This is a genomic window from Neptunitalea chrysea (assembly GCF_027924145.1).
Classification (GTDB): Bacteria; Bacteroidota; Bacteroidia; order Flavobacteriales; family Flavobacteriaceae; genus Neptunitalea; species Neptunitalea chrysea.
On record NZ_BRVP01000010.1, the window covers coordinates 115,343 to 161,444 of the forward strand.

A 46,102-nucleotide genomic window follows, 5' to 3' on the forward strand; every position below is an offset into this window, starting at 1 on the left:
ACAGTTATCTCTCAGATACACGAGTTACAGCCTGGCGATAGTTTAGGCTACAACCGCGGACTCATTACTAATAAGGTTATGAGAACTGCCACCTTGCCTATTGGTCATGCCGACGGACTTACCCGTATTTATGGAAAAGGAAAAGGCTTCGTTTTTATAAACAATCAAAAAGCTTATATAGTAGGAAACGTATGTATGGATATGGTAATGGTAGATGTTACCCATATTGATTGCGAAGAGGGTGATGAAGTTATTGTATTTGATAAAATTCATACAGCAGAAGCTTTAGCCGAGGCCGCCGAAACCATTTCTTACGAATTAATTACCGATTTATCTAAACGAATAAAGAGAGTTTTTTTAATATAATATTTCAGATGCTTTAGATTTATTTTAAGATCCGCATATTTTTTGTTAATTTTAATCTAGTCACAGAATGCTAGGTATGGCACTTTTAAGAGATTTACTAAAAAACAAATCATAAGGAGGCACATCTTCTATGTTAAAATACGCCGTGTAACCGCTACACTGCATAATTGTTAAGTTTCACTAAACCGCTCACTATCGAGCGGTCTTTTTTTATAAAAGTAACTTTTTGTTATATTTTTATAAAATTGCTTTTTTTACAAAACCCAATCGCTATAATACGTACATTTGTATAGATTAAAAAAATAAACATCATGAGAGTAGCTGTTGTAGGCGCTACCGGAATGGTAGGCGAAGTAATGTTACAAGTATTAGCAGAACGTAATTTCCCGGTAACAGAGTTGTATCCTGTTGCCTCTGAGCGCTCTGTAGGTAAAGAAGTAGTATATAGCGGACAACCTTATAAAGTAATTGGTTTGGCAGACGCCGTGGCTTTAAAGCCAGATATTGCCATCTTTTCTGCTGGTGGAGATACCAGTTTAGAATGGGCTCCTAAATTTGCCGAAGTAGGTACTACGGTTGTAGACAACTCTTCTGCATGGAGAATGGATCCGAGCAAAAAATTGGTAGTTCCAGAAATTAATGCAGGCGAATTAACCAAGGAAGATAAAATTATAGCAAACCCTAATTGTTCTACCATTCAAATGGTACTAGCATTGGCTCCTTTACACCGTGCTTATAAAATGAAACGTGTAATTGTTTCTACCTATCAATCTGTTTCTGGTACCGGAGTAAAAGCGGTACAACAATTGGCTAATGAAGAACAAGGTGTTAAAGGAGATATGGCGTACCCTTATCCTATTTATAGAAATGCATTACCGCACTGCGATGTATTTTTAGATAACGGATACACGAAGGAAGAAATGAAATTGGCTAACGAGCCTAAAAAGATATTATCAGACGATTCATTTTCTGTAACCGCTACCGCTGTTAGAATACCTACTGCTGGTGGACATTCTGAATCTGTAAACGTAGAGTTTGAAAATGATTTTGAACTTAGCGAAGTTCGTAAATTATTAAGTGAAACCCCAGGTGTTATTGTACAAGACAATACTGATACTAACACGTACCCAATGCCAATTTATGCACACCAAAAAGACGAGGTTTTTGTAGGTAGATTACGTAGAGATGAAACCAACCCAAACACCCTGAACATGTGGATTGTAGCAGACAACTTACGTAAAGGAGCTGCAACCAACGCCGTGCAAATTGCCGAATATTTAGCAGCTAACGATCTTTTATAGTAGTTTCAATAGTTTTCTTAAAAAAACAAAGCATTAGTAAAACCACTTCATTTATGGAGTGGTTTTTTTACCTCCTGTCCTAACGAAATTACAACCCCCAACTTCTCTAATAAAAATACTCATGAAAAGCATTGGTTCAAATTTGAATAATTAACCACATCTATTATCAGTCCATTCTATTTCTTCATTCCACAAACGACACCACTCCTTTTATAATAGAGCTAACCTCAATAGCCTTTACATTAACAGTACAACTATTTTTTACTCATCCAATACACATATAGTAACATTCCTATTCTATAAACTTTATACCACCTTGTCAAACTTCATTAAAAGATATAAAAAACCCCGGTAACTTGTTACCGGGGTTCTTAATACCTTATAAATTGAACGATTTACTGAATCACAATTTTCTTAGTTTCTTTACTCTGACCATCAGAAACATTTAGCAAATACACCCCTTTAGTTACGTTATCCAAACTAATAATCTGGTTAAAGTCACCAGCATTGGTGTAATTGTTAGTAAATACATTTCTACCTCTAATATCAAATACATCAACGGTAATATCCTTAGCAGAAGTACTCATTAAATGAATTGAAAAATTACCATTATTAGGGTTAGGATATATATCAAATTCAGAAATTGAATTAAAGTTATCATTTTTAGCAGTAGCACTTTGAGAACATAATTCAAGCGTCCAGCTATTTATCTGACCCGTATCTCCATTATAATAATCTGCGGCTAGCATAGTCCATTGTCCTACAGAAGTAGTTCCGTTAAAATCAGCTAAATTACCATAAGGCGCAAACGTACCTGTTTGAGGATCATTACAAGTAGCTCCACTTAAACTCTGTCCGTCATCATCAAAAGTAACTGTAAATCCATCCTCTCCATTACAATATCTTCCCCATAAATATACCTGATCATCATTAGGGTTATTAAGAGCAATCACCAAATCCTGAATATAGCTATGAGTCGCATCTACAGTAACATTCACATCGGTAATATTAATATCATCAGCAACGGTTACGTTATTACTAACAACGGTACCAGGTACATTAGCCCCTGCCCCATCAGGAACAGATAATACTGTGTTATTTGTGTATGTGTAACAAGTACTTACTACAGAATATCCTATAGCAAAATCTACCGGATTAATATCATAATAAATATTTCCTGTTGGCTTTACCATTACTCTACAGTATGGGGCTGCAACATTTGGTACTATAATATCGGCCGAACCATCATTTGATGTACCCGATAATAATACGATATCATAATTATATCCCCCATCCGTAGAAAGTAAAATGTCTACTGTTGAAGACCCAGGTAAATTGCTAGCTCCATTAACATCCCATGTTATGGTACGTGTTTCGCCTTGGTTCCAAGATATTCCGCTGGTAGCCTGAGATGTAACATTAAAAGGCCCTGCAAAACCACTCACACTAACTACCATATCATCTCTATTGGTTTGCCCACCCATAATGGTTTGGTTATCTCTAACCGTACAAGCAAAATTTAATGTTCTTGCAGTACTAGGGGTAACTTCCCAGATTGGCACTAAGTTATCGGCTAAAACCGCATCTAAACTAGGCATGTAACGTTTTGGAGAAGAAACCGGTGAATTCGATCTGTAATTAGGACCAGAATTGCTACTAGCAACTGGTGGTTGTGTAGAAATAGCAGTATCTGTCTGCTCCCAACAATACGTTAACGCATCACCATCTGCATCAGAAGCGGTAGCTTCTAAAATGTATGGTGTACTTTTTGGTATTGTATAATTGTTCCCTGCACTTATAGTTGGCACGGTATTCCCATTAGCCGTGTTGGTAGAACATGTAGCAACGTTTGTAACACAAGCTTTCATTTCTGCAATGCTAACGGCATGGAAATGGTCGTCAGAGTTGTTCTGAACATTTGGAGCACAGATACCCGCATATGCCATAATTGTACTACCACTTCCGGGCTCTACAGCAGTAGCACTGTTTCTATTACCGCTACATGAATTATTGAAGGTATGATGTGCACCAAACTGGTGTCCCATTTCGTGCGAAACATAGTCTATATCATACGTGTCTCCAACAGGTGCAGAAGACCCCGTAATTCCTCTAGCTTTGTTTGCTGTACAAGGCACATTCAATTGTGCTAATCCACCACCACCGGTACTTACTGTATGCCCTATATCGTAATTAGCCGTTCCAATATAAGAGTTAATAACAGCCTGACTCTCGTTAATTAATGCTGATGCATTATCATTGGTAAAATTATCGGAGTTAACAAAAATAACATCTTCGTTATTAGCAATTAATTCCATTGTAACCGCCATATCTCTTTCATAAATACCATTCACTCTAGTCATGGTAACCACCATTGCCGCTAATACAGCAGCTTTTTTCTCTGCTAAAGTACCAGAACTCACCCCGGCAGCATCAATGTGATAAGCAGCATACTCAATAGTACATGCCATTGCTAATCTATAACTTCTAAAGGTACTATCATCCATAGTTGGAGCGCTAGTTTCATTAGCTCCCATAACTTTAGCCCCTGAACTTACATTTCCTTCTACTAAACATTCAAAGTTTCTATTTTCGAATAATGCCGATTTTTTATAGAAAATATAGTTGTTTAAATCCTTAGTATAAGTATCTATATAACTTACTCCCTTCTCCGTAAAAAACATAGCATGTAAACCAAATTGGGTAACACTAAAACGTACACTGTTTTCCGGATTACTAATACTTTGCCCTACATAAGAATCTAACCCAGGAAACTTGGCAGCTAATTCTGGAGCTACTACTGGTGCATTGTAAATTACAAAGCTTTCTAACTGATTTTTAGCAACCGGAAAATCTATAATAACGGCAGAACTAAGACCAGAATTACGCAATGGTGCTGCAACTAATGTTTGCTTTAACTGTGTTAAATTTAAGTGATAAAGTTGATAGGAAATAGGCATCGCTATTCTATCCGATTTCTCAAGATCTGACATCTTGCTTTCCTCAGTTGGATTCCATAGACCTTGTCCAAAGCCTGCAAAAAACATACTGCTGAGTATTAAAAAAAGTAGAGTTTTTCTCATTATTGTAGTTTTATAAAATGTAAATATCGTTATTATTTTTATAAATTAAAATCATTTAATTGTTATTCAAATTAGATTATTAGTAGACGTTTTATTCTTATTCGTATATTTTCTGCAACGTATATATTAAAAAGTTAAAGTTTTTTTAATATAATCTTTTATATTTGCCATAATCTATAAACTATTAATCCATCCTTATGATGAAAAGAATTACTATTATGACGGGTGTTCTTTTTTTCTTTATTGGTTTGTCCGTTCAAGCCCAAGAAAAAAAAGCACTACCTAAAAAATCGAAAGGAGAGCTTGTATTATCTGAGGAAAATCATGCTCGTAAAGAGACAGGAGCACTCGTAAGATGCGTTTCGACTGAAAATGAAGCAAAACTTCAAGAACTTTATCCTAAAAGATTTTCTACTGAAGAATTTGAAAATTGGTTAGCCCCTAAGGTTAACGCAATGAAGCAAAAACTTGCTGCCAAACAAATCGATGGAACCGCTAATGTTAATACTGTAATTAATATTCCTGTTGTTGTTCACGTAATACATGACGGAGATGCAGTAGGATCAGGTGAAAACATTTCATTAGCTCGTGTACAGTCTCAAATTACCGTTTTAAACCAAGACTACAGAAGAGAAACTGGTACTCCTGGGTACAACACCAATGCTGTAGGTGCTGATGTTGAAATAGAATTTTGTTTAGCACAAACTGCTCCTGACGGATCATTAACAAATGGAGTTGACCGTGTAAACCTTTCTGGATACACTTGGAACAATAGTAATTGTGAAAATATTTTAAAGCCACAAACTATATGGGATCCTACCCAATATTTTAATATTTGGATTTGTGAATTTGGTGGTGACTTAAGTTCTATTCTTGGATACGCTCAATTCCCGTCGAACTCTGGCTTAGGTGGTTTAAATACTAATGGGGGTGCTGCGAGTACTGATGGTGTTATTTTAGACTGGAGATGTTTTGGATCTTCTGATTATGTTACTGGTAATTACTACTCTACTTACGACAAGGGTAGAACATTAACTCACGAAATTGGACACTGCCTAGGATTAAGACACATTTGGGGAGATAATACGACTTGTAGTGTGAACTCAACAGACAGCGGACAAGATTATTGTCCTGATACTCCTGCTGCAGCCGGTTCTAATTTCAATTGTACAACTGCAGATAGTTGCCCATCTGATGCAGGTAATGACATGATTGAAAACTACATGGACTATACCCCTGATACTTGTATGAATATTTTTACACAAGATCAAAAGACACGTATTTTAGCTGTATTAGCTAACTCTCCTAGAAGAGTTGAACTACTTAGCTCAACAGTATGTAATGCTCCAAACCCTGAAGATTATGATGGTAAAGTAGAAGTTAATTCTTTCGAATATACCATATGTAGCACAACCCTTACTCCTGAAATTACACTTACCAACTTAGGTAACAACGATCTTACTTCAGCAGTACTTAATTACTATGTAGATAGTAATACACCTACTACCTACAACTGGTCTGGTTCTCTTGCTTATGGCGCATCTGAAGTTATTACTATGCCAACTATTTCTGCTCCTGATAACAATCAACACACCTATTATGTTACGATTACCTCTGTTAATGGCACTTCGGATATGGTTGCTTCTAACGATTCAAGTAACAGCACGTTCCAAATAGAATCTGCTATTGTAGATGTTTCATCCGTAATAACATTAGACATTCAATTAGACCCATGGGGATCTGAAACTACATGGCAATTATACGATCCTAGTGGAACCATCGTATATTCAGGAGGAAGTTATTCAAATGGTAGCGTAACTGAAAATCCTTTTACAGGTACTTATACTTTCGTTTTATCTAGTCCTGTAAATGAGACGTTCAACCTATCAACACTAGGTTGCTACACATTCTCTATTCAAGATTCATATGGAGATGGTATTTGCCCTTATGGAACTCTTGGATACCCAGAAGGTGATGGTTACTACTCGTTATCTGCTGATGGAGTAGAATTTTTAACCGGATGTGATTATGAATATGGTGAAGATGTAAACTTTAAGCTATACGATGCTCTGAGTACTAAGTCTTTTGGTTTAGATGCAATTACACTATACCCTAACCCAGCTGGTAACACTTTAAACATTAGCGTTGGTAGCAATGAGTTACCAGAAAACTATAGTATTTACAATACTTTAGGACAACAAATAATGGCTAAAGCTATTTCTAACGAGCAAGATTTACAAATTAACACTAGCCAATTTGCTACTGGTGTTTATATAATTAAAATTGCAAGCGGAGATGAGTCTGTTGCGCTTCAGTTTGTTAAAAAATAAATAATTGTAGTTTTAAAACTACATAATGCAAAAAGCCCGTTCTATTGAACGGGCTTTTTTATTCATACTATCTCTTCCTATTTATTATTTACACAAAACACCTTCAACATCCATTAAAGGTAATGGTATCATAACATGTTCATTTACAGTATTTTTTCTAAAAATATATTTCTTTTCAAAAAGTTTGCCTTCTGCAAAAAAAGTAACATAAAACTCGTTTGTAAGTTTTAGCACCTCTTCTTGCACTAGTTCTATTTTTGCATATTCCTTAGGTTCCACTTTCTCTATTAGATATCTAAAAGTAGCAGTCTTGGTTTCTCCATCATATCCCTTAGAAACAATTAAACACGTTTCTATAGGTTGGTCTGTATCGTTTATTATATAGGCATTCCAGTTCTTACCTAAAAATTCTTCATTCCATTCATGTGCAATAGCTACATATACTCCCGATACTTTTGGTATTTCAATATCCTTTTTCATATGTTTCAACTTAAAATTTTATACAAAAAAACCATCTACTTTCGCAGATGGTACAATTTATAATGAATTATACGATTTAAAAATTTATAAAGCGGACTTAAACTGTTCTAGAAAACGAACATCATTTTCGTAAAACATTCTAATATCACCTATCTGATACAACAACATTGCTATACGCTCAATCCCCATTCCAAATGCAAAACCAGAATATTCTTTCGCATCTATACCACAATTCTCTAATACATTAGGATCTACCATACCGCATCCCATAATTTCTAACCATCCGGTACCTTTGGTAATACGGTAGTCTATCTCATTATTTAATCCCCAATAAATATCTACCTCTGCACTCGGCTCAGTAAACGGGAAATAAGAAGGACGTAAACGTATTTTAGACTTACCAAACATCTCTTTTGTAAAGTATAAAAGCGTTTGTTTTAAATCTGCAAACGAAACATCTTTATCTATATACAATCCTTCAACCTGATGAAAAATACAGTGAGAACGTGCAGAAATAGCTTCGTTTCTAAATACTCTACCAGGAGAAATGGTTCTAATTGGCGGTTTGGTATTTTCCATATAACGTACCTGTACAGAACTTGTATGCGTACGTAACAATACATCTGGATTTGTTTGTACAAAAAAGGTGTCCTGCATATCTCTAGCAGGGTGGTACTCCGGCAAGTTCAATGCCGTAAAGTTATGCCAATCATCTTCTACTTCAGGTCCCTCAGAAACATTAAAACCAATATTCGAAAAAATTTCAATAATCTGGTTTTTAACTAAAGAAATAGGATGTCTAGAACCTAATGCAATAGGCTCTGCCGGGCGTGTTAAATCGCCATAACTTCCTTTATCTTCCTCTTTATTTTCAAGTACCTCACGAATTTCGGTAACCTTCGCCTCTGCTTTATTTTTTAAAGCATTGATGGTTTGTCCAAATTCCTTCTTCATTTCGTTAGGAACATTTTTGAACTCAGCAAAGAAATCATTCAATATTCCTTTCTTTCCTAAATATTTAATTCTGAAAGATTCAAGCTCTTCCTTTGCCTTTGCCTCAAATTTTTCAACCTCGGCTATATGCTCCTTAATTTTATCAATCATAGCTTTAACTTATGGAAGGCAAATTTAATAATTTTTTTGTGTACACCTCCTTATACACAAACAATCTGTCTAAAATAGATTAATTTATAGCTGCTCCTAACTTGGATAGCTCGGTTTAAGTCAATCCCCATTCTACTATAATATAAAGGCTTAAAAAAGAGCTCTTACAGTGAAGTCAAAAAAAGAATTTATAAGAATTGTGTTTTTAAACTTGGTTCATCCAATCTCAATTATCGAGTAAAGTCTTACTCATTAAAATATATATTTTCAAAGACAACTATATTAAATACCAATCTTATTAAAATCCTAAAGAAATAAACACATCCTAATTAAAAATAAATTTTACAATAAGCTACATAACCACTTATAGTAATATCAGGACTTTTTAAGTAAATCTATTATTTCTTGAGTAAAACGAGTTGCTCCCTGCTTATTCATATGCGTTCTGTCTTTAAAAAGTTCAACATGTTTCAAATAATATTCATCCTTTGAATAATCTAAAAACGGAACTTCAAATTCCTTACACATATCTCTACATAATTCTAACGAGTATGATTTTTTGAATTCGTAGTAATTTGGAGAACAAACAACTACTATATCTATATCATTATCCTTTGACAATTTAAGAAACTCTTTAAATGATTCTATTTTATTAGGATCAACCTCATAATATTCTTTAACAGGAATAGAATCAAGTGTACCTTTATACACCTTATTTATAGGGGAATATCCATTTAAATTCTTTTTACTATCCTTAGCAACATTTCCTTTCATTATAGTTAAAATCAAAGAATTGTATGGATAAATACTAGATATCAATTTATACCTTTCAAAATAGGAACGCATTAATATAATATCCTCTAATTCAGGATGTGTATCATAATAAGGCAACAGAGTAGCTAACCTATCGTAATCACTTTGATCATATTCAAAAGTACCCGAAAAATCAAGAACTACCTTTTTAGGAGTATATCTAGCTAAAACCGACTTTAATGCAGCTGTTTGGTAAAAAATAAAATGCCCATCCAGCCCGGTATTATAAGTCGTCAACCCTAAAGAATCAGCTATCATATTAGCATCATAATGATGATGACCCCTTGAAGTTCCAAAAATTAAAACATCTTCATTTGTTTCTTCTAATGTATATGTTATATGCCCTAGATGTGAAGACTTCTTAGTCTTTCTATAAAAATATTCCAGTCCAGTTCCAATCAAAAAATCACATATAAAAATAGCAACTAAACCTATAAAAATTGTAATCAAGTACTTTTTCATATCACCTATCTAAAATTGAAAATATATAAATTGTCCTCCATCAAACACCCCTATTAATAAGATAAGCATCACCAAACCCAAATACCATGCACCTTTTGCTATTTTCTTAGGTTTTAGACGCTGTTCAAGTAAAAACTCATCATAAGTGTCTTTACCAAGTAAAACCACTAATCCAATTATAGCAAAAACAAATCCTTTCTCATCACCCATAAAAAATTTCCCAGGCGCGGTAAATGTTCTGCTAATCGCAGTAATAGCATCTGACATACTATTGGCTCTAAAAAAAATCCATGAGAAACATATGAGCACAAAATTGGTCGAAATATTAAAAAGATAAACAAAAACATTTTTAACGTTCTTACTAGGTTTGATGTTTAAAATACTATAAACAATTTGATAAATACCATTAACACCTCCCCATATAACAAACGTCCAGTTAGCACCATGCCATAACCCACTCACCAAAAATGTGATAAATAAATTGTAATACTTTCTTGTTTTAGAAACTCTGTTACCTCCTAAAGGAATATACACATAATCTTTAAACCAAGTAGATAATGATATATGCCAACGTCTCCAAAATTCAACTGGAGTTTGCGCAAAATAAGGCCTTTTAAAGTTGGTCATAAGATCAAATCCCATAATTTTTGCACATCCAATAGCAATGCTAGAATATCCTCCAAAATCACAATAAATTTGAAAAGCAAAAAATATAGTCCCTACTATAATAGTTATCGCACTATGACCTCCTATATTTGAATATATAGTATCTGTGTAAACAGCCATCCTATCAGCTACCACAACTTTCATAAAATATCCCCAAATAATAAGTTTAGTACCATCAATCGCCATTCGGTAATCAAACTTTATTTCCTTTCTAAATTGCGGCAATAAATTCGTAGCTCGTTCAATAGGCCCTGCTACCAATTGCGGGAAAAAGGACACAAAAAGAGCATACTTACCAAAATGCGTTTCGTGTTTAAGCTCTTTTCTATACACATCTATCGTATAACCCACTGCCTGAAAAGTATAGAAAGATATACCAACAGGCAATAAGAGCTTAAACTCAGGGAAATGGACTCTAACTCCGGCACTATCTAATACATTAAACACCGACTCAGTAATAAAGTTATAATACTTGAAAACAAATAAAATCCCAAAGTTTATAATAACGCTAGATACTAAATATAACTTTCTCTTCTTTTGTTCAGTCTCCTTATCAATTTGATTTGCGCACACATAAGTTACTACTGTTGAAAAAAATATGAGAAGGGCATAAATAGGCTCCCAATTCATGTAAAAATAGTAACTGGCTAAAAGTAAAAATGGCCACCTCCACTTATGAGGTAAAAGATAATAAACCGCACAAACAATCGGAAAAAAAAGCAGGTAACTAAAGGAGTTAAACAACATAAGATATCAGAATAGGTTGACTAGAATGGTTCCTGAACAAATATAAATGAAAAAACATTAAATAAACACAATACATTTTAAATTTAGGAATTCCCTATATTCTACTAATATATTTTAACAAATACACAGCTACAAACTCACCCCATCTCCCATCTTATTTCAAATAATAGACTAATAACGTAGCCTCTTTTTAAATATATATTATCATTACTTTATTAAAACGATATTTTAAAAGCAGCAAACTTTTTAAATGTAAATTGCATCCAAATTCTATTTTTAAGTCAACCTATGAAAAAAATTCTATTGATATTATGCCTAACCATCACGGGTATAATTACTGGTCAAACAACCCAAATCATGACCTACAATATACGATACGGGAACGAAACAGACGGTGAAAACGCATGGAGCAAACGCAAAGAAGCGTTAGTAGATTTAATAAATTATTACCATCCTGAGGTATTTGGCACCCAGGAAGGGCTACAATACCAATTAGATTATATAGCACAACACAGTACTTATAAATATATTGGCGTTGGACGAGATGATGGAAAAATAGGCGGTGAATACGCTGCCATTTTTTACGATACTACGAAAGTAGAAGTTTTAAAATCTAATACATTTTGGCTATCTCCAACTCCCGAAAAACCAAGTAAAGGTTGGGATGCTGCTTTAAACCGTATTTGTACCTATGGTTTGTTTAAAAATAAGAAAACCAACAAGCAATTTTATGTGTTTAATGCCCATTTTGACCATGTTGGAGTACAAGCAAGAGCTGAAGCCGCTAAACTGATGTTGAAGAAACTAAAGGAATTTAATAAAAATAATGTACCCGCTTTTGTAACAGGAGATTTTAACTTAACACCTGAAACTATGCCTATACAAATATTTAGTAAGGAATTGCACGACAGCTATACCCATTGCACCACAAAACCATACGGCCCAGTTGGTACATGGAATGGATACAACTTCATGAAGCAACCTGTAAATAGAATTGATTATGTGTTTACAACCTCAAATATGAAGGTTATAAACTATAGAGTAATTGCAGATTTTTATAATTTTAAATATCCTAGCGATCACTTACCGGTACTTATTACAGCCCTTCAGGAATAAACTCTTTTTCAATAAAATACTGAACAATAGCCTCTTTCATAAGAACCGATTGCTCGCCTGCCTTTAAAGTAGGTAGTTCCTCTTTTATCTTATAATGAGGCCAACCTTCTTGGTCTACATAGTCAAACTCATAATATCCGTAAGGTTCTAATAACCTGCATATAGCAATATGCATTAAATTTACCTTATCGTCTTTCTTAAATTTTCTTTGCATTTGCCCTAACTCCTGAACTCCTATTAAATAAATAACAGAGTCTAATTCTAATTCTTCACCGTCTGCAAACTTTGCAGACAATGTTGTAACTATATAATTCCAATGCTTTTTAAGCTGTTCGTCTCTTGCCATTACTCATATTTTTGCAAATGCAAAGGTACAAATAGTAAAACGGAAAGTTTATATTTGTTAAAATTTATCTGATGAACTATTTAGATATCGTATTGGGATCGTTACTCTTATTTGGTCTTGTACGTGGTTTTATGAAAGGGTTATTATTGGAAGTAGCCACATTTATTGCCTTTGTATTAGGTATATACGCTGCTATTCATTTTTCATTTTATGTAAGTGATTATTTAGCTACTGTTGTAGATTGGGAGCAAAACACCCTTAATTTACTATCCTTTGCGATTACCTTTCTAAGTGTTGTGGTCATTATCTATTTATTAGGACGACTTTTAACCAAAGCAGCCGATGCTGCTACATTGGGATTAACAAATAAATTTCTTGGCGCTATTTTCGGTTTTTTAAAAATAGGGCTGATTTTAAGTGCCATCCTGCTCTTTTTTAATGCAACCAACAACCTTGTTCGGTTTGTAGATGAAAAGACTTTAGAGGAATCTATACTTTATAAACCTTTAAATAGTGCCGGCAGATTTATATTTCTAAAAGTAATAGAAAGCGGTATTACTCCCCAAGAGATAGAAAAGCTTAACATACAATAAGCCACCCCTCATTACATAAGGGATGGCCTATTAACAAACACAATAATTGATATGTTAACTATTAATGACTGGACGATGACACCATATCAAAAAATGACAAATAGCTCTCCGGATTTTCAATAACCCCTCGTTCAGATATCAATTTTACTTGAATATTTCTTGCCTTAGCCTTATCTGAAAACTCTTCTAGTACCTCAACAATATCATAATCAAGATATTTTGTTTTACTTACATCTAATTCTAAATTCGAATCTTCAGGGATACTCTCTAGTTCTCGTAAAATAGCACCCTTATTAAAAAAGGTAACTTCTTCAGCCAATGTCATGGTAAAATGATGGTGATCTGCACTTTCTTTTTTGTGTAGGAAATGAGAATTTTTGTAGCTCTTATACAATACAATCAACACACCCGCTGCCAGTCCAAAACCAATACCCCATAATAAATCTTTAAATACAATAAGTATTACCGTTATAATAAATGGTATAAACTGTTTTTTACCAGACTTCCACATTTTAACAAACATTGCAGGTTTGGCTAACTTATACCCCACAATAAATAAAATAGCTGCTAGTACAGCATTAGGTATCATGTTTAATAATCGCGGAATTAATAGTACCGAAAGAAGTAATAAAACCCCATGAATTATGGTAGATAACTTAGACTTAGCATTGGATTGAATATTTGCCGAACTTCTCACAATTACCTGTGTTACTGGTAATCCTCCAATTAGTCCAGATACAATATTTCCGGCACCTTGAGCCAGCAATTCTCTATTTGTAGGAGTAACCCTTTTTTCAGGATCTATTTTATCGGTAGCCTCAACACTCAACAGCGTTTCTAAACTAGCTACAATAGCCATGGTAAATGCTACTACATAAACTTCTGTATTCCCTAAAGCTGTAAAATCAGGAAACGTAAATTGCCCTAAAAATGAATCAATTCCATCAGGCACAGGAACATTTACTAAATGCTCACTTTCTAAGGTAAGCAACGAATGATCTTTAAAAAGTATATAGTATAGAATACCTATAACAACTACTACAAAAGGTCCCTGTATCAACTGAAATACTTTAGATTTCTTGGTAAGCACCATATTCCAAAATATAAGAATCGCCAAACCAATGATTCCTATAAGCGTAGCTCCGGGTGAAATGTGATTAATGGAAGTAATAATTTCTGTAAAGGTATTTTCTCCATCCATCTGTATAAAACCCCAATCTCCTTCTGGGTCTTTATCGTACCCAAAAAAATGTGGAATTTCTTTTAGTATTATAATAATCCCAATTCCGGTAAGCATTCCTTTAATTACTGAAGAGGGAAAATAATACCCAATAACACCTGCTTTCAAAAAACCTAAAATCAACTGAATAATACCAGCCAAAACCACTGCTACTAAAAATTGCTCATAACCTAAAACTTTAATTGCCCCTAAAACTATTGCCGCTAATCCGGCAGCAGGCCCACTAACACCCAAAGAAGACCCACTAAGGCTTCCTACCACAATACCACCTACTATACCGGCTATTAATCCGGTAAAAGGGTCTGCTTCACTAACCTGAGCTATTCCTAAACACAGAGGTAAGGCTACAAAAAATACAATAATACTTGCCGGAATATCATTCCGTAATGTTTTAAACATGATATATAGAATTTAGTATAATAAACAAAAAAGATATCCTCTATAGTAAGAGGTATTATTTCTAGATGTATTATACTAATTCGGGTGGTTGGAGATCTTCAGACATTGGACGAAGATTATATGTAGCAACTAAATAATAAAAAACACCTCCATTTTCTTCAGAAAAAAAGGATATATACTGCGGAACTAGTAAAGGCGGCAAATCGACATTTTTAAATATATCTCCACAATCTTCTGGTGCCTCTTTTTCTTCACCCGATAAATCATAGGTACATACATGCTTTTTACCTTCCTGAATCATAGCTACCAAAGAAGGTACTGTGAGAAAAGAAAATACTATAAAGACAACAAAAAAGACACATCCCTTTTTAAACACTTTTCTTTTATTGAGAAAATTCAACAAACAAAAACTTCATAATAAATGTAGCCTAAAATCTGGGTTTCACCTAATCGAATATATAAAAACTTATAACTTCTTAATATCCTCTGTTCGTAACCAGCCTACTTTTCCGTCTTCCAATTTAATTTCTTTCCAAGCATTTAGGCTATCAGTGATTTTAACTTTGGTACCTTCATGCAATACAAAAATGGTACTCGCCCCCTCATTTGGCTCACTGGTTACCTCTACTTCTGGCGTATATATAATAGCATACTTGCTATTGTTGGCTTTTACATATTGTAAGTGAGCAAAATATACCGTAGCAATAGCCCCAAATAACATTACAAATCCTAACACAAAAAACAATCGTTTTCTCCAACTTGTATATGCTAAAAAGTATGCTGTTATTAAAATTACAAATAAAAATACACACACTACAGCACTCACTGCCCACTCATCAAACGTATATATTCCTACCGTATTTATTTTAAATTTTTGCCACCCCGTTAAAGGTAATGACTCTATAGCATCTACTGTCATGTTACGAGCAAAAGCAATATTATTATTAATATCTTCATCATCGGGTGATAGCTGTAATGCTTTTTCGTAATAATAAATACTTGGGCCAATATGACTTAATTTATAATGGGCATTTGCCAAATTATAGTACAACGCTGCCGAGTGTTCTCCGCTCTTTAAAATAGTCTCATAAGCTGTAATAGCCTCCTCATACTTACCGGAGTTATACAGGTTTGTTGCCTCTTTAAATAGCTCATCATTCTTTTGTGCAAACCCAAAAGAACCAATTAAAAGCACTAAAATAAATACAAGTTTTCTCATTTTCATTGCCTTTAAATTTGTTTATCTATTTTAGTTATTATGGTAGCCGCATTATCATAATCGTGCTGCATGGTTACATCTGATGCAGGTGAATATCTGGCAAACTCACAGCTCTTCAGCAAGCCTACAAAACCTTCTATTGTTTCATTCTCAACACCTTTATCTGCTAATAAATCAGCTATTTTTTCTTTACTAAATTCAGATGTTTCAATATGCAACTTAGCCTTTAGATAATTGTGTAGTGCCTTTTCCATAGCTATGTAAAAAGCTTCTTTTTGACCTAAAGTTTTACGTGCAGCAGATAAGTATTTCTTAGCTAATTTATTTGCTTTTCTAATCTTATCTCCCTGAACATCGGCTAAAAATGCTTCTCTCTTATTTTTGGTAATAATTGCAATTGGAATTACCAACAACGGTAAGGTTAGTAATAAGTAAAACCATAAAGACTTATAGAAATATGTTTTGCTAATTGGTACTAAATCAGGTGTTGTTTTTATAAATCTAAAATCGCTACCCTGAGCTACTACCATTTGCTTACCCGGTGCATTATTTACAGGTGGCACTGTAGCTGCATTATTTACAGGCCCATCAGTTACATTAATTTCTCGCTCTCCCGATGCTACTGTTTTGTACGTACCGGTTTTAGGATCGAAATACGAAAACGCTACAGTCGGTATCGGATATTTACCTTTATATCTAGAAACAATTGTGTAGTTATCTGAAATACTTCCCTGCATTCCAGACATTCTAATATCAACATCCTCCTTATGTTCTGGATCGTATGTTTCTAAAGCGCTAGGCGTTGTTAGCTTAGGCAAGCTAAACAATTTTAAATTTCCTTTCCCTGACACTTTTAATTCTGCATTCAGAGCCTCAGAGGCCTTTAACGAATCTCTTGAGATGGTTACATTAAAATTAAATTGTCCTACAGCACCTGTAAAACTCTCAGGTTTTCCCTCTTCAGGTAAGGCTTTCACATTAATAGTTCGTGCTCCAGTAGATACGGTTTTATGATCGGTAACCATGACTCTTTGCCCAAAGAAATTACGCTTGTTAGAAGGTAATTCCACAGACACATCAATCACTAATGGTTCCAATTCTAATTTTCCTGACTGTTGCGGATACAATAATTCTTTCTTAAGTACCAACATTCTATAACGTTGCCCTTTATACATGGTACTCTCAAATTGTAATCCGTTTAGTTTTATATCCTGACTCCAAAAGTTGCTATACTTAGGATCATCTAATACATCAAAATTGCTAATACCAATAGAAGTGGCTACATATAGCTTATATACCACGCTTATACCCTCATTCACATATGGGCTCGTATCTGATACATCAGCTACCAAAATCAACTTATCACTTATATCCTGATCTATAGGCGTTATAGCATTCGGATCATCTACAGCTTCTGTAACCTCAATTTCAACGGGAGCCGTTTTATACACAGTACCATCTACCTCTATAGTAGCCTGACCTATAGTTAACTTCCCTTTACCCATTGGTTGTAAAATAAATGAATAACTTCTGGAAAAAGAACGCACTCCATTAATCCAATTAGTACTTACCTGTTGAGCAGGACCAGATATTAATCTAAATCCTTTAAAATCGGGTCTTGTAAAATTATCCCCATCCTTATTCTCTATTTTAAACTCAACACGAAGTCGCTGGTTAATTCCAAGTTTCTTTTTACTAACCAAAGCCGTAAAAGACACTTCACCATCTTGAGCATGCCCAAAACTTATAAAAAATAGTATAATGAGTGTTACTAATTTTTTCATCTTTTTATATAAACGTATATCGTTAATGGTTACCAATCTTTTTCAACCTTTACAGGTATCCCTTTCACCTTTTTAGCATTTTGCTTTTTCTGCGTATTTTTATCTTCCTGTTCAATAGCTTTCAACATACGCTTAATCTGCTCTGGAGAAGCTTTTGATTTACTCTGCTGTGGCGGCTGACCATCCTTTGGTTTATCAGGTTTTTGTTGTTGATCTTTTCCTTGACCCTTATCTTTATTTTCCTGATCTCCCTTATTAGGATCGTCTTTCTTATTCTCACCGTTCTGATCATCCTGTTTCTTATTCTGATCTTGCTTATTTTGATCCTGTTTATTCTGATCTTGCTTATCCTGATCTTTTTTGTTTTGATCATCCTTATTTTGGTCTCCACCCTTATCCTTGTTATCCTGCTTTTGCTTTTCAAGCATTTCTTTGGCTAACGCATAATTGTATCGTGTTTCATCATCAGAAGGATTATTCATAAGTGCTTTTTTATAAGCATCTACAGCCCCTTGATAATTTTTATCCTTCATATATACATTTCCTAAATTATGAAATGCCTTATGCTTTTCAGATTTTGAGGTAGCAACCTCAGCAGCTTGTTTATATCTAAGTTCCGCCTCGTCATAGGTTTCTTTAGAGTAGTACGCATTTCCTAAATTAAATTTAGCTGTAGTATTATCTTCATAATCAGATATTGCTCTTCGGTAATTTGCCTCTGCCTGTATATACTCATTTTCCTTTAGATCCTCATTACCTGTATAGGTATAATTAATAGAACTATTTTTAGCTTCTTCCAATTTCTTAGCAGCCTCGCTATCGTCTTGTGCTTTCGCCAAAGCAACACATAAAACCAATACTAAAAAACAAATTCTTTTCATGATTACTTTTCTTTTTCATTAAACAAATTCAACATTTCAACCCACTTGGTTTTCTTCTCTAACATAAGACCATCTATAATCAACAACACAATACCGGCTATTAAAAACCACTGAAACTTATCTTCAAAATCTGTATATTGTTGCGACTCAAAAGTTGTTTTATCCATGGTATCCAAAAACTCGGTAACATATTTTACCGTTTTGGCTGTATTCTCTCCATTTATATATTCTCCGTTTCCTTCCTCAGCTATCTGCTTAAGGTTATCCTCATTTAATCGGGTAATAACCGTTTCTCCGTTGCTATCTTTCTTATAAGTTATAGTAATACCTTTATCATCCTTAATAGGAATAACATCTCCTTTAACCGTACCTATACCAATCGTATAAATTTTAATTCCCTTTTCAACCGCATCTGCAATAATTTGCTTCATTTCTCCTTGACTATCTTCCTGATGATCTTCACCATCGGAAATGATAAACAAAATTCTGCTCGCCTGGTCTTCATCGTCATAATAGGTTTCAGACAATTTAATTGCCTGATCTATTGCCGTTCCCTGAGATGATAACATATCGGTATTCATACTCTTTAAGAACATATTGGCTGCAGCATAATCTGTAGTAATTGGTAATTGTGGGTATGCCTGAGCAGCGTATGCAATAATACCTACCCTATCACTAACCAGATTATTCATAATTTCTGCTACAACATGCTTGGCTTTCTCTATTCTACTCGGAGCTATATCTTCTGCCAACATACTCTTAGAAACATCTATAGCAAAAACTACGTCTACTCCTTCTCGTTTTATGGTTTCTAACTTAGTCCCCATTTTAGGGTCTACCAAGGCTATTACAAAGCAGACCATAGCCATTAAAAAAATGAGTACCTTAAGTACTGGTTTAAACACCGATTTCTCGGGTGCCAACTTTTTTAATAACGTATCATCAGCAAATTTTTTCTGGATTCGCTTTTTCCAAAGTTGTACTCCTAAAAACAATACTAGCAAAATTGGAATAATTGCTAAACCGTAAAAATATATTTTTTCGTCAAAGTCTATCATAGTTCAGTCTATATAAAACTTTTAAATAACGTGTTTTTTAATAAAAATTCTAATACCAGCAGTATCAATCCTGCAATTACCAATGGTCTATACTCCTCATCATAGTTGGTATATTTAAACTCCTTAATTTCTGTAGTCTCTAACTTATTAATCTCATCATATATTTTTTTTAATGACGAATTACTAGTAGCTCTAAAATAAGCTCCCTCGGTTCTCTCGGCAATGGTTTTTAAAAGCTCTTCATCTATTTGTACCTTCTTTAAGCCGTATCTAAAACTACCATCTGGGTTAAGTGCAATAGGTGTTTTAGCCACTCCATTAGACCCAATTCCTATAGTATACACTTTAATTCCGTAGGCAACAGCAAGCTCAGCAGCATCTAGTGGCTCAATAGAACCCGATGTTTTAACACCATCTGTAAGTAAAATAATTACCTTACTCTTTGCTTTACTATCTTTTAATCGGTTTACAGCCATAGCCAAACCAGACCCAATAGCTGTACCATCGTTTACCAATCCGTATTTTACCTCTTTTAAAGCCCTCTTAACAATTGCCTGATCACTGGTAATAGGAGTCTTAGTAAAACTCTCTCCTCCATAAACCACCAATCCTATACGGTCGTTTGGTCGTTCATCAACAAAGTCAATCGCTACTTTTTTAAGGGCATTTAATCTATTTGGTTTCAAATCTTGCGCCAACATACTAGACGATACGTCAATTGCCATAACAATATCTATACCTTTTATAGTTTTTGTTTTAGCAGTTACATCTGATGTCTGCGGACGTGCCATAGCCACTATAAACAATGAAAGCGCCAACAACCTTAGCACAAGTAACAACGGACGTACTTTAGCCAATACCGAACCCGTTACTTTAAAACCTTTTACACTAGATATTTTTAAAGCAGCTGTTTGTTGTTTTCTTCGCCATACGTACCAACCAATTAATATAGGCACTACTAAAAACAGCCAAAAAAATTGTGGGTTAGCAAATTCTATTTCTTTAAACATCTTACTTTTCTTTACTACTATTAATTTTTGCCATGGTATTAACCTCAATAGAACTCTCTATACGCTGTACCAATTTCTTAGAATATTGGTCATCTGCTTCATGAACTATCATTATCATTTGAACATAGTTAGGACTTGCGAATAAAATCAACTCGTAGGCTCCTTTTACGGTACTAACCTCTTCCTCTGATTCTTCTCTAGTTTTGGTTGCCTTATCATTATCGGTACTCGCTGCTTCAGTAGTTACCTCTTCTGCTTCATCATCAACATAAGGTAAATCTGTTGACCCAAATACTTTTATACCAGAAACTCCATCCTTGCTTACAAAATCTTCATTCTTGGTTATCATATTTTTCAACCCTTTGTTCTGTAAAGATTGAAGAGCGTGTTTAGCAAAAATTTGAAGATCTGGTGAACTTTGCGATTTAAACATTTTAGTATTTACAAAAATGTAAAATCGGCTATTAACACTCCCGTATTCAAAAGATTTCATACTTGTAAAAATAGAATCCTGCCCTTCAGGAATTTCAACCTCCTTACGTTCAAGAACCTTAGGGGTTTCTATTCTTATAGGAGGAATACCATATTCACTCGTAACCCATTTTCTTTCTAACAACTCCTTGGTTTCGTGGCCTAAAACAGTATCTTTTACATAAGTAAAACCATAATACCAAATAATACCACCAATAGTTAAAAACACTACCAAAATAGAAGAAGCTACGGCAATCATAACTCTTTTCTTCTTTCTGCGTTTTAACAATTCTTCTTTATATGCTTCTGTTTCTGCTAATTCTTCTTCTGTAGGCTCTGGCAACGATTCTTTAGTTTCTACTACAACGCCCTCTATTACCTTTCGGTCTGAATTCACTTGCTGATCTTCAGGTTTAGAACGGGCAAATTTCACAAGATCGGCAGTTTGTAAAACACTTTTGAAATTGTTTATAGTCTCTTGTTCAAGATTTACACTTCCTTTTTCCTGTAACTCTTTTATGCTATCAAACAGCTCATCTGTTGTAGACTCTAGTGCCGAAATACGAACCTCTCCTTCAAGGTATCGTTTAACAATAGTTGTTAACTCAGAATAATATCCCTTGTAATTAGATTCTATAATATATTTTGAATTCTCAAGTTCTTTTAACTCTTGAATTGCTCTATCAAAAGGTGGTAATAAAGCTATTTTTTCTTCCTCTGTTAGTGGTTTTTTTCTAATAACAAACCAATACACTATAAAACCTATTGCTAATAAAGGTATAAGTAACCAATACAATAAAGTAGCATCAAAACTGCCTACTTCTTTTACTTCCTCAATAGGTTTAATATCGTATAAAGGCTGTTTAATAGTATCTACCTGAACTCCTGCTACCGATACTGCTATGGAGTCTAACATATAAGGTTTGTTATTCACCACTATACGTTGTTGAGGAATATAATAAGCACCAGAATCAAATTGAGAAATGGCGTACTTACGTATCCATGAGAACTTTTCTTTCCCTTTAATTGTATCTACATCAAAAGCTTCTACCACCTCAAAAGGAGAAAAGGTTTGTCCTTCCGGAAAAATTACCTGCGCAGTAGAATCGGCCTCTACTTTTACTTTATAATTTATCTGCTCTCCTATCTTAATACGGGTAGTATCTACCTCCTGAGTAACCTTCGGATTTTCCTGTCCCCAAGCACTGTATCCAATCGTAAAAATTAATACTAGGCTTACTTGACAAAGTAGTTTACGCATTGTTTTTACTATCTGTAACTGATTCATCTTTTACTTACCCTCTTCTTTTAAAATAGCCCAATAACTTTTTAACATAACTCTCATCTACCCTACTATGCAGTGTTCCACTTCCACTTTTGCTAAAAACTGATTCAAAATAGGCTACGTTATCTTTATAAAATTTGTTGTATTCGTTACGCACTTTTTTAGATCCTGTATTTACCAATATCAACTCATCAGTCTCACTGTCTTTCATTTGAACAAGCCCTAAATTTGGTATATGCTCTTCTCGCTCATCATATACACGGATTCCGGTAACATCGTGTTTCTTACCAGCTATCTTTAAAGCATGTTCATAATCTGATCCCATAAAATCGGACATTACAAACACAATAGCCTTTTTCTTCATAACACTACTTAAAAACTTAAATGCTTCAGAAATATTGGTGCCGTGATGTTTAGGTTTAAACTCTAACATCTCTCTAATAATACGTAACACATGAGATTTTCCTTTCTTAGGCGGAATAAACAACTCTATCTGATCGGTAAACAAGATTACTCCAATCTTATCGTTATTTTGTAAAGCAGAAAATGCCAAAGTAGCGGCTATTTCAGTTAAGATTTCTCTTTTAAAGGCTGTTTGTGTACCAAAAATCTCAGACCCAGAAACATCTACCATTAGCATCATGGTAAGTTCTCTTTCTTCTTCAAACACCTTAATGTATGGCTCGTTATAACGTGCCGTTACATTCCAATCTATGTTACGTACATCATCTCCAAACTGGTATTGGCGCACCTCAGAAAAGGTCATCCCTCTACCTTTAAATGTAGAATGATACTCACCTCCAAAAATGTTATCAGACAACCGTCGTGTCTTTATTTCTATTTTACGTACTTTCTTTAATAGTTCCTTAGTATCCATTGTATCCAAATTCAGTTCATGGTTGTTTTTGGCTAGTAGTTAGCATCACTACCATACTTTCCTCGTAACTGATTAAGGCACTTCAATCTCATTTACTATCTTATTTACAATATCCACAGAAGTAATATTTTCAGCTTCTGCTTCATACGTAATACCAATTCTGTGTCTTAATACATCGTGTACCACCGCTCTAACATCTTCGGGTACTACATAACCTCTACGCTTTATAAATGCATAACATTTAGCTGCACTAGCAAGGTTAATACTACCCCTTGGAGATGCCCCAAAATTAATTAGTGGCTTAAGACTTTCTAAGTTATATTTTTCAGGATAACGAGTTGCAAAGATGATATCAAGAATATAACGCTCTATCTTCTCATCCATGTATACTTCTTTCACTGCTTCCTGAGCTCTTAAAATTTGTTCGGTACTAACAACCGGATTTACGGTTTCGAAAGAACCTTTAAGGTTGGCTCTAATAATTAACTGCTCCTCATCTAACTTCGGATAATCAATTACTGTTTTTAGCATAAAACGGTCAACCTGCGCTTCTGGTAACGGATACGTACCTTCTTGCTCTACCGGGTTTTGCGTAGCCATCACCAAGAAAGGTTTATCTAACACAAAAGTTTCATCGCCAATAGTAACCTGCTTTTCCTGCATTGCCTCTAATAAAGCCGACTGCACCTTTGCAGGGGCACGGTTAATCTCATCTGCTAACACAAAGTTTGCGAAAATAGGCCCTTTCTTAATGGAGAAATCATTTTCCTTAATATTGTAGATAAGGGTACCAACAACATCTGCAGGTAATAAATCGGGGGTAAACTGTATACGACTAAACGATCCTTGCACTGCTTTAGAAAGCGTATTAATGGCAAGTGTTTTTGCTAATCCAGGAACCCCTTCTAATAAAATGTGTCCACGTCCTAGCAATCCAATCAATAATCGTTCTACCATGTACTTCTGACCCACAATCACCTTGTTCATCTCCATCATAAGAAGGTCTATAAAAGCACTCTCTTTTTCTATTTTTTCATTAATTGTACTAATGTCAACGGTATTCATTTGCTCCATTGTGTTTATATTTTGTTGGGTAAATCTAACTTTAATTTTTAAAACAACGCAAATTGTCAATTTTATCATAGTATAGCTGTTAACAATTGGTTAAAAATTAACAACTATCTTCAATTTTAAGTAAGTTTTAGCGTTATAAGCAGTACCTTAGTTATATTATTTTGGAGCAAAACGTTAATTTAATGAAAAATTTACAAATTTCTCATGTTGTAGCCGGAACTATGACATGGGGACAATGGGGAAAAAAGCTCAGAACAAAAGAAATGGCTACGCTGCAAAATTTCTGTTTTGAGAATGGCATTACTACTTTTGATCATGCAGATATTTACGGAAATCATACCACTGAAGCCGACTTTGGCAAGGCTTTTTTAGCAAGTGGTTTAGACCGTAGTAAAGTACAATTTATTACCAAGTGTGGTGTACAAATGATGGGTAAAAACCGTAGCCACAAAATAAAACACTATAACTATTCTAAAGAACATATTCTGCAAAGTGTAGATACCTCTCTTGATCATTTAAAAACCGATTATTTAGACATGCTTTTGTTGCATCGCCCAAGCCCTTTATTAGATCCAGCAGAGGTAGGTGAAACAATAAAAGATTTAAAAGAATCAGGAAAAGTAAAACACTTTGGGGTATCAAACTTCACACAAGTGCAAACCGATGTTTTAAACGCTTATGTACCTGTAGAAACCAACCAAATTGAGCTCTCTCTTACCTTTCATGAAGTTATGAACAACGGTAGTTTAGAGCATATGATGTTACATAAAATACAACCTATGGCATGGAGTCCGCTAGGAAATTATTTTAAAAAACAATACCCTACTTTAAAACAGGTAATGGCACAACTTTGTGATAAATACCATGTAGAGGAAGATGCGTTACTTATTGCTTGGGTCTTAAAGCATCCGGCTAATATTATACCGGTAATTGGTACTACCCGATTTGAGCGTATTAAAAAGTCATTAGAAGCTAAAAATATCCCGTTAACCATAGAAGACTGGTTTTTAATGCGTGAGGCTGTAACCGGACATCCGGTACCTTAAAAAACATACTATGACAAAGAAAAAAATTGCTCTAATTACCGGAGCAACCAGCGGAATAGGGAAAGCAACTGCTGAGCTATTTGCCAAAAACGGCATTGATTTGGTACTTTGTGGAAGACGTACCGACCGACTAAAAGAATTAGAAACAGTGCTTTCTGAACAGGTTTCTGTATATACTCTAGCATTTGACGTTAGTAACAAAGAGGAAGTAAAAAAAGCTATTGATAGCATCCCCAAAGATTTTACAGACATTGATATTTTAATAAATAATGCGGGTAATGCTCATGGTTTAGACCCAATACAAACAGGAAGTCTTGATGATTGGGATGCAATGATTGATATTAATGTAAAAGGACTATTATATGTTTCTAAAGCCATTATACCCGGCATGATTGACAGAGGCGTAGGCCACATTATAAACATAGGATCTATTGCGGGTAAAGAAGTATACCCTAACGGAAATGTATACTGCGCTACTAAACATGCAGTAAATGCTTTAAACAAAGCAATGCGTATAGATTTATATGGCAAAAACATACGTGTTGGTGCTGTACACCCAGGCTTAGTGGAAACCGAATTTAGCGAAGTACGTTTTAAAGGTGATACCGAAAAAGCTAAAAATGTATACCAAGGGTTTGAACCACTTACCGGACATGATATTGCCGATGTAATACATTTTGTGGTTACGCGACCATACCATATAAACATCTCAGATTTATTGATATTGCCTACCGCTCAGGTAACGGCAACTATGACATTTAAAGCGTAGATTTAGAATAAAAAAGAGCTAATGATTATGTCCATTAGCTCTTTTTATTTATACGTTTATGTTTAGGATTTTGCCTATTATCTCTTACCCAAGTTTCACAGAAGTCATTGTTAACGATCCGGCTACGGCTTTATCGTTAAAGAAAGATACCTCATCTTTTTTACGTTGTAAACCAAGGGTGTACAATAATGGTAAATAATGCTCAGGAGTAGGTATGGCATAGCGTCCTACCTGTCCTAATTTATTATAATTAATAAGATCATCATGTCGGGTTTCACTAATATACTTTTTAAAAGTATCATTTAAATCTAACGCCCAGTCATAGCCATAGGTGTCGTTAATTTTATCCCAGGCAACCATACCTAAATTGTGTACCATGTTACCACTACCAATAATCAACACTCCTTTTTTACGTAAAGCATATAATTCTTTCGCCAGATTGTAATGATATTGTGCGGGTTTGGTACCATCTATACTCAATTGCAATACCGGAATATTAGCATCTGGGTACATATGTTTTACTACCGTCCATGCACCGTGGTCTAACCCCCAGTCATGGTCTAAAATAATATTGGTATGTGTAGATAGTTTTGCTGTTTCCTTTGCCAATTCAGGATTTCCCGGTGCATTGTATTGCACATCAAATAATGCCTGAGGAAAACCACCAAAATCATGGATGGTTTCAGGAAAATTCATAGCCGTAATACGAGTACCACGAGTATACCAGTGAGCAGAAACTACTAAAACGGCAGCTGGCATAGGAATTTCTTTTGCCATAGAAGCCCATCGTCTTGAAAACTCATTGTCTTCAATACCATTCATTGGTGATCCGTGCCCTATAAACAAAGCTGGCATTACGGTTTCACTTTCCTTTAAATCATCGGTCAAATTTTTAAATGCCGATAACGATGTTATTCCTGCTGTTCCCATAGCTATTGTTTTAATAAAATCTTTTCTTTTCATTGTGCAATATCTGAATTAGTCTGCTAACTGCAGTAACGCCTCCAAATCTAATGGCTTCGTATACATATCTAAAGTACCATCTGATTTTTTAGGCCAATCAGCCTCGGGTCTATCCCAATACAATTCTACTCCATGATTATCAGGATCTCTCAAGTACAAGGCTTTTGAAACTCCATGATCTGAAGCTCCTATACGCGGAAAATTTGCCGCTCTCAATCTTTTTAAAATAGTAGCCAAATCCTTTTCTGTAGGGTATAAAATGGCTAAATGATACAATCCAACACCTTCTCTTGTATCCGGTTCAGCATCTTTACTATGCCAGGTATTGAGTCCTATATGGTGGTGATAGCCACCCGCCGAAACAAAGGCGGCTTCATCTCCATATAATTGTATTAACTCAAAACCTAACAAATCACAATAAAAGGCAAGAGACCTTTTTAAATCGGATACTCGTAGGTGTACATGACCTATTGTTGTATTTGGGGGAACACTATATTTGGGGGAAACGGCACTCATTTTCTTTTTATTTTAAATGGTTTAATTATCGAGTAAAATTCTCCAGCCAGCATGCCAGTTGTAATTGTTTTTGATGGTTAATTTAATCAGTAACAATTGCATTTGCTCAAGCGTTCTGCTTACCGTTAAATCTCCGGCAACAATTGGCGTAAACCCGGCAGTTTTCACCAAATCACTTACCGTTTCTATAGCCGCTTCATCATTCCCTGCTACAAAAGCATCTACCATTTCTCCCTTAATCACTGGAGTTGTAAGATTGGCTTGAAAAGTGGTATTAAAAGCCTTTATCACCTTAGCATTTGGCAACAACAACTGCAACTCTTCAGCGGCACTCAATTCGGTAGTAAGCAACCCGTCAAAGGTTTCGTTTAATGGATTTGAAATGCTAATCACTATTTTTTGATTAGCCACCTCCTTAATTTTTTCGGCAATTTCTTTTTCTGCCGTATAAGGCACAGCTAGTATAATAATATCGGCTTCCCAAGATGCTTCAAACGAGCAATCAATCGCTTCAACAGAAGCCTTCGGATTTATAGCAACAAGCTCACTAACTAAACCTGTTACTTTCTCATTTTGAGATGCCTGCAACAACAAATTATAATTTCCTTTTACTAAACTCTTTGCTATGGCACCTCCCATATTTCCAGAAGCACCTATAATAGCTATTGTCTGTGTTGCGTTCATGTTTTTCCTTTTTAATAACAAAGCAAAGATAGAACCGCACACAAGTATTTCCCATTGTGCAAAATCAAGAAAAACTATTGATTTAAATCAATAAAATGAAGTGTATTACTTTTCAGAAGCCATTCTACGACGTATTCTACTTAGGGTTTCAGGAGTAGTGCCCATATAAGAAGCAATCATGTGCTGTGGTATGCGCTGTGTAATATCAGGATAATTTGCTACAAAAGTTGCATAACGTTCATCTAACGACTTACTAATATTAGCATTCATTCGCTGTTGTAATGCCACGTAAGCATCAGTAAGTAAAATACGGGAAAAGATTTCATACTTTGGACATTTTTCCAATAACTCTTCATGAGCTAACTTACTTATAGTAACTAACTCTGAATTCTCAAGTGCCTCTATATTAAAAGTAGCAGGCTCTTCTGTTAGAAAACTAAATAAGTCTGAAATATACCATCCTTCTGCAGCAAACTGTGCAATATGTTCTGATCCATTAGCATCTACAGAGAAACTTCGTAAAAGTCCGTGTTCTACAAATATGACAGATCTACAAACGTCATATTCCTGAAGTAAAAATTGACGCTTTCTTACCTTTTTAACCGATAGATACGATTTTATAAGCGCTTCCTCTTCATATGTTAAGGGCACACGTTTTCGAAAGTTTGCAAAATAAATGTCGTACATCAATTCAAAATTTATATAAAAATACAGGAAATTATTAAGTTACTATATGCTGTTTATTTGATTTTATTCGCTCTCTAAAACTACATTACCTCTATAAGGCTAAATAATGTATAATCATAACTAACTATAAATAGTTGATAAGTTTAACGTTTATAAAGGATTACATCTCAGGTTTTATCTCTAAATTTATAACTGATGTATACCAAATTGAGGATTTTCTTATGATTAACAAACGGCTTCTTGTTAAAAATCTTCTGGCTCATAATGATGAAAATAGTTTTTACGACAAGAAACGATTTATAAATATTGGCGAAAAAGAAGGCAAAGCTAAATTTTTAAAGCACGTTTGTGCATTGGCCAACTCTAACCCCAATAATAACTCGTTTATTGTTATTGGCGTTGAAGACGAAGAAAACGACATTGTAGGAGTCGACTTTTTTGACGATAGTAAGATTCAGAATCTGGTAAATGCTTACATAGACAATCCTCCTCTCATCTCTTACGAGAATATTCCTTTTCCTCATTTACCCGAAAATAAAGTGGTGGGGTTGGTTACCATTAGATCGAATGGTAAAGTTTGTTCCTTACGAAAAAATATTTGGAAGTACTTTGGCGGATCGGTATTCTTTAGAGATGGTAGCATAAGCATGCCTAAGGTATTTGATATTAAATTAAAAGACACTAATTCATACACCGTAGCCGAAATTGAACGACAGGCAAGTAACAACATAGAGCTTACTCTTAACGGAGTTATTGATTTTTTATATAACCGTCACAAAGACCTTGAAGGAAACTATAGGGTTTTTAAAGAGCAATTTGTAGTATGCTGGGCAGGTAGTACTAAAAGAAGTGGAGATAAAACATACTACTCTCGGGTAGATATTGAACTTATTAATGAGCAGGTTAAATTGTTCTATTCTACATTAGACGAAGTTGAAATAGAATATACTGAAAACACTTTTTCTATTACCGAATATGTAAACATGGGACTCAACAAACACCGAAGATACCACCCATTAGAAAGAGTAGACATTTCCTTTTTTGATAACGGAACTTATAAAATAGAAAGCACCTTGTTATTTAAACCGCCACAGTATGTAAAAAGTACCCTTCATCATATTTACAACACCAATAATACCATCCTCAATAAAATTAAGAAGAAACTTCCGTTATCTAATATTGATAAACGCGAACTTAAAAACTTACCAAATACGTATCTAATCTGTGCCCTTAATGGTTTTGACGAAGCAAGAACCATTTTGGAGGAAAACCGATGGATTATTAAAGATTGTAATAGAGAAGTATATGATTCTCTTAAAGAGTGCTTACGTATTTTACGTAAGGTTAAATACAGTTAATTGACTACTATTTAACGTAACTTGATAGAATTCTACTTGCGCACCACGGCATCTTTTTGCAACTTTGAGCAAAACTAACACAGTATGAGAACCCTAGTTATTGGAGATATTCACGGAGCTCACAAAGCACTGTTACAAATACTTGAACGAGCTAAAGTAACCGAAGCAGACAGACTTATTTTTTTAGGTGATTACGTAGACGGATGGAGCGAGTCTCCTAAAGTAATTGCTACATTATTGGAGTTAAAAGCTTCTAACGACTGTATCTTTATTCAGGGCAATCATGATGAGTTACTGCTTGATTACTTTAATGGCAAAACCGATAACGATTTGTGGTTTATGCATGGTGGTAAAGCATCGGTAGATGCGTATGCACAAGTAAATAAAATGGAACTTGAAATACATCTGGATTTTCTAAGAAACCTAAAGCATTATCATATCGACGATCAAAATAGGTTGTTTATTCATGCTGGGTTTACCAACTTACATGGGGTAACGGCGGAATATTATCCCAGACTTTTTTACTGGGACAGAACCTTATGGGAAACTGCCTTATCCTTAGACCCCAATATGTCTACCGATAATATTTACTATCCGAAACGTTTTCTACACTATAAAGAAATATATATTGGTCATACCCCTTTAACCCGAATAGGGAAATCAACTCCACAAAACAGAGCCAATATTTGGAATATGGATACCGGAGCTGCCTATACCAACCCATTAACCATTATGGATGTAGACACCAAAGAATTTTGGCAAAGTGATAATGTAAACGAATTATACCCTAATGAAAATGGCAGAAATTAATTTTTATCGCCTTTTTTCTTACGTTTATAAACGTGTTAAACAACCTATAAACAAAACAATACTACCAGGTTTTATTATGAAATTTTAAACACTTTCTATTTACTATTTCCCCAATACAGAAGAACACAACCTCTTTTATAAGTGTTGTTCTTTTATACATTATCTTGTTTTATGGCAATTGCATTGTACATAAACTGAAAGCCCAAAAACATTAATCCGTAAATTATAAATACCATTTGTGAAACCCCTTTATCTAAAAGAAGATTTACACATATATATAAACCTACCAATGCCATGGCTATGGTATATAGCGGAATAAGTAGTTTATTACTCAATTTATTAAACACTCTGCTTAATGGTATCATCATCGTTAAACCATACAATCCAATAAATACACCTGCATAGTCTCTAGTAATTAAATATCCCAAAAAACCAACTATAGAAACAAAGGCACTAATTGCCACAAGGCTTGAATTTTTGCGCTCCCGTTCTTCTAGTAAAAACTTACCATATTTATTAAATCGTAAAAACAAATTACTAATCGGGTTTATAATCCAGGTAGAAATGGCAAAAACAATATACAGGTATACTATAGGCATAATAAATGGTTCTAGTGCCTCATTTTTATCTGCAAGGTTTTCCAGTACTCTAAAAATTACATACATCCCTAACAGAATTCCCCATTGGTATTTACCTACCTTATTGCTCATAAAGAAAGCATACTTTAGGAACAACCTATATACCAGATTTTTAGCCTTAATAGCCTCTAACATTCCTTGCTGTGCATAGCCATAATTAGGGTTGCGTTGTAGTGATTCCTGAAAATGAATCATGGCTTTTTTATGATCTCCTTTTTCAAGTAACCCCCAACCATAATTGGCGTGTGTATAGTAGTTATCAGGATCGTTATGCAAAGCCCCTTCAATGGTTTCAAAAGAGCCTTCTTTATCATTCAATTTTAGTAACGCAGTACTTCTGGCGTTTAATGCCATGATATTCTCAGCATCTAGTTCCAGTGCTTTATTAGCCAAATCTAAAGCTTCCTGATACCCTTTACGATAGAGCTTAATATTAGCCCAAAAGGCAAAATAATCCGCTTCAGAAGGGTCAAACGAAATGGCTTCTTTAATATTAAACTCAGCCAAATCATATTTGCTTAAAGCAAAAAGTACTCTGGCCCGTAAATAGAAAAAGTCATCTTCATGCGGAACCTTACCGATAGCATCATTAATAAGTAACAAAGCACTATCAAAGTCCTTTTGTAATGCTTTAATCTCCGCCAGTACTTTTAGAAGATAAGGATTATCCGGATTATCAGAAAGCATTTCATTTGCTATCTTTTCAGCTTCGGCATACCTTCCCTGTCGCAATAAGATATCAACCTTTGATATTTGTGAATTCTCAAGCATTTACTTCATCTTTTTTAAGTAGGTCAATATATCATCATATAACCCTGAATCATTGGCAAACATAGCAAAATTCTTAGCCGTTTTAAACCATTCTTTAGTAGTACTCTTATGTCTTTTTACAGCCTTAAGTAAATCATTAGTTTGCAAAGGCTTTGGTACGCCATCTGTAAAAGAAGCCTCAAGTTTCTCTTCAATAGCAATATCAATAATCGCATCTATATCGGCACCTGAATAATGCTCAGTAGCCTTAGCTACCTTTTCATAATCAATTCCTTCGGCAGGCTTATCCTTTAATTTCAATTTTAAAATAGCTGCTCTAGATGCGGCATCTGGTGGCGGCACAAAAATAATACGGTCAAACCTTCCCGGTCTTCTAAAAGCATTATCCAAATTCCATGGAGTATTGGTAGCTCCTAAAATTAATAACCCGTCATTATCATTATCAACCCCATCTAATTCCTGTAAAAACTGATTAATAACATTTCTGCCCCCTGAACCTTTCATGTCAGTTCTACTGGCTCCTAGTGCATCTATTTCATCAATAAACAGTACACAAGGCGTATTATGGCGACCTGTTTCAAAAATCTCGTGTAAATTCTTTTCGCTATTTCCTATCCACATATCCAGAATATCATTTAATTCCAGACTTAAAAACTTTGCATTTACTTCTCCCGCAGTAGCTTTGGCAATAAATGTTTTCCCACAACCTGGAGGTCCGTATAACAAAATACCGCCTCCTGTCTTTTTACCATAAGCTTTATATAAATCGGCGTGTTGTAACGGTTTAATAATTTTAAGATCTATTTCCTTTTTAACCGCATCCATGCCGCCAACATCATGAAACTTTACAGATGGTTTTTCCATAAACACATCATCCTCATCATCACCCTCAAAATAAGAACTGGCTACTCTTAACGACCCATCCAAATCCGGATCGGTAAAAGATGGATTTTTGTGTAGTACCTCTTTATAGATTTCTGTAGCTCTACCTATTTCGCCCTCATGAAGTAACCCTTTAGCATACAACACCAAAAGTTCTTCATTTACATCTGAGGTCTCTAAGAGTTCTTCTACTATAACATTACAAGCAGAATAATTTTCTTTTCTAAAATACACCTTAGCCAAACCAGCCATGGCATCCATATTTTTTCCGTTTTGTAATATTTGGGAAAACTGTTTTTCAGCTTCATCTAATTCATTTACATCAAGATACGCTTTAGCCAGCATTAACCGAAGAAAACTATTATCAGGAGAATACTTTAATGCTTCTAACAAATCCTCAATTGAATGGTTACCACTCATAGTTATAGTTAATTTATTACGGGAAAGATAGCAAATAAAAATATTTATATAAGAAACGTATACAGCAAGATTGTAATAAAAAAACCTAAGACAAAAATTGTCTTTGGTTTTTAATTATTTAGATAACTGTTAAACGCATACAATACCATTTAATACGCTTCTAATAAAAAGCGAAACTATTATTTAATGCGCTCCATAATCATATAAGTATCGTTTGGCATTGATACTTGTATTTTTAAAATTTCATAAGTTTTCGAATCTATATAATAGTGTGTTTGCGTATCGCTAATATCACTTTTTACCGTTACGTCCCAAACTCTTACATTGTTTAAAACCGCTGCCGATGTACTCTTAATATATGCATTAACTACATCTGTTATATGCTCAGGATCAAAATTAAAAATAAGTAAGTCAGCCGTATAATTTTGCGAAAGAGGTAAGCATCTTATTAATTGAGGATACATGCTACTATCAAAAGAAGATGGATACTGCCCCTCTAAGATTAACTTTTCTTTTTTAGACTTATCAATGTAATATCCTTCTACGTTTTCTCCATAGTTAATTACTATTTCTCGCTTAGCATTATCTGAGAAATGGTAAATAGGTGCCATGTCTGGTAAAGAAACTATGGTGCTGTCCACAAATTTATCGTTGGTGCCATTTCGTTTAATTTCATTTCTAAAAAGCACCTTTTCATCTAAAACTTTAATCTCGGTCAATACTTTACCTAATTCAGTAATGGTATCTCCCTTAACCATACTCCATAACATCGCGTAATGCTCATTTTGTACTCTTTGAGATATAATCCTTTTATCTCCTGGAGTAATCCGTTTTTGTCCGAAACTATGAGTAGTAACTAGCAAGGCTACTCCCAAAATTAAAAACTGCTTCATCTTATACTTATTCTAATTGTTGGTTTATCGAATCAAAATTACAAAAAAACCGATATCTTAATACAGATATCGGTTTCATCAAATTGAAAGTTAGCTAGTTATTTTACATTTTATCGAATAGTACTCATTTTACCAAAAATATCCGTACAACGCTATCAGAATAACTACGATCCCCATAGCGCCAACAAAAAATGTTTTATCAGTTTTAAACAATTCGGTATCAACCTCATATGCTTTCTCATCTTGGAAGGTACAATTTGCATTGTTGAACATCATCAGTGCTAAGAAACCAAATAAGAATACCAATAATATAGTAGATTGATATCCCATAAAACGGTAATCTAAACCAAACCATGGTGTACCAAAAACCAACGTTACAATAGCTGCTATTACTGCTAAAAATGCAAACATATTTCCTGCCAATTTAAATTGCTTCTTACGAGCATCAGAAATTTCAGTTGCAGGTACCCTCCTCTTATCTGTAAGGGTAAGAATTACCGCTAATGATATTAAAATAACACAAGTGTATCCCATACGTAATTGGAACGGAACATCTGAAGCAACAAACTTCAAGATGATGGAAGTTGGTAATGTTGCTATTGTGGTCCATAATGCGGCTCTGTTAGAAGCGCGTTTCCAGAATAATCCCATACCAAATACCACTACCACTCCAGGATAAATAAATCCGGTGAATTCCTGAATGTATTGGAACGCCTGATCTAAGCTACCTAATAATGGCTTAGCTGTAAACATAGCAATAACCAATGCCACTAAAGCAGAAATACGACCTACTTTTACAAGGACTCTTTCAGATGCATTTTTGTTAATCACCTCTTTATAAATATCCATTGTAAAAATGGTAGAGGTAGAATTAAGCATAGAAGCCAAAGACGAAACCACCGCTGCAATTAATGCTGCAAACGCCAACCCTCTAATACCAGTTGGTGCAAAGTTTCGTAATAACCAAGGGTAAGCCTCATCCGATTTGCCAATAGCCCCTTGTAAATGAGCAGTAAGTTCTGGAAAAGAAGACTGATGTTCAAAAATAACATATGCTGCAATACCAGGAATAACCACGATAAGTGGAATTAATATTTTTAAATAAGCTCCAAATAGTAGTCCTCTTTTAGCCTCTTTAAGGTTTTTAGCTGCCAATCCTTTTTGAATAATATACTGGTTAAAGCCCCAGTACCCAAGGTTTGTTAACCACATTGCCCCAAGAATAACCGCTACCCCAGGAAGGTCTACAAATGGATCTTTCTCACCACCCATACCATCAGGAATAAGTGTTTTTCCTTTTTCTATAATCATGTTAAAGTGTACATCGTTTGGAGATGATACTACTTTATGGTATACCATATTAAATCCGTCAATAGCACTACCGGTATCACTAATAGCTGCTAAGGCAAACCAAGCAGTTATTAAACCACCTCCTACAAGAAATACTACTTGTAATACATCTGTCCAAGCAACCGCCTTTAAACCTCCGTATATAGAGTAAATACCAGAGAAAACCAGTAATCCTATAACGCCGTACATTTTAGGAACACCTAAAATTTGTTCCATAGCCGTAGCTCCTAACCACGATACCGATGTAAGATTTACAAAAACATATACCAGTAACCAGAAGAAAGAAAAGAAAAACGCTACCCCTTTACCATATCGCTCTCTTGAAAGCTGTGGCATGGTGTATATTTTTTTCTCTAACATCACCGGTAAAATATACTTGGCAACCAAAATTAATGCTGCTGCTGCAACCCATTCATAAGCTGCAATAGATAATCCTATGGCATACCCTGAACCAGACATCCCGATAAATTGCTCCGCAGAAATATTAGCTGCAATTAGCGATGCACCAATGGCCCACCACGATAGCGTTCCTCCTGCTAAGAAATAGTCTTTAGAATTTTTCTCTACTCCTTTTTTATCTCGTGAAATAAACAACCCTAAAGCTGCTATTAAAATAACATATCCTATAAATATCCCATAATCTAAGGGCTCGAATCCTCCGTTCATATTGAAAATTTTATTTTACTGAAAATTTATATGTAGTATGCGTATGATACTTTTCTCCCGGATTCAACACTGTTGACGGGAATTGAGGTTGATTTGGCGAATCAGGATAATGTTGTGTTTCTAAACATAAACCTGAACGTTGCTCATACATCCCACCATTTTTGCTCTTCTTGGTACCATCTAAAAAGTTACCACTATAGAACTGAATAGCCGGTTGATCTGTAAATACTTCCATATATCTTCCAGAAGCTTTATGATATAAAGAACCCACTTTTCTATAGTCCTGAGCATTGTCTGTAAATACCCAACAATGGTCGTATCCCGATCCTTTTTTCAACTGATCATTCGCTTCAGAAATATCTTTTCCTATTTCTTTTGCTGTGGTAAAATCAAAAGGAGTACCTGTTACTGAGGCTAATTTACCTATTGGAATTAAGGTTGCATCTACCGGTAACATTCTATCGGCATCTAATTGTAACTCATGGTCTAAAATAGTATTGAAATTGCCCGATAAATTAAAATATGAATGCTGCGTTAAGTTTACAACTGTCTTTTTATCCGTAGTAGCATCATAGCTAATTTCAAGGGCATTATCATTGGTTAAAGTATACAATATCGTTGTAGTAAGCGTACCCGGAAAACCTTCTTCCATATCGTTACTTATATAGGTAAGTTTTAATGTAGGGTACTCGGCATCTTCTACCGGAGTAATTGTCCACACTCTTTTATCAAATCCTTTAACTCCTCCATGAAGGTTATTAGGACCATCATTCGTAGCCAATTGGTAGTTAGTACCATCCAAAGTAAATTTACCTTTTGCAATACGGTTTCCATATCTCCCTATAGCGGCTCCAAAGAAGTACGGATTTCCATTAAAATAATCGTCTGGTGTCGTGTATCCTAAAACAATGTCTTCGTATTTTCCGTCTTTATCAGGAGCTGTTAGAGAAGTAATAATACCACCATACGTAATGACTTCCATCTGCATGCCGTTAGCATTTTTAAGGGTGTACTTTTCAATTTTTACACCCTCTGGAGTTGTTCCGTAGTCGGACTTAGTAATAGGAAACTTCTTTGGCTGTTCTTTAACCGTAGAAGTCTCCTCTTTTTTATTATTCTCTTTACAACTTACATTGATAAGCAGAAAACCAAAAAGTAAAAGTGTAACACCTAATTTTAAAGTTTTCATAATATGTTAGTTGGTTTAAATTATCTGTAGAACTTATCGTTCCAACGTAATGTATTTTTAAAGTCAGATAGCCTTGTATCCTCATCAATAACAAGGTATTCAATTCCAGCGATTTCTGCAAAATCTTCTAACTGTTCTGCAGTAACATTTTCACTATAACAAGTATGGTGTGCACCACCTGCTAAAATCCATGCTGTACAACCTACCTCAAAATTTGGAAGTGGTTCCCACATAACACGTGCTACAGGTAATTTTGGTAAGGTTTCTTTTACCTCTTCTCCTTTAGTTTTGTTCACTAATAATCTAAAGTGATTACCAAAATCCATTAAAGCTGCGTTTAATGAATTTCCTGCTCTACCATTGAATACTAAACGTACAGGATCTTCTTTACCCCCGATACCTAACGGATGTACCTCACAAGATGGTTGCTCTGCTGCTAATACAGGGTCTACTTCTAACATATGCGAACCTAATACTCTAGGCGCAGACGGATCTAAATGGTAAGTATAGTCTTCCATAAAAGCATTCCCCCCTTCTAAACCGTACCCCATAACTTTCATGGCACGCACTAAGGCAGCTGTTTTCCAGTCACCTTCACCAGCAAAACCATATCCTTTTGCCATTAAACGTTGTACCGCAATACCTGGTAATTGTTTCATGCCGTATAGGTCTTCAAACGTATCACTGAAACCTTTGAAACCACCATCTACTAAAAATTTTTCCAGTCCTATTTCAATACGGGCAGCATCTACTAACGATTGTCTTTTTGCACCACCTTCTAATAACTCCTCAGCCATTTTATAGGTAGCTTCATATTCTTTCATTAATTCAGCTACTTGTTCGTTAGTAACCGCATCAATTAATTTTACTAAATCCCCTATACCATAAGTGTTTACAGAGAAACCAAATTTAGTTTCGGCTTCTACTTTATCACCATCGGTAACGGCAACAAAACGCATGTTATCACCAAAACGAGCAAACTTAGCACCTTGCCAGTCATCCCATCCTAAAGCAACACGTGTCCATGCCCCTATTTTTTCTTGTACAGTATTCTGAGCCCAATGCCCTACAACTACTTTTCTGTTTTTACGTAAACGACTTACCATAAAACCAAACTCACGGTCACCATGAGCAGCTTGGTTTAAATTCATAAAGTCCATATCCATTGTATCCCACGGAATGTCTCTGTTGTACTGTGTATGTAAGTGTAATAAAGGTTTTTGCAATGCAGACAAACCTCTGATCCACATTTTTGCAGGGGAAAACGTATGCATCCAAGTAATAATACCAATACAATTTTCCTCTTGGTTTGCAGCTGTTAATGTTTCATATATTTCCTCAGTAGTTTTTACCGTTGGTTTAAAAACTACTTTTACAGGAATAAGGCTAGAAGCATCTAAAGCGGCAGCAATTTCTTTAGAATGCTCTGCTACTTGCGCTAAAGTTTCTGGCCCGTAAAGGTGCTGACTACCGGTTATAAACCACACCTCTTTTTTGCTAATATCAATCATCTTACTCTTTTGTTTGTTTTAATATTTTAATTCTGACCGTAATAGGCATCTTTACCATGTTTACGCTCGTAATGTTTTTTAATTAATGAATCTTTTAGCCTTGGTGCTTTTGGGTTAATTTGTAATGTTAAGTACGCCATCTCTGCCACAGCTTCTAAAACTTTACTGTTATAAACTGCCTTTGTTGCATTTTTACCCCAGGTAAACGGGCCATGATTTCCAATTAATACCATCTCTACTTCTTCGTAAGAAAGTCCTTTTTCCTTGAAGCAATCTAAAATCTGAATTCCGGTGTTGTGCTCATAGTTTCCTTGAATAAGTTCATCTTTCATAGGAGGCGCACATGGTATATCTGCAGTTAAATGGTCTGCATGTGTAGTACCAAAAATAGGAATGTCTAATTGAGATTGTGCCCATGCTACTGAATATGTAGCATGAGTATGTGAAATACCCCCAATATTCTCCCAATTCTTATACAAATATGCATGCGTTTTAGTATCGGAAGAAGGACGCATAGTACCCTCTATAATAGTGTTATCGTAATCTAGAATTACAATATCTTCGGGCTTTAATATTTCGTAAGGAACTCCACTAGGCTTAATAGCAAAAACTCCGTTGGCTCTGTCTACAGCACTTACATTACCAAACGTATAGATAACCAACTTTAAGGCATCTAACTGCATATTTGCTTCGTAACATTCTTCTTTAAGAGACTTATACTTGGAACTCATAATTTTTAGATTTTGTAAAGGTTTCTATAAATTCTGCTAATTGGGCATAATCACTAAATAACTGCTTGTAGATTTCCACCATTTCTGACTGCGGGTAATACTCTGCTTCAAAATCGCTACCTAATACTTTGCTTGCCTCAATAACATTAGGATAAATACCAGCAACAACTGCTGCATAAATAGCAGCTCCTAATGCCGGTGCTTGGTCTGATGATGCCACCTTAATAGGCATGTCTAAAACATTAGCAAGGGTTTGCATAATAAATGGCGACTTACGGGCAACCCCTCCAATACCAATAACAGATTCTATTTTTACCCCTTCAGATTCAAAACGATCTACAATCATTTTTGAACCAAAACAAATAGCATTCACTAAAGCTTTAAAAATATGAGGTGCTTTTGTACCTAGTGATATTCCCGACATAGCACTTTTCAACTCCTGATTTGCATCTGGTGTTCTTCTACCATTTACCCAGTCTAAAGCTGTAGGAATTGCTTCGCTTAACGGAATATTCTCCGCTTGCTCTGCAAGGGTTCTTATAAAGTTGGCATTAATTTCTGCCGATAATTCTTCTTTTTGCTTTTCTGATAGTACACTTGAAGAAAGTACTAAGTTGTCTATTGGCCAAGATAACACGTCTTTAAACCAAGCCAATACATCTCCAAAACCAGATTGACCAGCCTCTAGACCAACCATTCCAGGAATTACAGAACCATCTACCTGACCGCAAATACCTCGTACCAATGTATCTCCTAAAACCTCTTTAGAAGAAACCATGATATCACAAGTAGAAGTACCCATTACACGTACCAACGCCTTTTCATCTACTTTAGCACCTACTGCACCCGAATGTGCATCAAAGGTCCCTACAGCAATAATGGTATTGGTTGTTAAACCAAGTTTTGCCGCCCACTCTTCGTTTAAGTTTCCGGCTACCTGATCAGAAGTAAACGTTTCTGTATAAAGGTTCCCTCTTAATTCGGCAAGGTACGGGTGTAACTTCTCAAGAAATTCTTCTGATGGTAAGCCACCCCAGCTTTCGTGCCACATAGCTTTGTGCCCTGCTGCACATCGGCTTCTTTTAAAAGTATCAATATCTTTGTGATCTGCTAAAATATAGGTCATGACATCACAGTGCTCCATCCATGTATAGGCTGCATTCATTACTGCTTCATCTTCTCTTACAATGTGAAGTATTTTTGCCCAAAACCACTCAGAAGAATAAATCCCTCCTTCGTATTTTGTATAGTTTTCGCCTCCCCAGCGTTCCGATAATTCATTAATTTCATTGGCCTCTTTAATGGCTGTATGATCTTTCCATAAAATCATCATCGCATTAGGGTTTTCTTTAAACCCATCTACTAAAGCTAACGGAGTTCCGTCTTTAGTAACCGGTACAGGTGAAGATCCGGTAGTATCGATGCAGATACCTACAACGCTTTCGGGTGCAACCCCAGAAGTACTTACAACAGATTTTATTGTATTTTCTAATCCTTCTATATGGTCTAACGGGTGCTGACGAAATTGATTTATACTCGGACTACAGTATAATTTTTCTTTCCATCTTTGATACCAATGAACTTCTGAAGCCAATTCTGCTCCATTCTGGGCATCTACTAGTACAGCTCTAACAGAATCTGAACCATAGTCTAATCCGATCACATATTTTTTCATATTGGTAGACAATTTTTATTTGTAACTAATACAAATATAAGGTACTTCATTTAATAAATGTGTTTTTCACACTTGTTTATTTTTAAAATAGTTACTTTAACAATCACTCCGAAAAAGTAGGTGCTTTTACCCCTACTTTTTCTTTTTAAACTAATTTCTGACATGCTTGGAGTTATGTTTTCACCTCCAAACCGTTTTACTAGAAAAGGTAATCGTTACTTAAAATAATTATGGTGCCTTTTGCTGCAAATCCCTAAACAACCACCTCAATATCAAAACATAAACAAAGGAATTTGTAGTTACTATTTTAGTGTAAGTGCGATATCATCAGGCCCCCATAATTTCTCTTACTTCACACATTTCGTAACTGTTCTACCATTAGCAAACCCAATTAAGTCAATAAGATTCCACAAATATCTGTTTGGTAACCAATGAATTACCATTCCATTATCCACCTATTTAAAATCTTTACTTTTAAGATTAAAGGCTTTATTTATTGCCATTACAAGGGCAGGTGTATTTCTGCAAATGCAGAAACCCATAAGTATACATACTAGGTACCGCTGTGAAATGAGATATCCAGAGCCCTTATATCATTAGTTGGCAGCGGTTTTTGATCAAACTCGCTGCCTGTAATGAAACACAAACAAATATATATGCTCTTTTAAGCATTCACTAACTTTTAAATTCACTTTTAAGTCATAATCACATACACACTTATAGTGCCCTATTGAGATTACAACGAAACTCATGTATACAAACCTTTCTTCTAAACTACCGTCGTCTGTATTAATTGCTCTATTGTGGTGGTGTTAGAATTTCCGGCTAGTTCATTTAAAATACCTTTATATTCCCACTATTATATTTTAGAACAACTCGCAAAAAATGTAACGTGCATAAACTTACCTATGGAAAATTCCCAAATTGCTCTCACATTTTTGCTGTTCGATTTTCATCTAATTTTGGTTTCTTACTTACCTTCTAACACCACTACAGAGAATGGAGGTAGTGTAACTGTAAGACTTCCTTTTTTTAATTTAAAATCTTTAAATTCTTTCGGAGCAACCTTCTCAGGATTCTCAAAAGAATTACAATCTTGTAGTTTTGAAGAAGTTAATACTTCTGCTGTAAATCCTTTTACATTTAAATCGTCTAGATTAAGAGTTACCTCAACCTTTTTAGAAGCATCAATATTAACTAAAGAAATATGTGTTACTTCATCTTTTTCTGAAGCAGAAACCGATACCGCAGGTAAACTTTCTCCATTAAAATCATAATCAGGAGAAATTAGCTGAATTGGTAACAATTTAGCATCTTGGTGTACATTGTACATCTTCATAACATAATAAGTAGGAGTAAGAATCATCTTTTCTTCTTTAGTAAGTATTACAGCTTGTAATACATTCACAGTTTGTGCAAGATTGGCAATACGTACTCGGCTACTATGATTGTTAAATGTATTTAAGGTAGTACCTGCTATCATAGCATCTCTCATAGTGTTTTGCTGATATAAGGCAGAATTCATACCATCATCCATTGTATCGTACCATCCACCCCATTCATCTACTACTAAAGCAATTTTACCTTCAGGATCATATTTGTCCATTATAACACTATGCTTTGTAACCAACTCTTCCATGCGTAAGGCAGATTGCATTGTTGAAAAATATTGTGCCTTATTAAAATCAACAGAAGATCCTTTCTCATCCCATTCTACAAACGAATATGAATGCAAAGCAACCCCCTCAATTAAGTTTTGAGGTATATTTTTCATCATAACTTCTGTCCAATGATAATTATCTACATTCGCTCCTGAAGCAATACGGAACAAATGTCTTTCACCCCAAGAAGTCATAAACGTAGCATATTTACGATATAGGTTTGCATAGTATTCCGCGGTCATATTTCCTCCGCATCCCCATGCTTCGTTACCTACACCCCAGTATTTTACTCCCCAAGGAGTTTCTCTTCCGTACTTTTTTCTAAGATCAGCCATTGGGCTAGGGCCCACATGGTTTACATACTGTAACCAATCTGCAAATTCTCTTACCGTACCACTACCCACATTGGCTGCCAAGTAGGGTTCAGCATCTAATACTTCACATAAGTTTAAAAAATCGTGAGTACCAAAACTATTATCTTCGGTAACACCACCCCACCAAGTATTTACTATGGTTGGTCTGTCTTCTTTTGGCCCAATACCATCTTTCCAATGATACGTATCGGCAAAACAACCACCAGGCCAACGTAAATTTGGAACTTTAAGCTCTTTTAATGCTTTAATAATATCGTCTCTAACACCATCTGTATTTGGAACATTACTTGTTTCTCCAACATAAAACCCGCCATAAATACATCTTCCCAAGTGTTCAGCAAAATGTCCGTAAATGTGTTTACTAATCACCGGTGCATCGTCTACCTTTCTAACAGTAATTGAAGCTTTTTCCTGAGCTACCGAAGAAGCTGTAATAAGACCTCCCGCTACAAAAGCCAATATTTTCTTACAATATTTCATTTAATAAGGTTTTTTATTTTTTAATAATCTATAAACTATTAATATCTTCTTGATTAAATTCCCAGCTAATTCATCTGGCAATCTACCATATTGAATATCGCTACCCCATCTGTAGTTGGCTGTGTACCATAACCTACTACTACAATCATACTAATTTAATTCAATCAGTTATAGATAAATGTAATTTATACACTTACAAATTAATTCAAAAATTTTTAATAAAACAACTGATTTTTACAAAATTTTAGCTTTTAACGCTGTCATAATGCCAAATAAACAATTATGTAGGTATTAACATACTATAACATTGTTCAGTTAAACATCACAAAACATGTGGTTTATTAAAAACAGGACACACTGTATTAATAGAGTAAACTACTTCGGAGCAAGCCCATGAAGCATTTAGTAAACAGTACATTTCTATTTAGAAATAAGTCTTGGAGCATTCAAATAATTTACTAACAGGAAAAATTAGCATCCTGAATTCCGATTAATCCTATTTCAACTACAGTAACACTTTTTAGTTTGCCTACTCACAAAAAAATACTTCGTTACACCAAGTAGTACTTTTCTTAACTTTATAATCAACTCTCCTCTATTCGCTAAATATGTTTTTTAAATTATGCCATATTATTTTACATTTAAAAATATCAAAATCTTATTTATTGAACATACATCAACCTGCAACGTTATATGAGATAAATGTTTTAAAATAAAAATTTAGTACGTTTGTATACCTTTATAGCAATTATATTATAATACTTCGAACCATGACTAATAATTACAAAGACGAGGATAAGGTACTTGTAGCAGTAGACTGTATTATTTTTGGCTTTGATAATGAGAATTTAAAAATCTTACTAATTAAAAGGGATTTTGAGCCAGAAAGGGGAAAATGGTCCTTAATGGGAGGGTTCTTAAAGAAAAACGAAACCTTAGATGAATCGGCCGACAGAGTATTAACAAACCTGACTGGGCTAAACAATGTATATCTTGAGCAATTAAGAGGCTATAGTAAAGTAAACAGAGATCCGGTAGAACGTACCGTATCTGTTGCCTATTATGCTCTTATTAACATTTCAGACCACACTGAAATCAACGAAGACTATTCCGCCAAATGGTTTACTATTGATGAAGCTCCCTCTCTTATTTTTGATCACAACGATATGGTGCGATATGCTATGAGTAGGCTACGTTACAGAGCACAAACCAAACCTATTGGTTTTGAATTGCTACCTCCTAAATTTACCATGAAACAATTACAAACGTTATACGAAGCTATTTTAGGAGAAAAACTAGATAAACGTAATTTTATTAATAAAATTA

39 protein-coding genes (1 of these 39 only partly in view) are annotated in these 46,102 nt (G+C 34.9%); 10 read left to right on the top strand and 29 right to left on the bottom strand.

The genetic code is table 11. The features are described from left to right. Positions 1-366, top strand: the final stretch of a protein-coding gene (gene alr / locus NBRC110019_RS08905) for an alanine racemase (protein WP_281754170.1). 741 nt of this gene lie to the left of the window's left edge; only the last 366 of its 1,107 coding nucleotides appear in the window; the start codon falls outside the window, past its left edge; its stop codon occupies positions 364-366. Positions 367-677: 311 nt separating this feature from the next. Then, positions 678-1,667, top strand: a complete 990-nt coding sequence (locus tag NBRC110019_RS08910; protein WP_281754171.1) for an aspartate-semialdehyde dehydrogenase — start codon at positions 678-680, stop codon at positions 1,665-1,667. 395 nt (positions 1,668-2,062) lie between these two features. On the opposite strand, the gene NBRC110019_RS08915 is transcribed toward NBRC110019_RS08910, so the two are convergent. Then, a complete protein-coding gene (locus NBRC110019_RS08915; RefSeq protein ID WP_281754173.1) occupies positions 2,063-4,747 on the bottom strand; it encodes a zinc-dependent metalloprotease in 2,685 nt (894 codons plus the stop codon). A gap of 197 nt (positions 4,748-4,944) precedes the next feature. On the opposite strand from NBRC110019_RS08915, the gene NBRC110019_RS08920 reads away from it, so the two are divergent. Continuing rightward, positions 4,945-7,077: a T9SS type A sorting domain-containing protein gene (locus NBRC110019_RS08920; RefSeq protein WP_281754174.1), complete on the top strand. Its 2,133-nt coding sequence runs from the start codon at positions 4,945-4,947 to the stop codon at positions 7,075-7,077. Positions 7,078-7,161: 84 nt separating this feature from the next. Here NBRC110019_RS08920 and NBRC110019_RS08925 read toward each other — a convergent pair whose 3' ends face one another. The 4 genes from NBRC110019_RS08925 to NBRC110019_RS08940 all read right to left on the bottom strand — a co-directional run bounded on the left by NBRC110019_RS08925 (position 7,162) and on the right by NBRC110019_RS08940 (position 11,175). Continuing rightward, complete coding sequence (locus tag NBRC110019_RS08925; protein ID WP_281754175.1) at positions 7,162-7,557, bottom strand: hypothetical protein; 396 nt, start codon at positions 7,555-7,557, stop codon at positions 7,162-7,164. 84 nt (positions 7,558-7,641) lie between these two features. Continuing rightward, positions 7,642-8,661, bottom strand: a complete 1,020-nt coding sequence (gene pheS, locus NBRC110019_RS08930) for a phenylalanine--tRNA ligase subunit alpha (RefSeq protein WP_281754176.1) — start codon at positions 8,659-8,661, stop codon at positions 7,642-7,644. A 375-nt stretch (positions 8,662-9,036) separates the two neighbouring features. Then, positions 9,037-9,936, bottom strand: coding sequence for a hypothetical protein (locus NBRC110019_RS08935; protein WP_281754178.1), 900 nt, complete (start codon positions 9,934-9,936; stop codon positions 9,037-9,039). A 9-nt stretch (positions 9,937-9,945) separates the two neighbouring features. Then, positions 9,946-11,175 carry an MBOAT family O-acyltransferase gene (locus NBRC110019_RS08940; RefSeq protein ID WP_281754180.1) on the bottom strand — a complete coding sequence of 410 codons (1,230 nt, stop codon included), beginning with the start codon at positions 11,173-11,175 and terminating at the stop codon, positions 9,946-9,948. Positions 11,176-11,706: 531 nt separating this feature from the next. Between NBRC110019_RS08940 and NBRC110019_RS08945 the strand changes: the two genes are divergently transcribed. Next, positions 11,707-12,465 (top strand): endonuclease/exonuclease/phosphatase family protein, encoded by a 759-nt coding sequence (locus NBRC110019_RS08945; protein ID WP_281754182.1) that lies wholly within the window; start codon positions 11,707-11,709, stop codon positions 12,463-12,465. Here the strand turns inward: NBRC110019_RS08945 and NBRC110019_RS08950 are convergent. After that, positions 12,446-12,811 carry a hypothetical protein gene (locus NBRC110019_RS08950; protein ID WP_281754184.1) on the bottom strand — a complete coding sequence of 122 codons (366 nt, stop codon included), beginning with the start codon at positions 12,809-12,811 and terminating at the stop codon, positions 12,446-12,448. The two genes, NBRC110019_RS08945 and NBRC110019_RS08950, sit on opposite strands and share 20 nt — an antisense overlap. A gap of 71 nt (positions 12,812-12,882) precedes the next feature. Here NBRC110019_RS08950 and NBRC110019_RS08955 point away from each other — a divergent pair, with 71 nt between their 5' ends. After that, positions 12,883-13,404, top strand: coding sequence for a CvpA family protein (locus NBRC110019_RS08955; RefSeq protein ID WP_281754186.1), 522 nt, complete (start codon positions 12,883-12,885; stop codon positions 13,402-13,404). 61 nt (positions 13,405-13,465) lie between these two features. Here NBRC110019_RS08955 and NBRC110019_RS08960 read toward each other — a convergent pair whose 3' ends face one another. From NBRC110019_RS08960 to NBRC110019_RS09005, 10 genes are all read right to left on the bottom strand, one after another. Then, positions 13,466-15,043, bottom strand: a complete 1,578-nt coding sequence (locus tag NBRC110019_RS08960; RefSeq protein WP_281754188.1) for a SulP family inorganic anion transporter — start codon at positions 15,041-15,043, stop codon at positions 13,466-13,468. Between the two features lie 70 nt (positions 15,044-15,113). Continuing rightward, complete coding sequence (locus NBRC110019_RS08965) at positions 15,114-15,344, bottom strand: hypothetical protein (protein ID WP_281754189.1); 231 nt, start codon at positions 15,342-15,344, stop codon at positions 15,114-15,116. Between the two features lie 165 nt (positions 15,345-15,509). Continuing rightward, positions 15,510-16,262 carry a tetratricopeptide repeat protein gene (locus NBRC110019_RS08970; RefSeq protein ID WP_281754190.1) on the bottom strand — a complete coding sequence of 251 codons (753 nt, stop codon included), beginning with the start codon at positions 16,260-16,262 and terminating at the stop codon, positions 15,510-15,512. An 11-nt stretch (positions 16,263-16,273) separates the two neighbouring features. Next, complete coding sequence (locus tag NBRC110019_RS08975; protein ID WP_281754192.1) at positions 16,274-18,046, bottom strand: BatD family protein; 1,773 nt, start codon at positions 18,044-18,046, stop codon at positions 16,274-16,276. A 29-nt stretch (positions 18,047-18,075) separates the two neighbouring features. Next, positions 18,076-18,927, bottom strand: coding sequence for a tetratricopeptide repeat protein (locus NBRC110019_RS08980; RefSeq protein WP_281754194.1), 852 nt, complete (start codon positions 18,925-18,927; stop codon positions 18,076-18,078). Between the two features lie 2 nt (positions 18,928-18,929). Further along, positions 18,930-19,985 (bottom strand): VWA domain-containing protein, encoded by a 1,056-nt coding sequence (locus NBRC110019_RS08985; protein WP_281754196.1) that lies wholly within the window; start codon positions 19,983-19,985, stop codon positions 18,930-18,932. A gap of 8 nt (positions 19,986-19,993) precedes the next feature. Continuing rightward, the gene (locus NBRC110019_RS08990; RefSeq protein ID WP_281754198.1) at positions 19,994-20,995 is read right to left on the bottom strand and encodes a vWA domain-containing protein; all 1,002 of its coding nucleotides are present in this window, start codon (positions 20,993-20,995) and stop codon (positions 19,994-19,996) included. 1 nt (position 20,996) lies between these two features. Then, a complete protein-coding gene (locus NBRC110019_RS08995) occupies positions 20,997-22,754 on the bottom strand; it encodes a hypothetical protein (protein ID WP_281754200.1) in 1,758 nt (585 codons plus the stop codon). 7 nt (positions 22,755-22,761) lie between these two features. Then, entirely contained in the window at positions 22,762-23,628 is an 867-nt protein-coding gene (locus NBRC110019_RS09000) for a DUF58 domain-containing protein (RefSeq protein WP_281754201.1), read from the bottom strand. A gap of 72 nt (positions 23,629-23,700) precedes the next feature. Continuing rightward, a complete protein-coding gene (locus tag NBRC110019_RS09005) occupies positions 23,701-24,702 on the bottom strand; it encodes an AAA family ATPase (protein WP_281754202.1) in 1,002 nt (333 codons plus the stop codon). A gap of 182 nt (positions 24,703-24,884) precedes the next feature. Between NBRC110019_RS09005 and NBRC110019_RS09010 the strand changes: the two genes are divergently transcribed. Beyond that, a complete protein-coding gene (locus NBRC110019_RS09010; RefSeq protein WP_281754204.1) occupies positions 24,885-25,748 on the top strand; it encodes an aldo/keto reductase in 864 nt (287 codons plus the stop codon). Positions 25,749-25,758: 10 nt separating this feature from the next. Further along, positions 25,759-26,517, top strand: a complete 759-nt coding sequence (locus NBRC110019_RS09015) for an SDR family NAD(P)-dependent oxidoreductase (protein ID WP_281754205.1) — start codon at positions 25,759-25,761, stop codon at positions 26,515-26,517. 84 nt (positions 26,518-26,601) lie between these two features. Here NBRC110019_RS09015 and ygiD read toward each other — a convergent pair whose 3' ends face one another. From ygiD to NBRC110019_RS09035, 4 genes are all read right to left on the bottom strand, one after another. Beyond that, positions 26,602-27,480: a 4,5-DOPA-extradiol-dioxygenase gene (ygiD, locus tag NBRC110019_RS09020; RefSeq protein WP_281754207.1), complete on the bottom strand. Its 879-nt coding sequence runs from the start codon at positions 27,478-27,480 to the stop codon at positions 26,602-26,604. A 15-nt stretch (positions 27,481-27,495) separates the two neighbouring features. Then, positions 27,496-27,996, bottom strand: coding sequence for a VOC family protein (locus NBRC110019_RS09025; RefSeq protein ID WP_281754209.1), 501 nt, complete (start codon positions 27,994-27,996; stop codon positions 27,496-27,498). A gap of 21 nt (positions 27,997-28,017) precedes the next feature. Beyond that, positions 28,018-28,680: an NADPH-dependent F420 reductase gene (locus NBRC110019_RS09030; RefSeq protein WP_281754210.1), complete on the bottom strand. Its 663-nt coding sequence runs from the start codon at positions 28,678-28,680 to the stop codon at positions 28,018-28,020. Positions 28,681-28,785: 105 nt separating this feature from the next. Beyond that, positions 28,786-29,367, bottom strand: a complete 582-nt coding sequence (locus NBRC110019_RS09035) for a Crp/Fnr family transcriptional regulator (protein ID WP_281754211.1) — start codon at positions 29,365-29,367, stop codon at positions 28,786-28,788. 221 nt (positions 29,368-29,588) lie between these two features. Between NBRC110019_RS09035 and NBRC110019_RS09040 the strand changes: the two genes are divergently transcribed. After that, on the top strand, positions 29,589-30,725 hold the full coding sequence (locus NBRC110019_RS09040; protein WP_281754227.1) for an ATP-binding protein: 1,137 nt from the start codon (positions 29,589-29,591) through the stop codon (positions 30,723-30,725). 84 nt (positions 30,726-30,809) lie between these two features. Beyond that, positions 30,810-31,535 carry a metallophosphoesterase family protein gene (locus NBRC110019_RS09045; RefSeq protein WP_281754213.1) on the top strand — a complete coding sequence of 242 codons (726 nt, stop codon included), beginning with the start codon at positions 30,810-30,812 and terminating at the stop codon, positions 31,533-31,535. A 152-nt stretch (positions 31,536-31,687) separates the two neighbouring features. Here NBRC110019_RS09045 and NBRC110019_RS09050 read toward each other — a convergent pair whose 3' ends face one another. The 9 genes from NBRC110019_RS09050 to NBRC110019_RS09090 all read right to left on the bottom strand — a co-directional run bounded on the left by NBRC110019_RS09050 (position 31,688) and on the right by NBRC110019_RS09090 (position 44,776). Beyond that, a complete protein-coding gene (locus tag NBRC110019_RS09050; RefSeq protein ID WP_281754214.1) occupies positions 31,688-32,944 on the bottom strand; it encodes a tetratricopeptide repeat protein in 1,257 nt (418 codons plus the stop codon). Further along, the gene (locus NBRC110019_RS09055) at positions 32,945-34,246 is read right to left on the bottom strand and encodes an AAA family ATPase (RefSeq protein ID WP_281754215.1); all 1,302 of its coding nucleotides are present in this window, start codon (positions 34,244-34,246) and stop codon (positions 32,945-32,947) included. 179 nt (positions 34,247-34,425) lie between these two features. Next, positions 34,426-35,139 (bottom strand): DUF3108 domain-containing protein, encoded by a 714-nt coding sequence (locus NBRC110019_RS09060; protein WP_281754216.1) that lies wholly within the window; start codon positions 35,137-35,139, stop codon positions 34,426-34,428. Between the two features lie 129 nt (positions 35,140-35,268). Then, positions 35,269-37,155: a sodium:solute symporter family transporter gene (locus NBRC110019_RS09065; RefSeq protein ID WP_281754217.1), complete on the bottom strand. Its 1,887-nt coding sequence runs from the start codon at positions 37,153-37,155 to the stop codon at positions 35,269-35,271. Positions 37,156-37,165: 10 nt separating this feature from the next. Continuing rightward, complete coding sequence (locus NBRC110019_RS09070) at positions 37,166-38,344, bottom strand: aldose epimerase family protein (RefSeq protein WP_281754218.1); 1,179 nt, start codon at positions 38,342-38,344, stop codon at positions 37,166-37,168. Between the two features lie 20 nt (positions 38,345-38,364). Beyond that, entirely contained in the window at positions 38,365-39,855 is a 1,491-nt protein-coding gene (gene araA, locus NBRC110019_RS09075; protein ID WP_281754219.1) for an L-arabinose isomerase, read from the bottom strand. Positions 39,856-39,881: 26 nt separating this feature from the next. Further along, positions 39,882-40,586, bottom strand: a complete 705-nt coding sequence (locus NBRC110019_RS09080) for an L-ribulose-5-phosphate 4-epimerase (protein WP_281754220.1) — start codon at positions 40,584-40,586, stop codon at positions 39,882-39,884. After that, positions 40,570-42,261, bottom strand: coding sequence for a ribulokinase (locus tag NBRC110019_RS09085; protein ID WP_281754221.1), 1,692 nt, complete (start codon positions 42,259-42,261; stop codon positions 40,570-40,572). The genes NBRC110019_RS09080 and NBRC110019_RS09085 overlap by 17 nt, the downstream gene beginning before the upstream one ends. Positions 42,262-43,231: 970 nt before the next feature. Then, positions 43,232-44,776 (bottom strand): alpha-N-arabinofuranosidase, encoded by a 1,545-nt coding sequence (locus tag NBRC110019_RS09090; RefSeq protein ID WP_281754222.1) that lies wholly within the window; start codon positions 44,774-44,776, stop codon positions 43,232-43,234. Between the two features lie 770 nt (positions 44,777-45,546). Between NBRC110019_RS09090 and NBRC110019_RS09095 the strand changes: the two genes are divergently transcribed. After that, positions 45,547-46,102, top strand: a 556-nt coding sequence (locus NBRC110019_RS09095) for an NUDIX hydrolase (protein WP_281754223.1), incomplete at its 3' end; no start/stop codon positions are given.

Bases quoted from the DNA above. Each gene is read 5' to 3' on its own strand.
- NBRC110019_RS08985 (WP_281754196.1), bottom strand. From the start codon at position 19,985: ATGATAGACTTTGACGAAAAAATATATTTTTACGGTTTAGCAATTATT.
- NBRC110019_RS09005 (WP_281754202.1), bottom strand. From the start codon at position 24,702: ATGGAGCAAATGAATACCGTTGACATTAGTACAATTAATGAAAAAATA.
- NBRC110019_RS09035 (WP_281754211.1), bottom strand. From the start codon at position 29,367: ATGTACGACATTTATTTTGCAAACTTTCGAAAACGTGTGCCCTTAACA.
- NBRC110019_RS08935 (WP_281754178.1), bottom strand. From the start codon at position 9,936: ATGAAAAAGTACTTGATTACAATTTTTATAGGTTTAGTTGCTATTTTT.
- NBRC110019_RS09045 (WP_281754213.1), top strand. From the start codon at position 30,810: ATGAGAACCCTAGTTATTGGAGATATTCACGGAGCTCACAAAGCACTG.
- NBRC110019_RS08990 (WP_281754198.1), bottom strand. From the start codon at position 20,995: ATGTTTAAAGAAATAGAATTTGCTAACCCACAATTTTTTTGGCTGTTT.
- NBRC110019_RS08950 (WP_281754184.1), bottom strand. From the start codon at position 12,811: ATGGCAAGAGACGAACAGCTTAAAAAGCATTGGAATTATATAGTTACA.
- NBRC110019_RS08925 (WP_281754175.1), bottom strand. From the start codon at position 7,557: ATGAAAAAGGATATTGAAATACCAAAAGTATCGGGAGTATATGTAGCT.
- NBRC110019_RS09080 (WP_281754220.1), bottom strand. From the start codon at position 40,586: ATGAGTTCCAAGTATAAGTCTCTTAAAGAAGAATGTTACGAAGCAAAT.
- ygiD (WP_281754207.1), bottom strand. From the start codon at position 27,480: ATGAAAAGAAAAGATTTTATTAAAACAATAGCTATGGGAACAGCAGGA.
- NBRC110019_RS08975 (WP_281754192.1), bottom strand. From the start codon at position 18,046: ATGAAAAAATTAGTAACACTCATTATACTATTTTTTATAAGTTTTGGG.
- NBRC110019_RS09070 (WP_281754218.1), bottom strand. From the start codon at position 38,344: ATGAAAACTTTAAAATTAGGTGTTACACTTTTACTTTTTGGTTTTCTG.
- NBRC110019_RS09040 (WP_281754227.1), top strand. From the start codon at position 29,589: ATGATTAACAAACGGCTTCTTGTTAAAAATCTTCTGGCTCATAATGAT.
- araA (WP_281754219.1), bottom strand. From the start codon at position 39,855: ATGATTGATATTAGCAAAAAAGAGGTGTGGTTTATAACCGGTAGTCAG.
- NBRC110019_RS09050 (WP_281754214.1), bottom strand. From the start codon at position 32,944: ATGCTTGAGAATTCACAAATATCAAAGGTTGATATCTTATTGCGACAG.
- NBRC110019_RS08960 (WP_281754188.1), bottom strand. From the start codon at position 15,043: ATGTTTAAAACATTACGGAATGATATTCCGGCAAGTATTATTGTATTT.
- NBRC110019_RS09065 (WP_281754217.1), bottom strand. From the start codon at position 37,155: ATGAACGGAGGATTCGAGCCCTTAGATTATGGGATATTTATAGGATAT.
- NBRC110019_RS09015 (WP_281754205.1), top strand. From the start codon at position 25,759: ATGACAAAGAAAAAAATTGCTCTAATTACCGGAGCAACCAGCGGAATA.
- pheS (WP_281754176.1), bottom strand. From the start codon at position 8,661: ATGATTGATAAAATTAAGGAGCATATAGCCGAGGTTGAAAAATTTGAG.
- NBRC110019_RS09090 (WP_281754222.1), bottom strand. From the start codon at position 44,776: ATGAAATATTGTAAGAAAATATTGGCTTTTGTAGCGGGAGGTCTTATT.
- NBRC110019_RS09000 (WP_281754201.1), bottom strand. From the start codon at position 23,628: ATGGATACTAAGGAACTATTAAAGAAAGTACGTAAAATAGAAATAAAG.
- NBRC110019_RS09030 (WP_281754210.1), bottom strand. From the start codon at position 28,680: ATGAACGCAACACAGACAATAGCTATTATAGGTGCTTCTGGAAATATG.
- NBRC110019_RS08995 (WP_281754200.1), bottom strand. From the start codon at position 22,754: ATGAATCAGTTACAGATAGTAAAAACAATGCGTAAACTACTTTGTCAA.
- NBRC110019_RS09060 (WP_281754216.1), bottom strand. From the start codon at position 35,139: ATGAAGCAGTTTTTAATTTTGGGAGTAGCCTTGCTAGTTACTACTCAT.
- NBRC110019_RS08980 (WP_281754194.1), bottom strand. From the start codon at position 18,927: ATGAAAAGAATTTGTTTTTTAGTATTGGTTTTATGTGTTGCTTTGGCG.
- NBRC110019_RS08945 (WP_281754182.1), top strand. From the start codon at position 11,707: ATGACCTACAATATACGATACGGGAACGAAACAGACGGTGAAAACGCA.
- NBRC110019_RS08920 (WP_281754174.1), top strand. From the start codon at position 4,945: ATGATGAAAAGAATTACTATTATGACGGGTGTTCTTTTTTTCTTTATT.
- NBRC110019_RS09085 (WP_281754221.1), bottom strand. From the start codon at position 42,261: ATGAAAAAATATGTGATCGGATTAGACTATGGTTCAGATTCTGTTAGA.
- NBRC110019_RS09025 (WP_281754209.1), bottom strand. From the start codon at position 27,996: ATGAGTGCCGTTTCCCCCAAATATAGTGTTCCCCCAAATACAACAATA.
- NBRC110019_RS09010 (WP_281754204.1), top strand. From the start codon at position 24,885: ATGAAAAATTTACAAATTTCTCATGTTGTAGCCGGAACTATGACATGG.
- NBRC110019_RS09055 (WP_281754215.1), bottom strand. From the start codon at position 34,246: ATGAGTGGTAACCATTCAATTGAGGATTTGTTAGAAGCATTAAAGTAT.
- NBRC110019_RS08915 (WP_281754173.1), bottom strand. From the start codon at position 4,747: ATGAGAAAAACTCTACTTTTTTTAATACTCAGCAGTATGTTTTTTGCA.
- NBRC110019_RS08970 (WP_281754190.1), bottom strand. From the start codon at position 16,262: ATGAGAAAACTTGTATTTATTTTAGTGCTTTTAATTGGTTCTTTTGGG.
- NBRC110019_RS08910 (WP_281754171.1), top strand. From the start codon at position 678: ATGAGAGTAGCTGTTGTAGGCGCTACCGGAATGGTAGGCGAAGTAATG.
- NBRC110019_RS08955 (WP_281754186.1), top strand. From the start codon at position 12,883: ATGAACTATTTAGATATCGTATTGGGATCGTTACTCTTATTTGGTCTT.
- NBRC110019_RS08965 (WP_281754189.1), bottom strand. From the start codon at position 15,344: ATGATTCAGGAAGGTAAAAAGCATGTATGTACCTATGATTTATCGGGT.